The sequence below is a fragment of the Halostagnicola sp. A-GB9-2 genome, from assembly GCF_030068615.1.
GTDB lineage: Archaea > Halobacteriota > Halobacteria > Halobacteriales > Natrialbaceae > Halostagnicola.
In genome coordinates, this window is record NZ_JASJOC010000005.1 from 115,162 (window position 1) to 172,832 (window position 57,671).

Below are 57,671 nucleotides of genomic sequence, written 5' to 3' on the forward strand. Positions count from 1 at the left end.
GAGAGACTTTGGTTAGAAATAAACGGAAACGGATGTGCTGGGTCGAACGTGAGTGGAGTCAGTGTAGGAAGCACCGAACTCTCGAAATATTCGCGGAGTCGTCCGCATTCACGGTCGGTTAGATCGTCGTATTCGAGGAGCTGTATTCCTTCGTCCGAAAGCGCGGGGCGGATCTCCTCTCGGTAACAGCGACACTGTCGATCGAACAGCGATCCGATCGTTTCGAGAACTGCCTCCCACTGCTCTTGCGGTGTCCGACCGTCTGCGGTTTCGTCGGAGACGCCGGCTGCGATCTGCTGTTTCAGTCCGCCGACACGCTTGCGAAAGAATTCGTCCATATTCCTCGTGAAAATCGAGAGAAATTTCACTCGCTCCAGGAGCGGATTTCCGTCGTCGCACGCCTCGGCGAGTACCCGACGTTGAAAGCCGAGTTCGCTCAGTTCTCGATTAAGGTAGTACGTTGATCTCGAAAGGTCGATCTCTGAGTCACCGTTCGAGTCGCTCGAACGCGGTAGTCTCGTCTCCTTCCCGGCGGTGAGATTCCCGTCCAAAGCCTCCAGTGTCGATCGAAACTCGAGATCCGGGAAGTCGTCGATAACAGGCGTTTCGCCGGTCGATTCGTCGTCCTCCGTGTCTGCTGTTTTCTGGTTATCCATTGTGGTTCACTCCCAACCGATCGTCCGTAGCAACGATTTTGTCGTCGGATCGGTCGACATGGCCGTTCGAATCGACGCTCACGAACCGCTGACGACTGATATCGTAGGCTGTGAGAGTGCCACCGTAAACGCAACCGGTATCGAGACCCACCGCCCATTCGGACTCGAAGGGCCGATCGAGAACCGTGTGTCCAAAAAACACCCGCGGTGGGCCGTTGTAATCGCCGAACCAGAACGGCCCGTCGTACCCGTCCCCGTCGGGCGCCCGCATAGTCTGGACGTCTGCAACTGAATGTTCGGCTATTGTTCGGCCCGGGTCGAGGCCGCCGTGAACGACGAGACCGCCGTCCCAGCGTATCGCGACCGGGAACGATTCCATAATCTCGTACGCCGTCGATCCGAAACCCGGAAGGGATGCGTCTCCGTCGATAAGCTTCTGTTCGTTGTTTCCACGGACGGAGAGTAACTGTGGCGACTCGTGGATTCGGTCGACGACTGCTCTACTTTCCGGCCCCTTCCGAACCAAATCTCCAACGAAAAGCACAAGATCTTCGTTGGTGATCTCGAGGGTCGAAAGTAACGTCTCGAGCGCATCGAGACAGCCGTGGACATCGCCGACGACGTACACATCGTCGTGTTTTTCGATCACGATTTCACGGTGGTCGAACGGTATCGCGGTATCGAAGGACCCGTCAGTGCGTATCACGTATTGTTCGTCTGTTCGTTCGGTAAATCAATGATAAACAGTTTATATGTTCTCGACGTATCGCTATGTAGATCGCTATAGGTGCTTTTGATTGGAGCGTTCGGTTATCGATTCGACGCTGAGAATGTCCTGGATCTGATAGCTCTACGCACTTATTCGAGGCCGATGTCGTCGCGTACGTACCGGTATTGCCGGGACAGTCGGGAAATCCAACTGTTCGAACCTGACCGACGGAGCTATCGACGGAACGCTTATTTGAAAGAACGCACAAGTTTTCGTCCGTGTCAGAAACAGCCGATCGGCTTCGTCGCTATCTCGAGGACGAACTCGGCGAATGCCGAAACGAGGAACTGCAGGAACGGCTCGCGGAACTCGACGATCTCGAGGATATGGTCGATGCGGACGTCGTTTCGGAGGACGTTCGAACGCTGTCGGCGCTCGGAAACGAGACGAGGTATCGACTCGTTCGGTTGCTCGTCGAGGCAGACGACGAGTTGTGTGTCTGTGAGATTACCCCACTCGTCGACGTAAGCGACAGTGCCGTAAGCCACGCACTTTCAAACCTTGTGGCTGCCGACCTGGTGACGAAGCGAAAAGACGGACGGTGGCGAAAGTATCGAGCGACGAGCCGAGCGAACGCTCTTCTTACCGTCCTCGACGGTTCGCGGTAATTCTGGTTCGGCTCGCGATTTCGGCGTGTACCGGTTGCGATGCGGCTTCATCCAGTTGAGGGCTTTGGCCGCGCTCGTTCAGTATATCAACTCGTCGTCGTTTTCGACCATGTACAGCGTCCGTGCGGCGATATTCACGGCGTGATCACCTACCCGCTCGAGATCGCGAACGGTCAGTAACATTCGGGAAACGTCGTCGAGGTTCGCCTGGCTTCCCGCCTCCGTCTCGAGCAGATCCTGAACGACGACTTCGCTGGCACGTTCACAGAGCGCATCGATTTCGTCGTCTGCCCCGGCAATTTCTCCCGTCGCCGCGGCGTCGTCGGTCGCGTACGCCGCCATCGCCGCTTCGACCATCTCGACGGTTTCGCCGCCGATATACGCGATGTCGATATCCGGATACCGGTCTCGTTCGGCCCGTTTCGTATACTCGCCCAGATTGACGGCGAGGTCGCCGATCCGCTCGAGGTCCGTGATGATCTTGAACGACGCGGCGATGAACCGGAGATCTCCCGCCACCGGTTGCTGGAGCGCGAGCAGGTCGATGCAGTCTTGTTCGAGCTCGAGATACAGGTCGTTGATCTCGTGGTCGCTCGTGATTATCTCCTCGGCGAGTTGCTCGTCTTTGCGCTCGAGTGCCTCGAGTGCTCGTCGTAGCCGTTCGCAGACGATGTTGCTCATCTCGAGGACGTCTTCTCGGAGCTGCTCGAGTTGTCGCTGATAGTCGTTTCGTGACATGATTGTATCCGGTTACGATCAGCCGAACTTGCCGGTGATGTAATCCTCAACGCGGTCGTGCTCTGGATTCTCGAAAATCTTCGTCGTATCGTCGAACTCGACGAGGTTTCCCCCAGTCAGGAAGACGGCGGTCTTGTCCGAAATTCGCGCCGCCTGTTGCATGTTGTGGGTGACGATAACGACGGTGTACTCCTCGGCGAGGTCGGCAATGAGATCCTCGACTTTCGAGGTCGCAACTGGATCCAGCGCCGAGGCCGGTTCGTCCATCAAGAGGACTTCCGGGTCGGGTGCGATCGCTCGGGCGATACAGAGTCGTTGCTGTTGCCCGCCCGAGAGGTCGAGCCCACTCGAGTCGAGTTGATCCTTCACTTCGTCCCAGAGCGCTGCGCCGCGAAGTGCCCGTTCGACTTCTTCGTCAAGGTCGATTTCGTCGTCGATTCCCTGAACCCGAAGCCCGTAGGAGACGTTGTCGTAGATCGATTTTGGGAACGGGTTTGGCTTCTGGAACACCATTCCGATCTTCCGTCGCAATGCGACGGGATCGACATCCTCGTCGTAGACGTTCTTGCCGTGGAAAGACAGGTCGCCGTCGATGCGACAGGCGTCGATCTGATCGTTCATTCGGTTGATCGATCGCAAGAACGTCGACTTCCCGCAGCCTGACGGACCGATTATCGCCGTTACACGGTTTTCCGGAATCTCGATATCGATGTTGTCGAGCGCCTGTCCTCGCCGTAGTAGACATCGAGGTCATCTGCGGTTATGACGGGCTTCTCGAGACGTCTATCTCGGTCGGTCTCGGACGGCTGGATATCCGTCGTAATGAGCGTACTATCCTCCGACTCCGTTGACGCGTCTTGTTTCTGGTCTATGGACATGTTATACCTCCGTCTCGTATCTGTTCCGCACGTAGATCGCAATCCCGTTCATTACGAACATGAACGCGAGTAACACGACGATTCCGACGGCCGCGAGGTGGATGAAGTGCTGACTCGGTTCATTTGCCCAGTTGTAGATCTGCGTCGGCATCGCACTGAAGCGATCGAACGGGCCGAACGGGACTCGGTTGACGAAAATCGCTCCTACCATGATCAGCGGAGCCGTTTCGCCGATGGCGCGTGCGAGTGCCAGAATCGTCCCGGTCATGATACCGGGTATCGCGGCTGGAAGCACGACTCGGCGAATAGTCTGCCACTCCGTCGCCCCCGTCGCGTACGACCCGTTCCTGAGGCCGTCGGGAACTGCCCGCAGGGCTTCCTGTGTGGAGACGATGATGATCGGCATTACGAGCAACGCGAGCGCAATCGCACCAGCGACCAGGATCGGACCCATGCCGATTCCGTTGACGAACGCGGCCAACGCCAGTAGCCCGTAGACGATCGACGGGACGCCGGCGAGGTTCGCCAGATTGGCCTCGATCAGTCGCGTGGTGCGGTTATTCGGTGCGTACTCCTCGAGATAGATCGCCGATCCGACGCCGACGAAAAACGACAGTATCGCGGTCAGGACCATCAGGAAGATCGATGCAACAATAGCGCCTCTGAACCCGGAGAGTTCTTCGCGACGGGAGCCATCTCGCGTGAAAAACTCGCCGAGGCTAATATTGTACTCGGTTATCCCGACATAGAAGTCGGTAGCAACGTCGAGTAACAGTAGCGCCAACATGACGACGCCAAACATCGACGCTGCGAAGATGAGGCCGAGAAAGATTCGGTTCTTTCGATGTTCCCATCCCAGATCGATGTCGGTGAACAGGGCGTCGTCGGTCTCGGCGCTCATCGGTACTCCTCCTGGAATCTCCGTTTGAACCAATCGTTGAGCAAATTCATCGTGAGCGTCATAACGAACAACAGGACTCCAACGGCGAACAGGCTCTGGTACTCGACAGTTCCGACCGCCGAAGTGCCGCGGGCCATCTGAACCATGTATGCCGTCATCGTCATGATTTCGTCGAACGGGTTGGCGGTGATGTTCGCGGTGTAGCCCGCGGCAAGCGAGACCGCCATCGTCTCGCCGATCGCTCGCGAGACGGCGAGGATGTACGAGGCGAACACGCCCGAGATCGACGCCGGTAGCACGATCTTCGTCGATACATCGTACTTCGTCGCACCGAGTGCGTACGCGCCGTTTCGGAGGTCGTCCGGAACCGCCGACATGGCGTCTTCGCTGATCGAGGAGACCATCGGAATCGTCATGATGCCGACGACGAGCATCCCCGAAAGCAAACTGTATCGGCCGACGTTAATACCGAACAGTGCGTCCGCGATCGGCCCGATAATAACTGGGTTAACGAACGCGATCGCGAAGTAACCGTAGACGATCGTCGGAATTCCGGCCAAGATTTCTAGCGTCGGCTTGAGCTTCGCTCGGACACCGTCGGAGGCATACTCCGAGAGGTAAATCGCGGTCGCCGTCCCGATCGGGATCGAGACGAACGCTGCACCGACCGTGACTGCGACCGTCCCAAAAACGATCGGGGCCACGCCGTGAGCCGGCGTTGCGTGGTCGGGTGCCCACCGCGTCCCAGTGAAGAACTCGGTGAATGTCACCGCCTGCTCACCGGTTGCACCCATTAACATCTCCGTCAGTTTGGCACCGAAGAAGTAACTGGCGGCGTTATCGATCAACACGAAAAAAATCGCGAGTGTCGTGAGGACCGTGATGATGGTACACCCGAACAGGGCTCGTCGGACTCGCCGATTGGTCGTTTGATCGGCCTGTGCGCCGCCGCCGGTAATTCCCGGTCCGGAGTTGGTTTGAGTGCTCATCGTATGCTACCGCTATCAGTCACGCTGAACGGTCAAGTCGTCCGGAGATGCCCCAACCTGATCGAGCCAGTCGTCGATCTTGTCGTGGTTCTCCTCGGTGACTTCATCGGGGGCCGCATAGAAGTCCTCGTCGCGGGCGAACTCCTGTGCACCGTTGACGTAGAACCGGACAAAGGAACCGATAAGATCGGTCTTTTCCTCGAGCGTAGCGAGGTTCACGTACGCAAACAGCGGTCGTGCGAGTGGCGAGTAGAGCCCTTCCTCGATATTATCTTGGTCCGGCAAATAAAATTCCCCGTCCTCGTCGCTCTCTACGGGAACGGCCTCGATTGGCTGGTCGTCCTCGATGTCCCGAAGGTACCCCAGACCGCCCCAACCGAAGCCGTGGAGGTTGTCCGCGACGGCACCCATAATTTCGTTTGTCTGGCTGGTCGCGGAGTAGTCATCGCGGATGTCTCCCATTTCGCCGTTGATCGCCTCGGTGAAATAATCGAACGTTCCAGACGCGCTGTCGCGGGCGTGTAACTGCATCTCTTCGTCGGGCCACTCGTCCCGGACGTCACTCCACCGGGTGACTTCCTCGGTCGCTTCGAACTCCCAGATCAACTGGAGTTCCTCGAGTGTGATGTTGTCGACCCAGTCGTTTTCGGAATTTTTCACGACCGAAAGACCGTCGAGACCGACCTCGAGGAAGCCGTAATCGATGTTGTTCTCGCTACAGAGATCGACCTCGTCTCCCGTGATTTCTCGACTCGCGCTCTGGACTCCGGAATTGCCTCGACAGAACTCCTGGAAGCCGGCCCCGGTCCCTTCCGGCGCGACATCGACGAGGACATCGGGGTACTCGTTTTCGAAGTTCTCTCCGGCCCAGGAGGTAATCGGGGCGACGGTATTCGACCCGGAGGCGTCGATCGTTCCCGACGGACCGTCACCGCTTCCGCCACTAAGTACGTCACCACAACCAGCGACACTGACAGCTCCCGTTAGCGCACCGATCGTCAGGAAGTTTCGCCTCGATACCCCACTGAAACTGGATCGTCCGGACTTGTTGTCCGTCATCACCTAAGTGATTTTGTGGACTGTATATAGCTGGTTATAATAGCTATATATCCATTTCTGTACTTCAATAGTCGGCTATGTAGTCGACAATAGATAGCAGAATATCCGGCTCTGTTAAAAATCTTGAGGAGGTATATGTTTGGCCAGTAGTGTAACCGAATGCAAGCTCTCCCGAAGTTGCGATTGTTCCAATTCGTCGAGGAGGTATTTCAGTTAGCGCAACGTGCTGTGGGTAGTGGCAGATCCGTGTCGTTGATCAATCCTCTTCCAATTGATCGACAGCGAGGAGATCGTGGTTACAATGAATACCCTCGTCGATCGCATCTATCCCGAAAATCCCCTCCGAAGACCACTTGAACTCACGCTGATTCCCTTCTTATCGACGTACAACACAGCCATCTCCCGAAACTGGAGGAGGTAAATTTGATCGAGTACGACCCGCGTACGAAAACGATCCGGTATACCCCGAACGAGCGCGTCGAGAAGGTGCTCCAATTCGTCACCGAAGACCTGGAATAGGGAACTCGAAACGGCGGGGTTCTTTCTGTCCTCGGCAGGTCAATAGATACCATGGTGAGTTTCGAGGAGGAGCAGGCCGAAGTCGAGGCGCTGGACCGGTTGCAAGACCTTGGGCTGTCCCAGTACGAGGCTCAAACACTGATCAATCTCTTTCGGCTTGGGACGGGAACCGCACAGGACATTACGCAAATCGGCGGTGTCCCTCGGACTCGCGTGTACGAATCGGCGGAGCGACTCCACGAGTTGGGATTCATCGACATCCAGCACACGACGCCGCGAAAGTTCATCGTGATCTCCGAGGAGACGATCATCCGACTACTCAGCGTCAAACGCGAGAACACGATTACCGAACTTGCGGAGTGTCTGGGGGAAATCGGCCCCTCCCAGCCACAACGCGAACAGTTCGGCGTCTGGACGGTCACTGGACGGGAGGCAGTGTCATCCCGCATTGATGAGTTCATCGCCGACGCCGACGAACAGATCGTCTACATGACTATCGACAAATTGCTTACCAACGACCACATCGACAGGCTTCAGGCTGCCACAGAACGTGGTGTCGAGATCCACTTGGCGGGGATTTCCGACGAAGTTCAGGAACGTATTCAGGACGCGATACCGGAAGCTGAACTGTTCGAAACCCTCTGGGAGTGGGAGGAGACACCCGCTGGAAGCCTGCTGATCACGGACGAAGAGACGGCGCTCGTGAGCGCGCTCGTGGACGATTTCTCCACTACCGAAGAGATCGAGGAGACGGCGATCTGGGGTGCCGGCGAGCGAAACAGTCTCGTCGTCGTCCTGCGATCGATTTTCACTTGGCGACTCAACGGAAATCAGCCGTCGTAAGGCTATCCAATTGTTCACTCAGAAAATCACACTACACTCTTGATTCTCGATGCCGTGCGAAGAGTATGATCGAAGAACGAGAAGGTGCCGATCGATCTACCGATGCACACGAACCATTATTCCGCCGAACGTACGATTGGTCAGCTACAGTGGCAAGTATGGCCACACTCACCGCCCTCGGAACACTCGAAGAGGTCGATCCGGTGGAACTTTCAGATGTTCTCGGTACCACACTGTACGACCACGTCGATCCCGAAGCGCTAGACACGCTTGTTGTTGGCGAAGAACGCGTCAACCCGTCGTTCCTGATTGACGATTATCGGGTGCGGATCGACGGTGAGGAGTTGACAATTACTCGCCAGTGAGGTTGTTTACGATCTCCTCGCAATCAGTTCGCATGTGTACTGACCGATGTCCGATCGCATTTTGCAGATCATTTTGGAATGGTAATTACAGAGGAAGGTGTTACCGCTTGCACCCGCGAGCGAACGCAGTGAGCGAGCGGGCCGAGGAATCCCTCGAAGCCGCGCCAACGGCGCGGATGAGGGGGTGACGACGTGCTTTTCATCGAAGTTTTGCCGAGGGCCAGCAAAGCTGGCCCGCAGAGCAAAAGTTCGGTATGCACGTGTAGTGACCAGCAGTTCCAGCATAATAAGTGTCAAAAAAGATTATTTTAACAGAGCCGAAATCACACTATCGGATCATCGGACGGGAAGAACTCGATCTCGCTGTCTCCGTAGGGACGGACACTGTGACTTCCGCCTTCCGTTATCTCACGACTCGAACCTCTTGGCGAGCGCTTTCCCCTTCCTTGAGGTCTTGACGGCAACCCGATCAATTAGGCAGATATCCGTTCGAAAGGGACATCGCCGTCCAGTATCCGAACAACGCGGAGCAATCGCTGGATCCTCGTTCGAACGGGATCGTATCGCTTCGTCAGGATAACGGTCCCCGCGGCGTGTCTGCCGACCGCTTCGGAAACCGTCCCGACAAGCGCCCGCTGGATGAGTCCGCCCCTCGAGGCCCCGAGTACGGTGATATCGTGTTTTGTCGTGCTGTCGGTAATCGCCCCGGAAACGTCAGCGTTCTCGATGATTTTCGTATTCACGGACCGGCTGTTTCCCATCCAGTCCGCTGTTTCGGCGAGGAACACTTCGGCCTCCTCGACCGTTAGCTCGGGATCGTCCGGGTCGAGCACGTGCAACAGACTGATCGATGCGTCGTTTCGTCGGGCGATCGAGTCGGCAGTTTCCGCGGCTAGCTCGTCGTGTGGCCCGCCTGCAACCGGAACCAGAATCGAGTCAACCGTCGGCGGTGTCGGCGTTTTGATGCGCTTGACGAGAACGTCACATTCGGCGTTTTTCAGCACTTTGTCGAGGTGGTTACCCAGAACGATATTCTCCCGTGGTGGCCTCCCTCGCCAGCCGAGGAGGACTACGTCGACATCGTACGCTTCGGCGGCACCGACGATTCCGGTGGCGACCCCGCGGGCGATACGAATACGGTGGTCGACGGGAATCCCGTTCGACTCGACGCGTTTTGCCGCCGCTTCGAGCAGAGCTTCGTCTTCGTCCGCGAGCAGGTACCGACGCCCGTCCTCGAGCGATAGTTGCGAGGGAACGTCGAGAACGTAAACGAGGAGGACTCGATACGATCGATCGGCCGCGATATCGATCGCCGTGTCGAGTTGCCGATCGGCCGTTTCTCGGTTCGCTATCGGCACCAGTATCGTTCCGTCACCGTCTGAAGGGGTGTTGGACATGTGACACTCACTATTGACGTGCGCTACCGCTATTATTCCCCCCTCGAGAAGAGACGGAAACTATCGATTGAACTCTCCGTTGAATTCACTTGAGTGCGGGCAGCACGTTCTCTCCGAACGTTTCGAGGAACGCTTCCTGATTCGTGTTGATGTTGTGATTAAAAAAATTCTCCACGAAGAGATCGATATCGGCTTCGAGCCACTCTTGGTGATCATCGAGATCGCCGGAGACGCGAACGTTCGCATCGACCTGTTTTTCGCCGACAGTCTCGCTCAGTTCATCGAAATCCTGGGCCGTCCGAAGCTCTTGGGTGACCCTCCTGGGAACGTAATTGGTCCGCCACTGTTCGTAGGCTCCCTCGAGCGCCGCATCGTCGTCGGCGTCGTAGGAGTGCTGGGCCTTGTGGTACACCGGCTTGTCCGGAGCTTTTTCCAGGAAGGCGTCGACCGATTGGCGTCGTCCCCGTGGTCGGGCGTCGCGATCGTGATCATCCCGTCGGCTCACTCGCCGAGCCACGCCGCGGTCTCTTCGGAGAGCGCAGCGCCGATCAGGGGCGGCGTTTCGGGCTGGGAGTACAACGTCGCCTGTTCGACGTCGACGCGACCGTGGTGGGTGACCACCTCGCCGTCCCAGAGGCGGCACATGATTTCGGCGCACTCCTCGAGCCGAGCGTTTCGTTCGTCCTTGACGGGCCAAGTCAGTTCCCGTGATGCCCTCGTTGAGTAGCTGACCGCTGCCGACGGCGAGCCAGAACCGTTCCGGATACATCTCGCGCAGGGTGGCCGCTCCCTGTGCGACGATAGTCGGGCGATACCGATAGTCGGGCGTGTTGACGGTCTCGAAGGACATCGAGGTCGCTTCCATCGCCGATCCGAGCTAGGACCAGACGAACTCGGATTTCCCCTGTTGCTCGCTCCAGGGGTAAAAGTGATCCGACGCGAGCGGATGGTCGAAGTCCTGTGCTTTGGCAAGTTGGACGTACTCGAGGAGATTGCTCGGAGAGAACTGCTCGTGGGACGCGTGATAGCCAGTTCAGTCAGGACCGAACCACTGCCGACGCAGTTCGGGCGTTCGCTGGCACTATCGATTCCGTTTCGCCCCGACTCGGATACAAGTATTTGATGCGTCACTGAAAACAGTCGGTCGAGACGATAGCACGATCACACCCGCCGCGAAATCGCACATCAAATACTTGTATCCGAGTCGGGGTTAGTCCCACAGCGTGGGTGTGCATGACTGTGGGATTCGACTCGCTACTGTCGTCGTTCCTACCCGTCGGCCGTTTCTTCGCCACCGGTGGAATCTTCAGTTTCCTCGCTCTCTTCGTTGTCGCCGTCTTGCTCGTCGTCTGATTCCGGCTCCTCGTCATGACTGTGCGAGACGAACGTCTCCCCGATCCGAGCGAGCAACTCGTGCCATTCGAGTGACTCCGAAAGGTACGTCTCGACCAGTTCGGTTTCGATCGTGAACGAATCGAGTACCCTGTCCTCGGCGGGATCGTACGCAGCGGCCTCGAGGTGCGTCGGTAATACCCCCTGTTCGACGACGGTTGTGTAACCGTCCGTAATCAACTCGATTTCGGCGGCAACGTCGCTCTCCTCGGTTCCTGTCGCGTCGTAACTGAGACTAATCCGGTCGTCGGCGTGTTCGACGTCTACCCGCTCGAACCCTTGGTCCTCGAGGGTCGATTTGAACTGCTCGATGATCTCCTCGTCGGTCAGGTCGTCGTCTTCGGTCTCTTCGTCTTCGGTCTCTTCGTCTTCGGTCTCTTCGTCTTCGGTTTCGTTTCCGGCGTCCGATTCGTTCTCGGCAGCAGCTTCGGCTCCGCCGGTATCCTCGTCGGGGTTCGTGGTGGTACAGCCCGCGAGGACAATTCCACCGGCTACCAACAGTGTTCGGCGTTTCATAGCTTTTCACTGTACTGGAACCGTCGTTAACAGCGGATGAAAGACAGTCGCGAATGGGGGATTTTCGGGGAGTTACGGGGAGGAAGGCCACTGAACTCTGTCCGCGGACCGTCCGCGATAGTTTGTTCGGGTCACACTACCTGTCCGCTCGCTCGCTGTGGAATCACAGGAGTTCGCTGATTTAGTGAGGCTAAAAAAGATTGGTTGGTCAGCAGTCGCGTCGTTACCCGATGATAAGGGACACGAGGCTGTCGACTGCCGCGCCGACGTTCGAGGTCACGCTAGAGCGGCTGTCTGCGTCGTCGTCATCGTCCGCGTTGTCGTCTTCGTCGTCTGCATCGTCGCCGTGGCCGCAGTTAGAATCGTAGGATTCGTCGTAGCTACTCTCGTCGCTGTCGCTCTGAGAGCTCTCGATCTCGGAGTCAGCGTCGGAGTCGGTTCGGGAGCTGTCCCGAGTCTCGGTATCGCTCTCGCTGTCGGTCCGGTCGAGGTTGCTTTCGGACTCGTTGTCGTCGCTGCTCTCGCTACGATCGGTCTCGCTAACGTTGGACTCGCTGTCCTGATCGCTGCTCGATTCGTGTTCGACGTCGTTGTTTTTGATCGTGTCGACGCCAGTGTCGCTGTCGCTCTCGGTGTCGAGCGCGGAGTCAGTGCTTTCACTGCGATCGCTCTCGTTCATGTCGCTCTCGTCGGTGAGCGTACTTTGATCGTTCTCGCTGTACGTGCGGTCACTGGAGCTTTCGCTTTCGTCGAACTGGCTGTTCGTGCGTTCGTCGTCGGTATCCGAGGTTTCTAGGTCGCTTTCGTTCTGGTCACTCTCCGATTCGCTGCGGTCGCTTTCGTTCTGGTCACTCTCCGATTCGCTGTGAACTCGATCGCTGTCGGACGTACTCATCTTTCGGTCGCTCTCGTCGGCGGTCTTCTCGGAGCCGTGTCTGTCGGTCTCGCTCGCGTCGAGTTCGGCATCGTCGTTCTCGCTGTAGTCGCTCTCGTTGTCGGAGCTCGTGCGGTCGCTCTGGGTGAGTTCGCTCTGGCTCTCGTCGCGCTCCGATTCGTCGAAGGTGCTCTCGCTCACGCTTCGATCGCTTTCGCTCGTTTCGCGGTCGCTTTGTGCGCTCTCATCGGAGTCGCTGTCGCTGTCACTGTCGATTCGGTCGAAGGTGTCGCGGTCGTTCTGTCCGCGGTCGCTCGCGTCGCGTTCGTCGTGTTCGGATTCGCTCTCGCTCTCGGAGCTTTCGCTTTCGTTGGATTCGCTCTCGTCAAAGTCGCTTTCGTTTTCGTCGGTGTCGAAGTCGCTCACGTCGTGTGAGCTCTCGGAGCTTTCGCTCTCGTCGATGTCGCTCTCGTCCGAGTCACTCTGACTGTCGCTCTTGTCGAGGGTGCTCGCGGTGCGTTCGCTTACGTCGAAGTCGGAGTCGTCGTAATCGATGTCGCTCTCGGAACGGTCGCTTTCGCTCTCGTCCGACGCACTGTCGCTTTCGTCGGAGTCACTCTGACTGTCGCTCGAGCTCGAGTCGCTCGCGTCGGACGTGCTGTCACTCGCGCTCGAGTCGCTCTCGCTGTGGGTGCTGTCGGAGTTGGACTCGCTATCCTCGATGTCACTGACGTCGCGGTCGTTGTCGCTCTCGTCTTCGTTGATCTCGAGGTCGGAGTCGTCGATCTCGCTTTGACTTTCGGAGCGGTCGCTCTCGTCGATGTCGCTGACGCTATGTTCGCTGGTAGCGTCGTGGTGTTCATCGCGGTCGTTCACTTCAGAAGTGCTCTGATCCCGGTCGACGTCGCTGTCGCTCGAGCTGTCACGGTCGCTCTGGTCGAACGTGCGCTCGTCCATGTCGCTCGAGCTATCGCTCGAACTGTCGCTTTCGCTCAGATCGGAATCGCTCGAGTGCTCGCGGTCATCGCTCGACGTGCGATCCCGGTCGCTACTGCTTTCGTACTCCCGTTCGTCCTCGTCGGCTGACGACATCGTGCTGTCGTCAACGTGTTCTCCTTCGTCACACCGATCGTCCACTTGCATCGCGGCTTGGCCGGAACTTGCGCCAGCCGCCCCGCTCACGCCAACCACGCCGGCTAATACAAGGAGGCCAATCATTGTGATGACTGTTAGTTTCTGTCTCATCGTTACTCTCGAAACCTATGCCGTAGGTCACTGGAACCTCTGCTCGGGTATCTTAAAAACCGGAGACGAAGCCCCGGGGAGATACGGGATAGATAGGGTCTTCTGGGGGTGATCAGTCCCGAACGGCCCGCTATCGACTGTCGCTGGTTGGTTACGTCCTCTCATACTGTCGGCTGTAACTATGTGACGATTCTTGCATCTTCGGGGCGACGAGAATTGTGAACGACGTACAGCCAACAGTATCAAAAATGGCGTGGGTGACGGACACGCGCTTTCGGTGTCTTCTTACTCGAGTTTGCTCACGTCGACGTCGAAGGTGCCGTCGCTGTTTTCGGAGATAATCCCCTTGCGCTCGAGTTCCTCGATGCTGTCACCGGTGACGATCAACCGTTCGGAGATCGTCTCGCAATCGGAGTCGGTCGTCTGTTCACGCTCGGTCTCGTCGCGTTCGCTCTGGGAACGTTCGCTTTCGTTCTCGCTGTCGGAGTCGCTCCGATCGCTGTCGCGCGTCTCGAGGTCGCGATCGCTCTCGCTGAGGTCGCGTTGACTCTCGCGTTCGCTGTCGTCAGTGCGCTCGCTGCGGTCGCGGTCGCTTTCGTCGCGGCTGCTGTCACGGTCGCTACTGCGCTCGCGTTCGGTGTCTCGATCCTCGCGTTCGTCGGTCCCCGTGTCGCTCTCGCTTTCGGTATCGAGTTCGGAGTCCGTGCGCTCGCTGCGGTCGCGGTCGCTTTCGTCGCGCTCGTCGGAGTACGTACTGCCGTCGCGTTCGCTCGAGGTCCGATCGCTTTCGCTGCCGCGGTCGGCGTGCTCGCTCTCGGCACGCTCTTCGTCGCTGTCGGTGGAGTCGACGCGCTGATCGCGGTGCTCGCTCTCGGCGTCGCTGCTGTCGCTGGCGTGTTCGTCGCCGGCGGATTCGCTCTGAGAGCGCTCGCTTTCGTTGCTGCTCGCGTTGCGTTCTCCCTGCTCGACGCCGCTCTCGTCACCCCCTCGAGTGCTCTCGCTTTCCTCGAGTGACGACTCGAGGGCCTCGTCCAGGAACGATTCACCGGTGAAGTCGTTTCGGTCGCTTTCGCTCCGATCGGTCTCGCTGGAATCGGCTTCGCTCTCCGCACGGTCCGTTTCGCTCGTCTCGCTATCGCTTTCGCTTTCGTGTTGCTCGCTCGAGTCCGCCTCCTCGCTCTCACCGTCGCTCTCGCCCTCGTACTGCTCGGAGGCGTCGGTGTCGTCGCCGCGGTCGAACCGGTCTTCGTCGATCCGTTCCGATTCGCCGTCGCTCACGAACCGATCGCTTTCGTCGCTTGAACTGGCGTCACTCTCGCTCTCGCGCTCGTCGAGTTCGCCCTCGCTGACGTCGCGTTCGCTTTCTTCGACGGTGCTGTCGTCGATATTGTGTTCGTCAGAGCCGCGTTCGGTTTCGCTCGTTTCGACGTCGCGGCTCTCGTTCTCGCTCGAGTCGCGCTCCGCGTCGTCGTAGTTGCTATCGCTCTCGGAACGGTCGCGGTCGCTTTCGTCCGTTGCCTCCTCTCGCTCGTCGGTCTCGAAGTCGCTTTCGTTAGCTCCCCGTTCGCTATCCTCGGAGGCGCGTTCGCTGGCGCTCGAATCGTCCTCGCTGTGCGTGCTGTCGGAACTCGAGTCGGTCGCGTCGCTCTCGCTGACATCGTGTTCGCTCTCACGTTCGTCTTCGTCGATTTCGACGTCGGTATCGTCGATCTCGGTTTCGCTGACGGAGTGATCACGTTCGTCGATGTCGCTCGCGTCGCGCTCGCTACTGGCATCGCGCTGTTCGTTGCGGTCGTTCACTTCGGACTCGGTTCCGTCGCGGTCGTACTCGCTTTCGTGAGTGCTATCGCGTTCATTGACGTCGCGTTCGGTCTCATCGAGTTCGCTCGAACTGTCGCGTTCGCTGTCGCTTTCGCTTAGGTCTCGTTCGTGTTCGTTCTCTCTGTGATCGTTGTTCGACCGATCACGGTCGCTTTCACTTTGGCGCTCGCTCTCGGCGAGTTCACTGGTGATATCGACGTCTTCGTTCAGGTGTTCGCTCACGTCACATCGCTCGTCGTCGAGGGTGTAAACGACGGTCTCGTCGCTACCGGTCGGGACGGCTCCGCTAGCGGCGATAACGCCACCGACCACCAGAAGGGCGGCTAACGCGAGGACACCAAGTTGATCTAACATATTCCGGTTCTCCTATCTAGCCGACCCGTCGGTTTCGATCGGATAGGTCTCTAGACAACGGGCTATTCGCTTGACCTACCCAAAAGGAGACGACGAAGGGTGGGGAAGGATCGCGGGGAACGCCGCCGGTTGGGGGTGGACGCGCAGATCACTGGACGGTCGGTTCCGTGATTGGACTCCATTTCGGTGTCCGGACGATCGATCCGGTTCAATTCACCGATCAAATTTGAACTGCCGGTCTACTACGATTTATGTCCGCTCTTGACCGCGCTGTTCACCGCGTTCGAGGCGACAGTCACCGCAGTAATACCCGTGATACGAGCCGTTCCACTCGAAAGTCCCGCCACAGCCGATACACACCGGATCAAGTAGTTCGATCATTCTGTTCACCTTCGTCACGCCTCGCCAGCGCCGCGGCGTATACGCCCTCGAGAACGGGCGGGCTCGTATAGAGACGGTGAAAAAGCGCGCCGATTCGGGGGGCGGCGGTGGTCGTGGACGAGATTCCGTTCCGTATCGAACAGCGGATGTTCGGCTAAGCGGATGTTCGGATACAGTATTCTCGAGCCACACCAGTCGTTGGTTCCCTGAAGGAACTGGTCACGCACCCGATTCGACGACGATTTCGACGTTGTCACCACCCCCAGCGCTCGCATCCTCGACGGATTCGACGCCCTCGAGGACGTACGTCTGTGGATCGACCGCTTCGCCGTTGACGGCAACCACGACGCTATCCCCGTCGCCTTCGGTGAACGTCTCGCCGTCGACGACGAACTGATCCGTCGTCACGTCCATTTCGAGGGTTTCGAGCGCGTATTCGATCGTCACGTCCTCGCAGTGGGTGTGCCAGACTTCAGCGCCGTCGGAGTCGTGAAAGTGAAAGCAACCGTCGCGTTCGATGTACTGTGGATCGTCGAACGCGACGGCGTCGTCGTCGATCGAAATGGCAATCGTGCCGTGTTCGTGTATCTCGCTCGAGATGTCTGGTTGGTGGACGGCCGAACTCGCGGCCGATTCCGAACCTAGAAAGACCGTACTGTATCCGAGCACGAATAACACGAGGACGACGGCGACCCCCGTATAGAGCGCCACGTTTCGGCGGCGGATATTCCGCCGACTCGAGTTCTCGGACGAGACGTTCAGACGACGCTTATCGATGGTCGTTAGTTCGTCGGCGTGCTCGCGTCTAAGGTGGTCCTCGTACTCGTTGTCTGGGAGCGATTCGCCGCAGTAGGTGCAATGATCTGTCATCAGTGTCGATACGACGACCAGGCGGGGACGGGCTATGAAGGGCGGTCGAAGAAACGGGTCGATCCGTTCGTCGTTTGGATTTCGCCCCGTGTGGGATCTGATTTCACCGGGAGGATTTTGGCTCCGCATAATGAGTTTTGTCCCTGCTATCCTCGTTTCTTCCCGGTTCGGCGGTAGTTTTCACCCACCGTATTTGCCGGTCCGCAACCGGGTTCGCCCATGGACCGGATCGATCGTCGAACATATCTTTCTCTGGTCGTCGGTGGAACGCTCGTCCTCGCGGGCTGTGCCGGTGACGAGAACGATGGATCGGAGAGCGAACCGGCCACAGAGAACCCGTCTGTGGAGGAGGACGAACCCTCCGCTTCGACGAGTGAAACCGAACCGACGGACGAATCAGCCGATTCGGACGAACCGACAACGGTTGAAATCGGGGAACTCCTCGAGGCGGACGACCTCCGCTTGGTCGTCTACGCGCTCGATCGAGTGGACGACGTGGGTATGGGATCGAGCGGACCGTCGTCGGGACCGAACGCGGGGGTAGCGGGATCAAACGCGAGGGTAGCAAGATCGGAGAACGAACTGCTCGAGGCGAGCGATGGGACGACGTTTGCAGTCGTCGACCTCGCTCTGCAGTACGTCGGCGATGAGCCGGTCGCAACGGTCGACGATCGGCTAACAATCGAACTCGCCGACGAAACCGGGGAGCGCCACGAACACGTAAGGGTACCCGAACGAGAAGCGACAGGCACCGGCGAGGAACCGTCCGACGGCGGCGAAGGGACGGCATTTGTTGACGACCTCCGACTCGCACCCGGCGAGGTCGCTCGCGGGAACCTCCTCTACGAAGTCGATGAGGACGCCGAGGAACTGGTCCTCGACCTCGAGATAGGCGAGGAGACCGAGGAGTACGTCCTCGACCTCGAGTCGGAAGCCGACTCGCCCGAGACGATCGAACAGGACCTGACCGGGGACGTGCTCAGCTTTTCTCAGGGCGTCGAAACGGCCGACCTCGAGGTCGCGGTAACGGGCCTCGAGCACGGAAACAACCTCGGCGGATTCATGCAGTCCGACGAGGGGTACGAAATCGTCGCAGTCGGGGTCACGTTCGAGAACGAAAGCGGACGCGAGTACACCCTCTCGTCGGAGCAAGCCCAGCTCAAAGACGAGTCCGGCTACAGTTACGAGCAGGCGGCTGGTGTCGTGAGGGCGCTCGAGGGCTTCGACGATGACGTTCTGGAAGATGCTGAGGAGTCCGATCGGAAAGTCGCCTACCAGATCGAGGAGGGGATTTCCGAGCTGTACTGGGTGTTCGACTTTGGGGAGGGAGGAGCGGATCGACGAGCGTTCTGGAAGTTGCGGTGACTGTGTTTGGTAACTCATCGCAATTGTGGGTGGGAGGGTGAGTGAAATTGGTGTGGTAGCTCACCGCGAATGTGTTCGGTAACTTATATCAATCGGCGTCAGTGATTCGAAGTGAGCGGCGTCGGTATCGCTATTCCCATCGCCTCGAGCGCACGCAGTGGAGACATTCGCGGACTCCCTGCTGGTTGTCCCCCAGCACGCGAACGTACGTCCGAGAGAGCTCGGTCCCGCAGGTCTCACAGGAGTGCATTGTCGACCTGGAGCGCGTTGTTCTCCTCGGTTTCGTAGGCGGCCATGATGAGCCCGACAACTTCGGGATTCGATGGCTCGTAACCGAGTTGTTGTTCCATGCTTGTTTTGATCTCTTCGAACCGATCGCTTTTCGATCCGTATAGTTTGATGTGCGAGGTCATTGTTAGTGTGGTAATCGTGTCCGTTGCAATCGCATCGACCACGGGCGAACGGCATCCCGCCCGCCAGTGATCGGCCGGTATCGTCGCTCGAGGACTATCGTCGGTAGTCATTTGAGGACTATCGTCGGTCGGTGGCGTGTGCGGCGACGGAAGTTATGATCATCCGAGAGGTGAAGCCACGGAGTCGTCCATCACCGGTATAGTACCACTCGAGCGCCGTCCGCCCACTCGCGCGCAGAAGCGGATTTCGATGACGCTCATTGGGTACTATACCTTCACAATCGACACGCATTAGCGAGAGTTGTCTGCCTATGTAGTTGGATGCAGTGCGGCCTAGGTCCGTTGGTCGGGGTGTAGTCGGCATCAACGCTCTCCTGAACGAACGAATTCAGTACAGAGCGGTCGATACGCGGCTACCCGATAGATCGGGACCAGGCTCGCCTCTTTCCTCCGATATCACGATACGCCGATTCGTTTCATCTTCCAGGTCGAACGGGCCCATCCGCTATCGCTCGCCTGGCTCGTTCGTCTCGTCGGGAAATAACATCGCGTACAGCTTTCGCTGGGCAGCACGGAGGTGATGGTTGAACGTTGGTTGGCTAATACCGAGACTACCCGCGACCATTTCTCCGGTGGCGGTTCGAGGGATATCGAAATAACCGCTCGCGAACGCCGTTTCGAGGGCTTCGAACTGTTTCGCCGTTAACGCCGTCTCGAGTTCCGCGAGAAACCCGTAGCTCGTCTGATCGACGTACTCGCGATCCTGCCGACGGAGCAGCGTCGAATCCGCGTACATGCGGTCGAATACGTCCGCGAATTCGCGAACGTCGGCATACTCCGCAAGGACGACGACCAGACGGCCGACCCCATCGGTTGCGGTGATCACTTTCGGAACGACTCCGTATTCGAGCAGGCGAGCGACGACGCTCTCTTCCGTGAGTGTAGACTCGAACAGGCGTTTTTCACCCCGTTCCGTAACGAGATGCGTCGCTGTGACGGCCGGGGACCGACCCGCCAATTCGAGAATCGTTCCGACGGAGCTCCCATCGATGGTGAATACCTCGCGAATCGAGCCATCGGGCCGGGATGTAACCGACTCGAACTCGTAGGTACACTCCGTTTCTCGTGTCCACTCGAGGAACTCGATTTCGGGATCGCTGACCCGAAACTCGAGTTCGATGCCGCCTCGGTCAACGAGGGCGGCTCTGGTCGCTATCGCGTGGACGGCGTGACCGATCCACCGCCCGAGTTCCTCGAATAGCTCGCGTTCCGGCCCACCGAACGCGTCAGCGTTCTCGCTGTACACCGCCAGTGCGCCGTATCTTCGCTCTTTGAACACGAGTGGAACGGCGATGACGGACCGATACCCGTGTGCGATCGCGCTCTGACGCCACCGTTCGTCGGCCGCGTCCACTACGAGATGCTGAACGACCTGCGATTCGAGGGTGTGGATCGCACGGGCCGTCGGTTCGCGGTCGTCGAGGAGGGTGTTGCCATCGTGCTCTATGCTCTCGAGGTATCGCATTTCGGATCCAGCGGACGCCCGTTCGCGTAGTTTCTCACCTCCCCTCTGACGATCGGCGATTCGGGCGAACGAGTACCGGTCGTTCGCGATAGTTTCCTCGCAGATTCGTCGCTCGAGTTCGTCTCGCGTCCACGCGGTTCGAATTACTCGACCGACGTGTCGAACGAGTTCGTTCGTCTCGTCGAGTTGTTCGTTCGTTTCTATCGTCGCCTCGAGTTGCCGGTTGTACGCTTCCAACTGCCGTTGGCTGTCAAGACGATCTAACGCGTTCCCTCCGATGGCTCCGTAGAGGCGTATGAGCGCGTGATCGAACGACAACCGTCGATCGCCGTCGGTAGTGCCGACACAAAGAATTCCGTGTGTTCCGACCGGAACGACGATGCCACGGGCTCGTTCGGGATCGTATACGGGAGTCGCCGGTCTGGGCAGCAACTCGGCAACGAGAACCGGGTCGTGGTCGATGAACGCTGTCCATTCGGGTGTCGACGCGTCCTCGAGCGGGATGGTGGTGGCTCCGTTCTTCGAACGCGGACTCACGGCTCGACGACGGAGCGCATCTTCGGACTCGTCGTACAGGTAGATGCTGACGTACGCGGCGCCTCGAGTCTCTTTGATCGCCTCGACGACGGCCTCACAGATCTCTTTCGCCTGGACTGTTTCTCTCGTGACACTCGACCCGACGAGTGACTCGAGTCCGGCGAGGTATCGCGCTATCTCGTCGTCGGTTCCCTCGTTGCTATCGTCTCCGGTATCGAAACCCTCGGTGAGAGCCGTCGCGGTACACACGTAGTTGTTACCGTCAGTTCGACTGATCGACGTTCGAACCGGGAACCGCTGCCCGTCGGGACGGACGGCGATCGACTCGTCGATCGCTCCGCCGTACGATCGCACGCGCTTGACGAGACGTTCGTAGTGGCAGGATTCGTCGTTCGGAAACACCATCGACCACGATTTGCCGATCAACTCTTCGGGAGCGTATCCGTGTAATTCCGCGTAACTCTCACTGACGGCGTCGAATACCAGCGACTCGTCTAGTAAACTGCTTCCCTCGACGACATTTCTGGAACTGGTAGCACCTCGTGATACCGACCGGTCGCCCTCGCTCGCGCGGCGGCGAGCAACGACGGCCGCCACTCTCGACGCCAACCACCGAAATCCGAGATCGGTGGATCCCTTCCACAGATAATCCGTCGCTCCTTCCGAGAGGGCCTCGCTAACGAGGTCGTCAGCACGTGCTTCGGTGAAGATAATGTACGGGAGATCGGGAGCGGATTTGCGGACGGTTCGAAGGAGGTCCAGCCCGCTCGTCTCCTGCATGCGAACTTCGCTGACGACGCAGTCGGTCCACTCAAGCGAGCGACGGACCTCCGTTTCGCTAGAGGCGACGGTCACGCTGATATCGAACTCGTCTTCGAACACGGTCGTCGCGGCTTCGATCGACGCCTCGTTCGTATCGACGAAAAGGACCCGTATGGGCCCACCGGCAGGTCGGCCGTCATCAGTTGGTGTCGTACTGTTCATCGCGATTTAGGAACATGATCTTCTACTCTCAACTAGCGTCGGAACTTGTCGTCTCTATCTTAGCGGTGCGCCAGCGTTGAGCACACCGTCGGGGCGTCGAGAGCCGTTTATCCGGGTTTCTTCGGCAGGGTGCTCTTGAGGTTTGATCGGGTCGGTTGTACCTGTTTACCGGTCAGTCGCCAGAGCGGGGTGGTAGCTGGCCGGAAATGACGTACAACCGACCCTATGAGGTGGCGGGATATCGTGGGACTAGTTATCACTGTATTCAGTGGCGTTACGAACGGAGAAAGTCAGTGCCTATGCTGTCAGCGTACGCGAACCGATGTACATTGGGTGGATACCGTCTCCCGATTGTAGCCTACCGTCGCCGGCCGGGTTGGCCACTCGCCGGCTCTATTCTGCGCGTTCTCGTTTTTCTTATCGATGAACTCGAGTGGGTGAATAGAACCTCTTATATGAAACCTGCCACTATTCGAATCGGCTCGGCTGTCGACGGGGACTATTCACGTAGTGCGTCCGGTTAAGCCCGTGGCTGAACGAAGCCACGGTGAAGAACATGACCGAACGGGGAAGCATCCACTCGGACGGCGACGAATCTACCCGGACGAATCAACGCAATCGCGGGATGTTAGACTGGGTTCCACGTTGTGTCGATTCGATGAAACGGAGTCTCACGACCGCAGTCGTCCCCTTTCTCGTGTGTTTCGTGTCGATAGCCCATCGAGGGATCTCACGGCGAAACGCACTCGGGGTGCTCGGTACCGGTCTCGCGAGTGTCCTCGGAATCACTCCCGCAACTGGCGACGGGACAGCGGACGAAGCCGATACCGACCGGTACGTCGTCGGTCTCGAGGAGGGGACCTCGAGCGCCAGCGTCTCGCGGAAGGCAACACAAATACACCGGTCGCTCGATCTCTCTTCGAACGGGGGCGTCGTCGTCGCCAGCTTCGACGACAAGGCGCGCCAGGAGTTCGAGGCGCGATCGGACGTCAGATACGTCGAACGAGACCACATCCGTCGACCGCAGATTCACAGCACGGTCGAACCGGCCGACACCGTAGACCTCGGGACGGGGCAAAAGTCTCCCTGGGGCGTCGAACGGGTCGGGGCGACGGATTTTCACGACAGCACGGAGGGAAGTGACGGCGGATCCGTTGCCGTCCTCGATTCCGGCATCGACCCCGAACACGAAAGTCTCGAGGTGGCCGACGGTGAGGCGTTCACCGAGTGTAGCGGGTCCACCTGTGAAGCAGAGTGGGACGACGAAATCGGTCACGGAACCCACTGTGCCGGCACGATCGGTGCACTGGACAACGGAGCCGGTGTCGTCGGTGTTGCTCCCGGATGCGATATATACGCGCTCAAGGTCCTTGCGGGCGACGGCTCCGGATACGATTCCGACATCGCCGCCGCTATCGAATGGTGCGCTGACAACGATATCGATGTCATCAACCTGAGTCTCGGGGGAAGCGACGAGGCGCAGGTGCTCGAGGATGCCCTGCAATACGCCTACGAACGTGGATTGCTCGTCGTCGCCGCGGCCGGCAACGACGGCTCCGCGGCTGGAGTCGACTACCCGGCGGGCTACGACGAGTGTATCGCCGTCGGCGCGACGGACGACCGCGACGAGATTCCCGAGTGGTCGGCCCGCGGCGACACCGTAGAACTCGTCGCGCCGGGAGCCGACGTGCTGTCGACGCAACCCGGGGACGAGTACGTTTACCTGAGCGGGACATCCATGTCAACGCCACACATTTCCGGCATCGGTGCCCAACTGATGAGCCAGGGGCTTCCCCACGCCGAAGACACGACGGATTTCGACGATCCGGGCGGCGTTCGCGGGATCCTTCGTGAGACTGCAGAAGATCTCGACTTCGACGACGACGAGCAGGGATACGGTCTGCTGAACGCGTTCGACGCCCTCGACGAACTCGACCCCATCAGCACTGAAGACGTCACCGATATCCGGACGAACACCGCGACGTTCACAGGAATGATCATGTCACTCGAGGATACCGGTGCCGTCGACGGCTCCTTCCAGTGGCGCGAATCCGGCGGTTCCGAGTGGGACGAGACGGAGTCACAATCGCTTGAGGGCGGCGAGGAGTTTACCGCGGTGGTCGACGAGCTGAACCCCGATACCGAGTACGACGTCCGTGCAACCCTCGACGACGGCGACGAGACCACGGCCGCAAACGTCGTAACGTTCACGACTGGAATCGACGGTCTCGCCGTCGAAACCGGCGATATCGAAGTCGACGATCACAGAACGGTACAGGCAGTCGGGGAACTAACGGGGCTCGGAGACGACGAGACCGTCGAGGTGGCCTTTCAAACTCGGCGTGCAGGCGACGACGAGTGGGAGACAACCGACTCCAGCTCCCTCGAGGCGATTGGCATCTTCGAGGATGATATTTCGGGCCTCGAGCCCGAAACCGAATACGAGATCCAGGCGGTGGTCGAGAGTGATGGGGAGACCGCGACCGGCAATGTCGCGACGGTCGAAACCGATCCGGAACCGGGGCTGCCGACGATCGAGCGGTTTGAACTCACCGACGATAGTACGGATCAGTTCGTTCGGTGTAACGTCCACTGGGACGTTTCAGACCGGGACGACGCGCTCGAACTCGTCGCGACCGAACTTCAGTATGCGGACGACGAGGAGGTTATTCATCGGATCGGAGCCGAGGTCGAAGGGGGGACAGAGAGCGGTATCCACACGGTCAGAAACAGCGACCGATTCGAGGGGGCCGGCGAGGCCTACGACGTGACGCTCTCGGTTACCGATGCTGAGGGGAATGTTACCGAGGAGACGGAGCGTATCGAACTCGACGAACGATCCCCGGCACCTGCTATCGATCGATTCGAAATTACCGCCGACGATTTCCTCGGTTCACCCGAGGCCGTCGTCGAGTGGGAGGTCTCCGATGAGGGCGCGGAACTCGACGGCGTGGAACTCGAGATGCGGCTCGTCGGCGACTCCTCGGTCGTCGATTCCGCGAGTTCGATGGCGCGTGACGACGAAGCGGCTGGTACGGATTCGCTCACGGACCGGGACGGGAGCGAGGGCGAGACGGAGTATGACGTTACGATCCGAGTAATCGACTACTTCGAACAGACGACCGAAGAAACGACGCGAGTGATGTTGGGTGATTAACACCAGGATGGTAGTGTGGTTCGAACGACAGATAGGAACGCAGTCTCCGGCGTGTCCCGTCGAGCAAACGGTCTGTCTCCTCTCGACGCCGGGTTAGGGGTGAATTCCCTGCCCACGAGTCCATATCAGGGCCGGTATTTGCTAACCTCCGGGTCGTCCGAATCGAGTCCCGCCATCAGGAGTCCGAGCACTTCCGGATTGCTCAGTTCGTAACCCATTCGGTTGCTTAACTCGAGTTTGACCTCTTCGAATCGATCCGCCTTCGTTCCATGGAGTTTGATGTGTGTCGTCATACAGCTATATGTTCTGCAGGTGTTCTCGCGCGGCCGTCACAGCGGGGGACCACTATCGATGGGCGCTTTCTCGTCCGGCGTCGAACGCCGGTTTCCTATCCGCCCGAACGACGGTTCGATTCCGTTCAACCGGGTCCTTACGCAGGTCGGATCGATCCGGCCGTCACAGCCGGCTGGTGCTGGTCCATCTGAGAAGGCGAACAGCGGACTCGTAAACCCCAGTCGAAGCTGCGGTGCATCTCGGGGTGATTGGGAAACAGTTGGCTCCAACGGTACCGTGACCGTCTTTCCCGTCGTTTACTGCGTTAACACACTCGAGATCCTGAGCGACGACCGAACGGCCAGGAGTCTCCGATTCATGATGTGTTCTGGAGCGGAACCGCACACGTCGAACTGATCCAGGCCGTTCGATGCCGTTTGTCGTATATAATGACGCGTCCGTCCCTGGCGCTATAGGCGACGACGCTCGGTCGAACGTTCGATTGGTCGGCCTCGAAGTCGAAATGCGGGTCGTTGTAGCTGTCGTGTGATGGCATGATTCTGTGTTCGATACGCGCTGGTGATTCTCGAAAGGAGTCGGATCGTCCCCGCGTTGTAACCGTTTTTACGACATCTGTGACCAACCGTTTCACGCCGAACTACATCGATAGGGAAGACCGACATACGTTAGCAAGCCGTTCAATGGCCGGCGGTAAGAATCAAAGCCCCCGTGAAACTCGGTTTCGTTCCTCACTCGCGTCCTTCCTCGAGGTAAGCCGACAACAGGTTCCATAACCCTTTCCGCAAGTGCTGGTGAAGCGTCGACGAGGAAATCCCCATCGAGTCGGCGAGTTCTTCTGCAGTGATCGCTCGAGGCCAATCGTAGTATCCCGACGCGTACGCTGATTCGAGCGACGAGCGTTGTTTTTCGGTCAACGCTCCATCGAGCGCCTGTCGAAACTTATCCGCCGTTTCGATCGAGCGATCGTGTTCTCGCTTTGCCAGCAGATCCACACGATCGAAGGATTCCTCGATCAGTGAGACGATTTCGCGAACGTTTGCCGTCGTCGGGGCCTCGAGAACGACGTGTACCTCGCCGTCTGCAGCGCGGGCGGATCGCAAGGTCGCGCCGCTCTGGAGCGCGATGTGAGAGATCGACTCCGACGTGAGCGTCTGCAGCACGAAGCTCTCGTCGCTTTCCGAGAGTACTTGCACATCCTCGATCTGCTCGCAAGCGGCTGCGATTTCCAGAACCGGCTCGGGATCGGCCCCCGTTATCGTGTGGTAGTTGAGGATCTGTCGAGATTCGATCGGTACCGCTCGTTCGAACCGACATTCACAGTCCAGTTCCGCGGAGACTTCGAGAAAGAATAGCTGCGTGTCGGATACCACGAACTCGAGTTCGATCACCGAGTCCGACAGCAACAGCGTCCTGTTCCGGATCGCGTTGATCGAGAACCCGATTACCTTGCCGAGCGATTCGAATCCGTTTATCGCTTCCTCGCCGAAGACGTCCTCTCCCGTTCCGTTCACTACCAGCACTCCCAGGAGCCGATCACCGTACGTGAGGGGGATCGCACCCGTTGACAGAACTCCCTCGACGGGGTCGTCGGAATCGGTCTCCGAAGACTGTCCATCGAGCTGGTAGTGTCTGACGACTCCGACGGAGTCCGTCTCGATCATCTGTTCGACGGACCCGTTTCCGATACTCGAGATAGACATCTCGTTGATCGCCTCGAGATCCCTGTCGGTGATCCCCGATCCGATGCGAGTCGTGACGCGATCGGTAGTCGCTTCGATGTCGCCGATCCACGCGCTGTGATAGAGATCGGAGTTTACCAGGTGGTCACAGACAGTCCGCTCGAGTTCTTCGCGCGTCGTCGCTTCGATGAGCCGCCGTCCGATCTCCTGGACGAGCGTGTTGATACGGTAAAGCGTCTCGAGTTGGTCACGCTGTTGGCGTGCCTCGCGCTCGTGGGTTTCGAGTAACCGTGCCCGTTCAGCGCGAGCAATCGCCGTCCTGACGTTGACCGCTAGCATCTCTGACAGCCGAACATCGCGATCGCTGATCTCTTCGTCACGCTGTAAGATGACGCTGATCACGCCGTACTCCCCTAACGGGACGTGGAAACTCGAATAGCTGGTCGTCTGTTGATGTGAGAGACGGTCGGACGGCGGAGAATTGACGGTCATCTCCCCGCTTCGGAACGCGTGACCGGCGAGTGTCGCTTCGAGATCGTACGCCGTGTGAGTTTCAAGCAACGCCTGGGCTCCGTCCGTGGAGACGACGCATGTGAGACGATTTGAGTCGGTGTCGAACAGTCGGAGGCAGGCATTTTCAAAGCCCAGAACATCCTCGACTGCTTCGATACCGATCCGGTAAATTTCCTCGCTGTCGTCCGACTTGATCAGTTTCCGGGCGACGGCGTTGAGCGACTCGAGCTGGCGCTCCTGTGACTTCCGATCGGAGATGTCGCGAACGATGCACACGGTTCCGCCGTCATCGAGAGCGGAAAGGGTCATTTCGACGATCGTTTCACTGCCATCTGCACATTTGCCGGCCGCCTCCCCCCGCCACGAACCGTGTTCCCGTACGGCAGGAAGAACCGACGATTCGATTCGTGCGATTTCGGCTGCCCCGAAGAGACGTTTCCAGCTTCGCCCGATAAATACGTCAGCAGTCTCGTAGCCGAGCAGTTCCGCGTGGACGTCGTTCATGTACGTGAACACGCCGTCCTCGTCCGTGATCGCCATTCCGTCGATCGCCGCGTCGATAGCCCCGGACTGTTGGCGGATCAGTCGCTCGCTCTCGAGGCGATCGAACGCTACACGTGCGTTCTTCGCGAGAATATCGATGAGTTCCTGCAGAGGGACGTTCAGATCGTCGGCGTCAGTCGATCCAACGGTCAGCAACCCGTGTTTGCCGAGTGGGGCGACGAGTCGCGCCTCGAGTCCCAGTTCCGGATGTGCCGTGTTTTCCAGTGAGCCGTAGTTCGAGAGGACGGCCATTGTTTCGTCCTCGTAACTCGTCATCTCGGCCATCTCGGGCGTGATCGAATCGGGGGATTCCGCTCTGTCGGTATCGGAGTCTCCGGATGTTCCCTCACTCACGGCCACTGCACGAAGGTCACTACCGTCGTCTCCACCGAGCCACACCGCCGCGAGTGATCGCTCGAGGACCGTTTCGACCACATCGATAACCGTCCGAGCGATTTCCGTCGGCGTTTCAGCGGCGGCGAATCGGCGATTCGCCTCGTTGATCGCTGCGAGTCGTTCTTCGTATTCGGTTCGCTCGACGTGGACAGATCGTTCACGATAGTTAGCGATAAACAGCTCCTGACCGTCACTTTCCACCAGTGATATGGTAATACACACGGGAACTTCCAGTTCGTTTTCATGACGGAGCGAAAGTTCGCCGGTTGCTCTTTCTTTCTCTACTGCGACTTGATTGCGGAGTTGAGTGAACGTCAGTAACTGTTCGGCTGGAACTAACTCTTCGATAGACCGATCGAGCAGTTCTCCGGGAGCGGATCCGAGGGACTCTTCCGCCGCCCGATTGACAAAGACGATGGCACCACCCCGCTCGAAACTGATGACACATTCGGTGATCACTGCGGTTACCTCTTCGAAGAACGTGTCGTTGACTCGAGGTGAAGTAACGCCCATATAGGACTCTAGAGGTATCCCACGGGCATAAATATAACATACAACAAACAGGAATACTATCTTATTTTTGGAACGGAAACGGATAATTGCTTGGTGCGTAATTCGCTGTGGCAGGGATATCGTCTCGTTCACCGTTCAAGTAATCACCTCGGGGTCAAGTCGTTCGAGAATCTTTGATTTTCGTGACTGAGCGAATCAGAGCTAAGCGGGACCTTTGCTCCCGCGAGGTCAGCGAGACGTACGTCTCGCCAGAATCCGCGATGTCCGCGAAGCCTTCGGCTTCGCTTGATCACGGAAATCTCCGATTTCCGAACGACCCCGAGGTATTCTCCTGTTCTGCTGATAAAACGCTGGAAGAAACGCAAGTAGACTGATTCTGCCGTTCGGAACTCGATCGACGAACGGTATCGTCACGTCGCGAACTCACTCGTATTCGGCAGATTTTAACGATTCGACGTCCCGTATCAACCGCTCCGCGTTTCGAAGTCGCAATTCTCGAGCGCGTTCGAGTGGAACCTGCCCCTTCGTCTCGAAATCCGCTGTGAGCGGATCGTACTCCTCGACACGGAACCCCATTCGTTCGAGGTACCGAGAGACTTCGGTCGATTCGAGTCCGTCGACCATGGCCGCTTTCGCGTACTCGTCGAGTCGCTCGAATTCGGGGAGGACGATTTCCTCGGCCGTCCACTCGCCGGTTCCCTCCCCGATGCGGACGTTGGTATGGTGAATCTCCTCCATGATGGTGTTCATCTCGCCGACGAGTCGAAGCAACTGACTCGGCAGCGTCGCGTCGGGTGACCGCCACTCGACCGTCGGCATCTCCTCGCGCAGTCTGACGGGCGTCCAGACGGCGTCGTCGGTCGAGAAGTGAGCGTCGACTTTCGCTTCGGAAATCCCCCTCTCTTTCGCGCTCTCTTTGAACTCCTCGAGTGAGGTCTCGAGTCGTCGGTTCCACTCCGCGACGGTATCGACGTACTGCCAGAGTTGCCCGTGTTTCGGGAACTGCTGGTAACAGCCTTTTCGATAGAGATAGGCTCGGGCGCTGCTGGCGATTTGATCGCCCTGATAGTACGGCGAGGAGTTACAGAGTGCAAGCGCGGGATCGAGGGCGATGAGCGCGTTGAGTTGGTCGGTGACGTTTCGCTGTTCGAAGTGAACGTGCGTCCCGGCGCAGTACTTTGCGAACTTAAAATCCGATCCGACGACTCGTTTTTGTATCCGCCCTCGTTCGTCGGTCTTCATATCCATCGATTCGCAGTTGATCGGCGTTCCCAGCGGGACGAGTCGTTTGTCGAGTTCCGCCGCTCGCTCGAGGACTGCGTCTAACTGTTCGATTACCGTCGATCGTAGTTCATCGATTGACTCGCACGGAGGCGTTTTCAATTCGAATAGACAATCGACGAACTCCGCTTCGGTGTACGCTGAAACGTCTGTGAGTTCGCCGGGTCGCGTGAGGACCCCATCGCGATCGGTTACCCAGTACTCGACCTCTATGCTTTTTTGCATTGGATTCAGTTACTACCGTCGGTTATTCCGATGCAGGCGATATTCGGCCGACCGAAGACTGCACCCACATCGCACGAGATCCCATTCTGTTGGAACGAAGACGAGTGATAGTTAGGATGGGGGTTTAGAAACGTCACTGCTTGAATGTGCCAACTGTGAATTCATTTCTGTCCCTGATGAACCCTGAAAACGGTCAGTAGGCTCTGAAACTCTTGAAATTCATCCCTTACAAATGAAATCCACCAACAGACTTTTTACTCAAACCCGAGTAATATATTATACGATGATGTGGCAAGATATAATATTCATGATTGGAAGTGGACTCTCGGTACTGTTTCTCGCCCCGACAATCCGCGACGTAAGTGCGCGCATTCCGCTCGGGACGAGTATCCCGAGCATGACCGTTGGTGGCGTTTACGCGTTCACCTTCGGCACGATGGGCATGACGCTTTCCGCGGTCGGAGCGCTGGCGACCGCAATAATGTGGACCGTGATCGCGACGCTCCGTTCGCCGAGGGGAGATTCACCGATACAGACACGGCGCGACGAGATCGTGCTGTTTTCGGACGATACCAGACGGTTCGTGGAGCGAACCATCGGCGGGCACGATCACGGAACGCAGTACCTGTCTCGAACGAATACAGATCGCTAATTCCATCTGTCATCCTGATAAAATCGGAGCCGTCTTCGGATCGGTACGGAGCCGAGACTCGTCAGAAGGTATGAACTGGAGATGACTGTCCGCATTTGCCGTCCAAACGCCGACTCGAGGGTGGCAACTAGTTCTCTCTTCTCATCACTTCTCTTCGGGTTCCCTCTCGCCCGCCTCCTCGCCGGCGTCGAGCGTTGATTCGACGATGTCGTCTCCCGCCTCGCCCATCCAGTGGAACGTTCGTTGGGCCTGGAACCCGATATCTTCGAACGTCGATTTGGCCGCCTCGCGTTCGTCCTCGGACAGTTTGACCAGATGAAAGAGCGGCCGACCGGGAAGGGCTCGAGGATTCGCAAGAATACCGATCAACAGACCGGTGTACGGTGCTTCGACGACGCGTTTCTCCCGCGTAAAGTGATCCGAGATGACACAGACCGTCTCTCCGCCGTCGACGATGGGATGTGGGCCCCACTTCATCTCTACCAGTCCGCCGGTATCAGCGCGAAGCCACTGCTTTTCGCCGCCGTCCTCGAGGACCTTTAGGAACCCCGATGACTCCGGTTCCGTCTCCGGTAACATATCGTGAGCCGCCATGACGTTCTCGACGCCGCCCACCGCCCGTTCGATGAGGACCGGCTGAAAACGGTCCTCCTCGCCCATCTCGATCGTGGCCGTCGGAACGTCGTCTTTAGTTGCTTCCCGCCGCAACGATCCTTCGGACCCGCCCCCGGACAGAACCAGTTCGGACCCGAACGCGTCGACGAGTCGAGAGACGCCATCGTCGTCCATATCCGCCCGCGCGTGCATCAACGCGAGTTTGTTCCGCGTCGAGGAGTGAAAGTCCAGACCGAAGTCACACGGACCGATGAACTGATCATAAATCGCCTTCGCCATGCGGGACGCCTCCGAACCGCTGGATAGTCCCGGAAACGAGCGGTTCAGGTCGCGGTCATATATTGGAAGGTATCGCTCCTCGGCTTCGTAGCCCGGCACGTTGGCCACGTGAATGCAGACGAGTACTCCGTGAATTTCGTTCGGCTCGTACCGATCAGCCACCCGCTGGAGGACTCTTACACCGTTTATTTCGTTCCCGTGGACGGCGGCGGACAAAAAGAGCCGCGGTCCAGGCTGGTCGCCGTTGATAACCGTCACCGGCATTTTGACGGACTGACTCAAGTAATTCTCTCCGATCTCGTGCTCGAGGTGTCGCTTTTCCCCGGGGTTCACCGTCCTGGATTTGTCAGGAGAGTCGATCGAAACTGTCTCCGAAGGGGTAGCGTTTTTTGCCATGGTCTTGCGTTCTACCGATTTGGAGCGTTCCAAAAGAGGTTCGGCCTGCGGGTACAAGACCCCGATTGCTGGTCGTATACGGTTGCCCTCGTCGCTTTTCTCGAGGACCCAGTGGCCGACCGCTGTTCGTGACCAGCAAATAACAACGACCTCTTAGATGAATTCGGATAGTAGAACGTAACTACTGTCGGCTTCAATACGGCTATCGTTGCAAATTGAGTTGCGAGAAGACCGTGATGACGTTTCGGTATGGTAATCTCTCGAGAGATCGGCCATAAGTCCGGACCTCCTTCGGCGTCCTCGATGTCCACCGCGGACGTACTGAACGTCTCGGCCCCACTGTCGAAACCGGGGCACCGTCGAAATCGAGTTGAATTGGAGGAGTCAGATCGCGAGATAGACCCCGACGAGTATCAACACGCCACCGAGAACCGTTTTGAGTCGCTCGGGATCGGTCCGATGAGCGATTCGCCACCCCACGACGACGCCGATGAGTTGGGGTACCCCGACGAGGATGACGAACGGCAGTGAGACGGCACCGTAGGAGAGGTATCCCGACGTTGCGAACACCGCGATGAAGATCGACTGGACCTGTGCGACGCCGACGGCCAGCAACATCGGAACCCCGATCACGACGAGTGCCGGAACGGCCAGTACGGGGCCGCCGACGCCGATGAGCCCGCTCGAGACGCCCAGTCCGACGCCGAGAGCGCCCAACTCGAGTCGGCCGACCGATGGGGAACCGTCGATACCGACGGAGCGGTCGAGCGAGTTTTGCTGGCGATAGAGTAGAACCGCACCGACGAGCGCGGCAAAGCCGCCGAGCAGAAGGCCGAAGAGTTCTCGAGAGACGTACGCGTTCAGGTAGGCCCCGGCGAGTGCGCCGACGATGCTCGTCGCGCTCAGGACCACGGCCATCTGGCGACCGTCGTCTCCGCCGAGTTCCCCGGAACGAATGTAGGCGAGTGTTCCGACGATTCCCGTCGCGATGAACGTCGCGTGGGCGGTGCCGGCGACCGTGGCCGACGGGAGCGGCGTGAGCGAGTACAGCGCGATGGTAACGAAGATTCCGCCCGGGCCGATCGTCGTGATTCCGATACCGGCGAACAGAGCGATGATCGCGAGTGCGACCAGTACCGTAATCGACATCGTTGTGAATACCATGAGTGAGGAGTCAGATCACACCGGACGCGGTTGGTTTGCCGAGTGAGGCGAACTGACGAGGGTTCCGTTCAGGGACTTGTCAGGCACGGTGATAATTGATGCGGAAGGGAGCACAGTCAGAATCCACCCGTCGTGATAAGTTCGACGAAATCCTGGACCGCGAAGACGGCCAGGACGATCGCCAAGATAACCAACAGGGCATTGATCGTGTTCAGTCGGCGCGTATTGCGGTGTTCACCCATCGTGTCTCGGTCGTTTACAGCCCAAAACAGAAGCACCGTCGCCAGAGGGAGCGCGAATATCCCGTTGTACGTCGGGAAGAGGATGACCATATCGACGACCGACAGATCGAGCAGCGAACTGATCAACGGGGAGAAGATTCCGATCCCGGTTAGGACGATGAAGATCGATTGAAACGATCTATCATCCTTCGTGACATCGTACCCCATCGCCTGGGGGATGAGATAGGCCGGCGTCCACATGATCGGGACGATGCTGTTGAACGCGGCGGCCGTTACGCCGCCGACGAATAGCACCATCGCCCAGGTCCCCATCACTTCAACGAGGGCTTCGCCGGGAGTGATGAACGACTCGAGTTCTGTAAATCCCATTGGACGCAACACCGCGGCGGCCACGATCAGGATCGCGATCGTCGTCAGTCCGCCGACCGCGTACCCCATCACGAGGTCTCGCCGAGCATCTTCGACATCGCTCTGGTCGCTCCATCCCTTCTGTCGAACCAGGATCGATTCGAGAAAGAAATTCGGCCAGAGTGCGGTCGTCCCGAGTACCCCTGCTGCGACGACGAGTGCATCGACGGATGTCGCCGTCGGAACGAATCCGAGCGCGACAGCACCCGGATCTGCACCGCTCGGGAGTGCGACGGCAACGTAAACTACCAGTAACGAGAGCATCATCGCGATCATGAGGTTCTCAACGATGTCGTAATCGAGGAGGCCAACAACGATCACGCACACCGTCGCGACGACCGCGATCGGTTGCCAGCCGACGACGCCGCCCGTCAGAAACGAAACCCCCGCTCCGACGGCGGCAACCAGACCGACCGTCCAGGCGAGACACCCGATCGAAAGAAAAATTGCGATAGCAGTCGCTGCCGATCTTCCGAGTTTTTGTCTGACGAAAATCATCAACGGTTTCCCGTGAATACCGAGGCGTGCGCTCATGTCCTGTGCCACAAACCCCAGAAGGGCGGCTCCGACGACAGCCCACAACAACGTGTATCCGTGTATCACTCCAGCCTGGCTGGCGATGAACACCGACCCCGATCCGAAGTAACTCGCGACCATCACGAACGCGAGTCCGTATTTACGTGCAAACTCCGTCAGGGTTCGACCGTAGATTTCCTGGATTGTACTCATAGTGATACCTGCGACTACCAGCTTCTCGAGTGAGAATTCGATATAGTTCGATCACCCGATCGAAAGACGGGTGATCGGAACGATATGATCGTTTGATTCGCAGGCGAATGGGTCTTTGGCGTTCACAGGCAAGCCGACATCCAGCAACAATTTAATCGTTCCTCGCTCAGCTGAAGGGGGTGTTTGGATGACTAGTCTTCGTCTTCGGACACCAACTCATCGGCAGTAAGTCGATCCATGTCTTCGCTCGCCAGTTCACGGACATCGTCAGTGTCGAACCGTTCGCCGTCGTAAAAGACGCTCACGAGCCAGAGGGTCAGGAGCGCTGCTACCGTCGCAGGGACGGCGGGTTCGACCTGCCCCTCCCCGAATAGCTCGGGAGAGCCAAGATAGAACTCCCAGATCGCGAACACGACTCCACCGACGATAAAGGCCGGGAGCCCGGCCTCACGGACGGTACCGCTCCAGAGCAACATCACCAGTCCGGCGAACAACACGGACATGATACCCATGCCGAGCGTGTTGATTACGATGATTTCGATGCCGCTCAGAGCGATCAGCGCGGCTCCGACGCCGAACACGATGATAGTTAATCGCATGACGAGGACGAGATGGTCGTCGGAGAGACCCGTACGGCCGCCACGAGCCGGGATGTAGAGATCGTTGATGAAACTCGTCGCGCCGGCTAACAGGAACGAGTCTGCACCGGTGATAACCGAGGAGACGGCGGCCGCGAGCAGGAGGCCGGCGAACACGTCCGGAAGGGTGTTCGTGATGGTCCAGGCGAATGCCATTTCGGATTCGATCTGTGCGCCCTGCGAGTTGGCGATCATTCCCGCCGCCGCGGTGAGGATGCCGTATCCCGTGATTACGGTTCCGGCGAGGAACGTGCCCATCATCGCGATCTTGCGACTCCCCGCCGACCAGGTTCGCTGGAGCATCTGTTGCTGTGCGCCGGCGACGGTGAGGTACATCAGGTACCACGTGCCGATCTGGACGAGACCGACGCCGAACCAGTTCAGATGCCCCTCCGGCACGTCAGCCGCGATAGCGTCGACGCCGCCGACGTTCGACACGGCAATCGGGATCGCGATGATCGTGCCGAGGATGATGACGACGCCGTGAAGCGTATCCGTGTACGCGACCGTGCTCATCCCGCCGTAGGCCGTGAGGCCGATGAAGACGGCTACGCTGATCCAGAAGGCGACGGACAGGTCGACGCCGGTGACGACCGCCAGCACCGACCCCATCCCGATCGCCTGCCCGGCAGTCAGCGCGATCTGACCCATGATGGTAAACGCCGCCGCGAAGTATTTCGTGTAGTCGCCGTAGACCCGTCCCAATAACTCGGGGACACTCACGACTTCGAACGTGTAGATGTAGCCGATGAAGACGGTCATCGTCATCCAGGCGAGTCCCTGGGTCATCGCGTACCACTGGGCGCTGATCCCCTGGAGGAACGCATCCTGGGCGACCCCCATCGTCAGCCCGCTACCGGCAAACGTCGCGAAGTACGTCATCATGTAGACCGGCAGGCTCAGGTTTCTTCCGGCCAGGGTAAATTGCACGTACCCTTCGCTTGCTCCTCGACCGAACCAGATCCCGACGATTAGCGTCAGCAGGAAGTACCCGACCATCGTCAACAGGACTGGATTCAAGAGGTCAACCATCGGAGACTACTATCGCCCAACCCGCGGTTGCTTTCGGACTCTCGTTTCCAGCGTTCCAATAGTGCGGTCGAATCATCATTGGAGCCGTGATACGCATCCACCACGGACCCGGAAATAAAGTGCAGTTGAATACTCAGTGAATGTGTATAAATAAACACTCCAATTATTTCCTTACTGATATTTAATAATGCAACGGGCACTCTGTAGGAATATTCACTCCGAGATCGGAAAGATATTGCCTGCATCAAGGTTTTACCCGGAGCTGTTGAGTCTGATAATATGCCCGTCCGCCCACCGACGAAAGACGACCTCAGAGAACTCGGATCGGATCTTTTTCTCGACCTGACGGCCGAGGAACTCGAGGCCCTGCAGGAACTGATCGTCGACAAACTCGATTCCTACGAGTCGATCCGATCGTCCCGACCCAAATCGAGTTTTGGCGGAACCGAACCGCGACTTCGTAGTTCGGGGGTTAGAGCGACCGACAACCCCCACCACGCCTGGGTCACCCGTTGCATCGTCGAGGGCGACGAAGACGGTGATCTCGAGGGGTGGGACATCGGCATCAAGGACAACATCTGCGTTGCCGGCGTCGAGATGACCTGCGGATCGAACGTCGTCGAGGGCTACGTTCCCAACGTAGACGCGACCGTCGTCACCCGCTTGCTCGAGGCCGGCGCTGACGTGGTCGGTAAGACCAACATGGACGACATGGCGATAACGCGAACCGGGCACAGCGCATTCGGGACCATCACCAACCCTCGCGACGACGACTATCTGGCCGGCGGCTCGAGCGGGGGAAGCGCGGTCGCAGTCGTCGAGGACGAGGTCGACGTGGCTATCGGATCCGACCAGGGCGGCAGCGTTCGCATCCCGGCCGCCCTCTGTGGAATCGTCGGGCACAAACCCACCTACGGGCTTGTGCCGTACACGGGCTGTGTCGGGTTGGAGCACACGATCGATCATCCGGGGCCGATGGCCAGCGATGTCGAAACGGCCGCACGAACCCTTTCAGCGATCGCCGGAAGCAACGAGCGCCACCTCCGACGACCGAGCACGGTCCCCGTCGAAGAGTACGAGGAGGCCCTCGACGGTGACGTATCGCAACTGTCTATCGGCGTGCTCGAGGAAGGGTTCGGGAAATCTGACGGTGATCCGGCGGTCGACGAACAGGTGCTCGAGGCCATCGACCGTCTGGAGGACGAGGTTGCGTCCGTCGAGGAGGTGTCGGTTCCGCTGCATCTAGAAGGGACAGACATCCACTCGGTCTGTACGAACGAGGGGTTGGTCGGTGCGCTGAGCGGTCAGGGGGTTGGTCACGGGTGGAAAGCGTGGTACAATACGCCGTGGGTCGAATCATTCGGGAAGTTCCGACGAGCCCAGAGCGACGACTTCTCGGCGATGTTCAAACTGTCGTTGCTCATAGGTGCGTATACGGGCCGGCGGTATCACTCACGGTTCTATGCGGCCGGGATGAACTTGCTCGTCGAACTGGCCCAACGATACGACGAAGCACTCGAGACGTACGACGTTCTCGTCATGCCCACGACGAGCGTCACCGCTCCCGAACACGACCCCGACATGGACGATTTCGACCGATTACGGGAGGTATCGGTCCCTTCGAACACGGCCCCGTTTAACAGAACCGGCCATCCAGCGCTGTCCGTTCCGGCGGGAACGGTCGACGGCCTTCCCGTCGGCCTCATGATCGTCGGCTCTCGGTTCGACGACGCAACGGTCCTCAACGCGGGATATGCGCTTGAGCAGGTGCGATTAGATGGCGGGTAGTGATAGCGGGCAGAACGGATGATACGGAGCGTTTCGATCAGTACGTCCTCTCGCAAACACGTCCCAGCCGTCAGTGAGAAACACGTTGGCGGAGCGAACCGGTCGCCCGACTCAATTTCAGTGGCCGGTCACGTAACGCCCCACGGGTCGTCCTGACGCGTTTTTCACCGATTCCCTCGATGCAGGCGTACATTCGCTTGGCCGTCGGCTCGTGGCGACCCGGTACCGAACCGACGGGAAGGAGTCGTGTTGGGGGCTCTTCTACGTGTTTCCAACCGAGCCGCACCGCGAAGTCGACCAGCCGCCGCCGATCGGAACGGGGAATCGCGGGCGTCGACCGTGACGGAAACGCGGGTTGCCATCGGCGGCGAATAGGTTCCCGTCCGGAGTAGGCGTATCGGTCATTGGGTCGCGGTAGTGGGGAATTCGTATCCGGCTTCGCTCACAACCCATACCGAGCAAGCTTAACGACTTTTGCCGGCGCGCCCGTACTCCGAGATCCAATGCTCGTCCTCGGCGATGCTCACGCTTCCACAACGAACCGCCGTGAGGAACTGTTGGCTCCGTATCGGATCGAAGACCCAGACGCAGCACTTCACGTCGGCGATCTGGAGCACTGCGACCTCCCCGCGGCGACCTGGTTCGTCGCCGGCAACAACGAGGACCTCGACGTGATCGACGCTCTGCGGACGGGCGAGCGATCCAATGGCGTTCAAAGCGCACACGTCGAATCCGTCCGAAACGCGAACTTGCTCGCGAGCACAATCACAGAACTCGACGGTCGGCGGATCGGCGGCCTCTCCGGAAACTACGCATCGACGCAGTACGAGAACCCCTGAAGCGATCTCGAGGGTGATCGGCGGCGACACTTCACGAGCGAGGATGTCGAACGCGCCACGAGCCGCGAGGACGTCGAAATCTTCCTGACTCACGAGGCCCCGACGGGGCGTTCTGGTACGGGTACGATCCCGGTTGCGAGCACGTGACCGATCTCCTGGAACGTCTCGAACCGGACCTCTGTCTCGTCGGACACCACCACCGCCACCGCGAGGCCGAAATCGCGGGCGTACAAACCGTGAGCCTCGCACCCGTTTGGGAGCGGTACTACACGCTGGACCCCGACGAGTTGACGCTTGCGGATCACGAAACGCCCGCGGAGGCGGAACCACCGCCGTGATTTCTGAATAGCCGGAGCCAAAGCGGAAGACATCCGTATCCTCGATCATCGATCGGACACTCGCAGGGAGATCAACAGGAATTTTCGCCGAAACGTCTCTGCATAGTTTCGTCGATGCGTGTCACCGGTTCCTGTTCGGACCTCCCTTAAAAAGGCCTATAGGTATCCCTTGGAATACTCGCCGTTATTAGCCGACACACAGGTCGCATCTGGACTGCCGTTCGATCGCAGCGTTCGCTTCTCGTCGTGATAACGGCCACCCTCGCAGGTGTGGCGTACCCTGGGTTCGCAACCCCGATTCAACCAGTGATCCCAATTCTCGTCACGGGGTTGGTCTTCACGGCGTTTTATGGGTTCAACCTCGAGGAAATCACCACGCAGAAAATCTCTACACCGGTACTCGTCTCCCTCGTCTGCCTCTATCTGGTCGTACCGGTCGCGCTGTATCCCGTCGCCGCCGCCGTTCTCTCTGGGGAGATTTTACTCGGCGTCCTGATCGTCCTCTCCGCACCGCTGGCCGCCGGGAGTTCGATCATCTGGACGCGTCTGAGCGGCGGGAACACGGTACTGGCGACGGTCATCGTCCTCGTATCGATGCTCCTTTCGCCTCTCGTGACTCCGTCTATTATCTCATTCTTTGCCGATCCGGCGGTTACTATCTCCGTATCCGAGATGGTCGTCGAACTCACCGGTATTATTTTGGGTGCGGGGGTCCTCGCGTATCTCGTCCCAGCGGGGGCTGTGTCCGACGATCAGTTGGATAGCTTCTCCGTCACGACGATCGGTGTTCTGATTTACGCCGGAGTCGGCGGTTCGGCCCTCGCTTTCGGTGTCTCTCAACTCCTGTTCGTCGGCGGTATTGCGGTCGCGGCGCTCTGTCTCAGCGCGGGGGCCGCGTATGGATTGTACGTGCGCGGAATGCGAAGCGCCGATTGCCTCTCCGTTTTCTTCGCGAGTTCGATGAAAAACCTGAGCGTGTCAGTGATGGTCGGCGCAATGTTTGGAGGGGGAGCGATTATCGCCAGCATAACCGCGTTTCACGTCGCACAGCAGGTTGTCTGTAGTTCCCTCGTTCAGCGCCTCAACGCGCCCACCCGTTCGAAGTTGTCTGAGACCGTCACAGCTTGACGACTCGGTGACTAACTGGATTGTCGGGTTTTCACAGATCGTGATTTCCCCTCATAGAATCGGTTGTACCTGTGTACCGGTTTGTCGCCAGAGCGGGGTGGCGAACGGCCGGAAATGACTGACAACCGACCCTATCAGACAACGAATGTCACTGCAGCTGAATCAAGATATTTGTCGGGACGTAATGAGATGGGCACTATGCCGATCCATCCACCAACCGAAAAAGACCTTCGAAAACTGGGCGAATCGATGTTTCTCGACCTCCGACCCGAGGAGCTCAAGGCCTTCCGGGAACTGATCGTCGACCGGCTAGATTCCTACGAGACGATACAGTCGTACGATCCCGAACCGCGACCCAGGGGAACGGAGCCTCGTCTCCGGAATTCGGGCACCAGAGCGACCGACGACCCCCACCACGCCTGGGTCTCTCGCTGTTTCGTCGAGGGGGACGAGGACGGCGACCTCGAGGGCTGGGACGTCGGCATCAAGGACAACATCTGCGTCGCGGGCGTCGAGATGACCTGCGGATCGAACGTCGTCGAGGGCTACGTTCCCAACGTCGACGCCACGGTCGTCACCCGCTTGCTCGAGGCCGGCGCGGACGTGGTCGGTAAGACTAACATGGACGACATGGCGATCACCGAAACGGGCCACAGCGCCTTCGGAACGATCACGAACCCGCACGACGACGACTACCTGGCCGGCGGCTCGAGCGGGGGAAGTGCGGTCGCAGTCGTCGAAGGCGAGGTCGACGCCGCGATCGGCACTGATCAGGGCGGGAGCATTCGGTTACCGGCCGCTTTTTGTGGAATCGTCGGACACAAACCCACCTACGGGCTCGTCCCGTACACGGGCTGTGTCGGGTTGGAACATACCATCGATTACCCGGGGCCGATGGCCGCCGATGTCGAAACGACCGCGCGGATGCTTTCCGCGATCGCCGGCAGTAACGATGCGCACCTCCGGCGGCCGAGTACGGTTCCCGTCGAAGAGTACGAGGAGGCCCTCGAGGGCGACGCGTCTGCGTTGTCCATCGGCGTGCTCGAGGAGGGGTTCGGGAGATCGGGCGGTGACCCGGCAGTCGACGAGCAGGTACGCGATTCTCTGGCATCCCTCGAGGACGAGGGTGCGACCGTCGAAGACGTTTCAGTACCGTTGCATCGAGAGGCCCCGAAGGTCCACGCTGTCTGTATGAACGAAGGGCTCGTCGCCGCGATGAGCGGTCAGGGGGTGGGCCACGGCTGGAAAGCGTGGTACAACACGTCCTGGGTCGAATCGTTCGGCAAGTTCCGACAGGCCCAGAGCGACGATTTTCCGGCAATGTTCAAGTTATCGCTACTCATGGGCGCGTACACGGCCGAACGATATCACTCCCGGTTCTACGCGGCCGGGATGAACCTCATGGTGGACCTGGCCGAGCGCTACGACGAGGCACTCGAGGAGTACGACGTCCTCGCCATGCCGACGGTGAACGTAACCGCACCCGAGTGCGACCCGGATATGGACGAGTTCGAACGTATTCGAGAACTCGAGATTCCCGGGAACAACTCGCCGTTCAATCGGACCGGACATCCGGCTGTGAGCGTTCCCGCGGGGCAGGTCGACGGGCTTCCCGTCGGACTTATGCTGGTCGGCTCGCGGTTCGACGACTCGACCGCCCTCGACGCTGCATACGCGCTCGAAACGGTGCGATAACTGGCGACGAATATCGACCGAGATGGCCGGAACCCGTCTCCTTGCCGTTGCGGTTTCCGGGATCAGTCATATCTCAGTCCGTTGGACTGTCACAGGACTGTCCGATGGTCGCTGTACAACTTTCAGTACTGTCATGTGTTGATTATCCAGACTCGCGAAGTAAGACCACGAACAAAGGCGATACTATTGGATATCGACCGATCAGCGAATATCGTATTATCGAAAACGACGATCGATACGTGCTCGTCGATCAGGACGGACCGATCCGAAACCGGGCGAACTGCTCGGAAACTTCCCGCAGATGTTCAGTCACATCGGCTTGCTCAATAGCGCGATTTACCTCGCGAGTGCGCGTGAAGACGCGGGACCGGTGAAGTACCACGGGTCCGGTGACCCGTGGAACTCTCGTTGCTTTTTCTTTAGAACACGACCCGCAGGAACGGAAAACTGACTTGCAACCGTTGTTCAGAAAATAATCGGGGGACGACGGTCCAGGGTTGTCCAGCGGGAATCCACCTTCATTGAATCGGCCGTGAATCACCGAACGAGACGGGTAACTGTCTTTTTCACTGAACCGCCCACGAGCCCTCTGTTACTAAATGACATATCCAACTGCAATTCGCCGCTAGTATGGGAAAACAGTTCTAATTTGCTCGAAGCTCTCTCCGATCGGTTGAAAATGGAACGCGAGTTTATCATGATTGTAGAAACATAATTACGTTCTGGGATCTCGGGGCTAATTACGAATGCATGATCCCGAAACCGTCTGGGACTTCGCGACTGCAGACCGGATCAAATTCGGCACCGGCGCAAGCGAGGAGCTCGGAGATGAACTCGCCGACCGCGACATCGAGAGTATTCTCGTCGTAACCGACGACCAACTGCGGGAAACGGGAACCGTCGAGACGGCCCTCGAGTCCGTCCCCGAACGGATCGACGTCTCGATCTTCGACGGTGTTGAGCCCGATCCCGGCATCGCCGTCTACGAATCCGCGATCGCGACCGCTGGTGAGCACGCCCCGGACGCGGTCGTCGGAATCGGGGGCGGAAGCTCCCTCGACGTCGCGAAAGTTACCGGTGCCCTCGCCGACTCGGATCGGGAGGTCCTCGAGTACGTCGCGCCGCCAGTCGGCGACGGCGAAGCCGTTCCGGACTCCGACGTGCGGGTCGTCGGAATTCCGACTACCGCCGGAACAGGTTCCGAGAGTTCCCCTGCCGCAGTCGTCTCGCTACCCGACAGGGAGCTCAAAGTCGGGATCTCGAGTCGGCACCTGTTTCCCGACCTCGCGATCGTCGACCCGTTGCTCACGGTGACGCTTCCCCCCGCGATCACGGCGTCGTCGGGAATGGACGCGCTCACGCACGCTATCGAAGCCTATACGACCCGACGCTTCGACACGAAACCGGCTCCCGACCGGGCTGGTGACCGGCCCGATTACGGCGGTCGAACGGAGTTGACCGACATGTACGCAGAGCGCGCGATCGAACTCATCGCCGGTAGCTTACAGCGGGCGGTCAACAACGGCTCCGACGTGGAGGCAAGGCGTGATATGTCGCTCGGAACCCTCCTCGCCGGAATCGCGTTTACCAACGCCGGACTGGGAGCGACCCATGCGATGGCGTACCCCGTCGCCGGCGAGAATCACACGCCACACGGCGTCACCGTCGCGGTTCTGTTGCCCGAAGTGATTCGATACAACTCGTCGACAGCAGTCGATCGCTATGCCCGCATTGGCGAACTTCTCGGTGAGGATCTCACGGGGGTCGACGATCGGTACGTCGGCGAACGAGCGGCGATCGCCGTCGAGTCGCTTGCCACCGATATCGGCATTCCGTCCGGTCTCTCCGAGCTCGGCGTCGACAGCGAGGACGTTCCTCGGTTGGCCGAAAAAACCGAAGAGATCCAGCGCCTGCTCGTCGGAAATCCACGACGGTTCGAGCGGGAGGATCTCGAGGACGTTCTCGAGGCGGCCCGGTGACCCGGTTTGATCTCGAGCACGCGAAACCGAACGAACGAGTGTGAGCACACGGGTGGCGGACGCGACGAAGATTAGGTGGAGCGATCGCACAAAAACGAGGCTAGTCGAAAATACCCGATAACGAGATCGATAAATAGCGGCCAGTATTGTATAGCTTAACCAATTCCATATATGTGTAACGTTACTCCTCGAAAGTGTCTGGAAGTATTGTAATTAGCTTAGCCCCCAAATATACTATGATTCGAGAATTGAAAGAAAATTTTTTGATTATATTGTCTTTTTATCCAAATACCACATTATTCAGTATCCATCCTGCACTCTCAGGATTCGAAGAGAGTCATGTATCGAGACAAAGAGCCACATAGTATTGTTAGTGAAGAAAAATACAGGTGGCGCATTTACTACGCTTTTGCAACCGGCTATTGGTCACCACCGGTGCGATGAAACACCCCTCGAGCAAGCGTTCCGGCTCGATTCGATATCTGATTACACGCATACACATGTAAACAATTGCCGGAATCGTAGAGCATCCCTGGCGTCCCTCGAGGGAGTCCGCGAACCGTTGGCGAGCGCTCGACGAATCGTCGCTAGCGTTTGAAGGTCACGAACGACGAGGTAAATCTGATTCGGTTCGGACCCACCCAGATCACGGCGACAGGTGAAATTGAACGACGTGTCTTGGCGCATTCGACGGGTTTGAGAAGGAACAAAGCCGTTTTATCACTTCACTCGAGTTCGCCGAACGATTCGATGATCGGGTCTCGTTCGCACATCCCAAATCGTCGTATTGGCCGGCCTGAACGTCGCGAGCTCAATACTGCGGTATTCATTCGGAGAAACCGGACATCGCGAGGATTGTTCAGGAAACGTGTATACTAAGCAGGACATATCTGTTTGCGATTTACGAACGCGATGCAGTGGCTTCGTTCCGACGCCGCCGACAGTGCGGTCGGTTCGGTGTGGAGGTATCGTTAGTTCGACATGGCCCTCAACCCGAAAAAGACAGTTGCGATAAGAAGCTATAAGATTCTTCCGCGAATTGGAACGCTTGTGCTTGATCGAGAATCTTACAGCCTCGGATTCGGAACGTACAGTCTCACAGACGAAGACGGAACCGACTCACTCGTCACTGCGATCGAAGCGGGGTACCGTCACCTCGACACCGCTCGATTGTACGGGAACGAACAAGAAGTAGGGGACGCCATCGACCGCGCGAACGTCGACAGAGAGGAGTTGTTCGTTGCGACGAAAATCGCCCACTTCGAAGAGCCGGATCCGGATCCCGAATACGTCCGGTCCGGAGTTGCGGATAGCCTCTCACGACTCGGCATCGAGACGATCGATCTGCTCTATCATCACTGGCCACAACAGCAAGCCGATATCGAAACGGTACTTCCGGTCTTCAACGACCTCGTCGAAGCGGGGGTCGTCGATCGAGTCGGCGTCAGCAACTACACACCATCCGACCTCGAGAAAGCCGACGACCTCCTCGAGGTTCCACTGTACGCACTGCAGGCCGAAATGCATCCGTTGTTGCCACAGGAGACGCTTCGAGACGCCGTCTCTGAACGAGACGCATATTTCGTGGCCTACTCGCCGATCGCACAGGGAGAAGTCTTCGATATCCCCGAGATTTCGGAGATCGCAGACAAACACGAGACCGACGAGGCAGCGGTCACGTTAGCATGGTTGCTCTCCAAAGAGGGAGTTGTCCCGATCCCACGGTCGCAGACGCCGGCACACATTCGGGCCAACAGAGTCGCACTCGAGCTCGATCTAGACGACGAAGATCTCACACAGATCGACGCGCTCGAACGTCGAAAGCGGTGTGAAGATCCGGAATGGATGGAATGGGAATAACGACTACGCGGGAACTGACGGTTCCTTCGACGTCGTCGGTCTTGACCTGCTAACCGGATAAACCACCACGAGAATAGGGAACAACCCCAATCTATTTGTAACACACTCCCAATCCGGACATATGGGAATCGGATACACGACCATACTGTACGATCAGGAAACAGTACGGACCGGGCTCAGCGATATCAGCGCCTGTCAGTACGACGGCGTCGAGATCGGGCTCGAAAAAGTTCGACACGCGGGAGCCACTGTCCTCGAAGAATGGCTCGAGGAATACGAACTCGAACTCTACTGTGTGATGGCAGAATGGCCGGTCGATGAGGCGGCTGTCGAACGCATCTGTGACGGTGCCCAGCTCGTGAGCGATCTCGACGTCCCGTTCTATGGATTTCTCCCGCCCGAGCGACATCGCGAAGACCAGGAAACGCTTTCGAACTGGTTAGACAGGATCGGAAGGGCCGCAGCGGATGCTGGTGTCAGACCACTCATCCACCATCACGGGGCGACCGCAATTGAACAACCCGACGAAATCGAATTCTGGTTGGAGACCAGCCCCGACAATTTCAAACTCTTATTCGATACAGCCCATTACTATCCGTACGCCAGCGTGACGGACGGAATCGAGCGTTTTGCAGACGACATCGAGTACGTCCATTTCAAGGATGTCGATCCGCCAGCAAACTTCGACAACCACGTCGCCGCGCTCTCTTCGGAGTCCCACCATCTCGATAACACGATAAATTACTTCCGCTCGTTTACAGACCTCGGTCGAGGTGTTCTGGACTTCGAGACCATATGCCGAGAATTAGAACAGATCGGCTACGATGATCATATCACGGTCGAAATCGAAAATCAAAGTGAATCACCGCTTATCCACGCGAAAGAAAACTACGACTTCATGGAAGCGCTCACTAACCGGTACTAAAGTTCGCCCGGTGGCCGACACGATTCCCTCGGCTACTACCCAGCAAAGAGACGCAGTTACGAAAGAGCAACAGCGATCGGCCCGCCAGTCCGTGCCGATTCGGACGCCGTCTCCGTACCTGTCGTCGTTCGAAGGGATCGGTGGGACGTACGTCGACTCGAGAGAAACCCCACTGAGTGAGTTTGTTGCCCAACACGAACCAACGGATTTCATCTTCGAAGCGACGGGGTACCCAAAGCACTCGACCGATGCTGTAAAAGCCCTCGGCCCGAACGGTGACGCAGCGCTACAAGGAATCCCCAGCTCGTTGGAGGGAGAAATCGACGGTGGCGAGTTCCACTCGGAGCTCGTAGTCAGCAACAAGACACTCCTCGGTATCGTTAACGCCCGGAAACGCCACTTTCAAAACGCAGTTGAGTGGCTCACTGAAACATCCGAAGATGTGTTTGACAAACTCGTTACGGGCATCTACGAACCCCAAGAGATCGATCAGGCGATCGAAAACGATGCGGCGGCCATCAAGACCGTCGTCTCATTTAATCAATAAAAACACAGTGTCGTTCTCGAAAAGCACACTAAAATAGCGAGCGTCAGTTACGAGTCAGGGACATTCGGTTTCGACTGAACAATCTCCTCAGTTGCGATTCGTTCGCCGGAGCTCTGTTCAAACGCATGCAAGTGCTCTTGTTCAAACTCGAGCCACACGGTATCTCCACGTTCGACCGAGAGCGAGCCGGACGCAGTAACGGTAAACTGCAGGTCTTCGGAACTCAGATCACCGAAGGTGATGTCGATGTGTTGTTCGTTGCCGAGTGGTTCCGTGACTTCGACCGTCCCTGGAATGCAACGTGGGTTTTCCGTCGTACGGACCGCTACGTGTTCGGGACGAATACCGAGTGTGAACGTCCCGTCCGTTCCGTAAGCCGATGCGATGTCGTCGTCGAGTTCGAACTCGAACTCAGCGCCGTCTATCGACGGACGAACAACGGCACCATCTTTCTCGACCTCGAGGAAGTTCATCGCAGGACTTCCAATGAAGCCGGCGACGAATCGGTTCACCGGCTGGTGGTAAATTTCGTCGCCAGTTCCGACCTGCTGGACGTTCCCTTTGTCCATCACGATCAGTTTGTCACCAAGCGACATCGCTTCTTCCTGATCGTGTGTGACATAAAGCGTTGTCACGTCGAGTTCCCGCTGGAGCCGTTTAATTCGCGTTCGCATGCCCATCTTCAGCTTGGCATCGAGGTTTGCGAGTGGCTCATCCATCAGGAAAACCGCCGGTTCACGGACGATCGCTCGTCCGAGGGCAACGCGTTGTCGCTGTCCGCCGCTAAGTTCGCCGACGCTTCTGTCGATGAGTTCCGAGATTTGCAGGATATCGGCAGTCTCCTCAACCCGTCGATCTCGTTCCTCTTTCGAAACGCCGGCGATTTTTAATGGATAGCCAATATTTTCGCCGACCGTCATGTGTGGATACAGTGCGAAATTTTGGAACACCATCGCGATATTCCTGTTTTTCGGATGGACATCGGTGATATCCGTTCCGTCGACGAATATATTTCCATCGGTCGGTTTCGTTAGCCCAGCCAGACACCGCAACGTTGTCGTTTTTCCGCATCCAGAGGGGCCAAGCAAAACCGCAAACTCACCGTCTTCAACCGTTACCTCTGCGTCTTCGACTGCTATTGTATCTCCGTATCGCTTTTCGACCGAGTCGTATTTTACTTTGACCATGCGTATTCACCTGTGTTAGTCGCGTAATCGTAACTCATACTTGTAATGCTGTCGTCTACAAAGCGCCACGAGTTCGCTCTCATCCGTCAACACCCATACTGAATCCTCGAACCAGTTCGTCTCGAACGATGAACGCGAAGATCAACACCGGAATCATCGCGATCGTCCCAGCGACGCTGATCAGTTCCCACTGGATCGTATACTGAGTGATCAGCGAGGATAGGCCGACCGGGAGAGTTGCCGCATCTGCACTGTGCGTGATGATCAGCGCGAACAGGAGCTCGTTCCAGGTAATAATCATCGCGAAGATGCCCGAAGCAAACAGACCTGGCTTCGCTAACGGAAGGACGATCTTAAAGAAGGCCCCGAGATGTGTGTGGCCATCGATCATCGCCGATTCGACGAGACTATCGGGTATTTCATCGAAGAACCCTTTCATCATCCAGACGACGAACGGGACGTTGAACATGACGTACAACAAGATCAGTCCCGGTAGCGTATTCACGAGAGCGATATCTCGGAAGATGACGTAGATCGGAATCGCAACGACGATCGGCGGCATGAACCGTGTCGAGAGAATATAGAAGGGTAAGTGAAAGTCAAGGTCGTACGGCCAATCGAACGCCACGAATCCGTACGCAGCACATGCTCCAAGGAAGGTTGCAATGATCGTCGTCGCAATCGTTACGATCATACTGTTGAGGATGAACCGCCAGAACTCCGGTCGCTGGGTGAACAAAACCACATAGTTGGAGATTTCCATCTGCAGTGGAATCCACTGCGGCGGGAAGGTCAATAGCCCTTCACGGGTCTTCAGCGATCCAGTGACCATCCAGTAGACCGGAAACAGCGTCCAGAGCAAATACATGGACAGTCCGCCGTATATCGCTACTCTGGACCACTTCGTTCCCTCGTATTCGTTGTACAACTTTTCGAATCGACCTGGCGTTTCAAACACAGGCGTATCGGTTTCTGGTTTTGTTGCCATTGTTAGAACTTCACCTCCGCGATCTTCACGAAGGTAATCGCGATCAAGAGCACGATGAGCAGCAAGCTTATCGCCATCGAGGCAGCGGCGCCCCAGTTAGTAAACTCGAAAGCCGCTCGATACATCTCCATACTCACGACGTTCGTCGATTCGCCAGGTCCTCCTCGAGTGAGTATGTAGACTTTATCGAAGACGCGGATCGAGTCGATCACTCGGATAATGAGGATCAACACGATCAACGACTTCATGTGGGGCAGCGTGATGTCCCAGAAAATGCGCAACCGGGAGGCACCATCCATCACCGCGGCTTCTTTGAGGTGGTCCGGAACTGACTGAAGTCCCGCAAGCATCACCAACACGACCAAGGGCGTCCACTGCCACACCTCGGTGAGGATAAGCGAGTACAGTGCGATGCTGGAATCGCTAATCCAGCCCACATTTCCACCGACAATGGGATAGAAGATGAAATCAAGCAATCCTCCGGGCGCATAAAGCAACCGCCAAACGAGTGCGATGACCGTCGGTGCCAAGATCATCGGAATGAGGATTAGCGTCTGAATTAGTCCTCTAAATTTCAGTTTTCGGTTCAACAGAACTGCAATCACAAATCCGACGACAAACTGTACCGTCACCGAGAGAAAGACGTACCAAGCCGTAACCATCAGCGAGTTACGCCAGGTGCTATCATAGAAGAGGTTAACGTAGTTATCCAACCCGACAAACCCAATACGCTGTCCCGCGGTATACTGGTACATTGACATCTCTATCGCCCGTATCATCGGATAGAACGTCATCGAAAACAGAAGCACCAGTGTGGGGATAACCAGTAGCTTTGCAAGATGCTCGTCGGCCCAGAGGGCAAGGCGTTCTTTGCGGGACCCCTCAGATGCGCTGGCGTGGATTGGGTTTTCAGAAACCGTATTCGTCCCTTCGCTCATCGGTGCCAGACACCTCTGAGTGGAAGGAGAGAACGGGTGCGATCGAGCGGTATTGTATCAGGATCCATGTGTGCTATTTATGCATAGTATCCGGCGCGGTCTAGAATGTCTTCTAGATCTTCTTCGGCCTGTTCGACCGCTTCATCAACCGTCATGTCGTCGGTAAGGACGTTATTCAGTATGATTCCGTGATCTTCTTCGATCTCGTTCCACTCCGTCGTCCGCGGTCGCGGTAGTGCTTCTGGCAAGCTGTTATAAAGTGCTTCCATCCAGGGCTCGTGATCGATGTATTCCTCGAAGATGTCGTGACGGAACGGGACACCGCCGTCTTCGACGTAGAGCTCCTGAGCCTCGCGTGATATGAATTCCTGAAGGACTTCGCCCGCAGCCCGCTTTTGTGGATCGCCAGTGTAGGTGTTAATACTCGCGATCCAGTTACCCTGCGTCGGTGCGTACTGTGTCCCTTCGGGAATTACTGTGAACTCGATGTTGTCTCCCTCCGAAGTTCCGTCCAACATGTCAGAAGCTGCGCCAGGCCAGACAAGTCCCTGTGCGGCTTCACCGGAACCGATCGCCGTAATTACTTCGTCACTGTCGTAGGCAGTCACGCCCTCGGGACTGATATCGGCGAGTTCGTTCGCGAAGAGATCAATTGCGTCTCTGCCTTCCGTGCTGCTCCAATTGTAGCTCCAGTCGTCGTCGAACATCCGTCCAGCCATCGATCCGCCGACCGCGTAGAAACTCGCGTTGATCGGATTTCCTCTCTCCCCACGTAACACAAACCCTGCTGTATCGTCAAGTTCGCTGTCGATCGCTTGACCTGCCTCGAGCACATCGTCCCACGTTTCTGGTGGATCTTCACCGACTTCATCAAAGTGATCCGTATTGTATGCGAACAACTGTGCGTTACCGACCGCGACGGTTCCTCGTACTTCTTGCTCTAATTCATCAGCACCTGGAGGGACAGCCTCGTTCGGCGTCGGCCAGGTAGCGATGTCGACGGTCGATTGGATGAGTTCATCAGGAAGTCCGTCAGGAAGCCATTGCTCGAGAGGTTCGAGATGGTTCGCCATTCGTGGGAACCACGGATCGTCCATGAATACGACATCGAACTCGTCTCCTCGATTATCGAGAACGCTAACGAGCTGTTCGAAGAGACCATCGAAGGGGAGCAACTCCACATTGATCTCGATACCCGTTTCGTCCTCGAGGTATTCGTCGGCAAGGGTATCAAACCAACTCCCCTCACCTTCGACCGCCGCGACGCTGATACTTTCTGCAGTTCCTTCCTCTGATTCGTCCCCCAAACACCCAGCGAGCGAAAGGGCCGTAATCGTTGCGCCACTCGACGCGAGGACTGATCGACGATCGACGAGGTCCCCACTATTATCCCGTACAGGTGTGTCTCGTGTCATACATTGGCACAATAGTAAGCTTAGTGTATAAAATTATCGGTATATACAGTTCCAGACTTATCAGATATTTTGCTACTAAAAGCCTGTAGCCAAAGTCAGTCGACGATGTGGGCAAGACAGTGAACAGTTGCGATCGAGTTCGACTAGGTGAGTGGATAGCAACAACTCTCGGAACGAGCAAACCGATACGAAAGGTTGCCAGCCCGTCGATACTGATCCAGCCAATGAGCCTCATGGGAAGGTTCTCGAGCAGACGGACACGGCGTCCAAGTTCGATCGAACGTACTGCCTCAGTCGGCGGGATCCACCGAATCCAACCAACGACAGGAAGCGGACGTTGTCGAGACCGACATCGACCCGAGAAAAAACGGCGCTCAAGTCACTCGTGACCGGCACGTCCGGTCTGGACGAGATCGAAAAGGTGTTCGCCGACGACGTCGAGGCGGTAGAAACCGTCGTGTCTTTTGACCGACAACCCTAAGCCACTGCTCGTTTCGAAACACTATCCAAGTTGCATGACCGTCGCGCCGGCGATAATGATCGTGATGATCGCCGCTGCGAGCATCGGAGATGTTTCGTCAGTTTCGGGGCCGTTTTTCAAGCCGTACTCGACCGATACGGCCTGCAGGCCGGAAAACACCGATGCGAGCAAGGCAAGTGTGGCACTGAGTTCCAGAAGTGTCAGTGGATCTGCGACCGATCAAGCCGACCGTCGGCGAGATCGAGTGACAGTTGGTCGGTTACCCGAACAACGACGCGATCAGTTCGACGTCGTCGCGCGCTTGGGCAAAGGACGTGCGGACCGCTTGTTCGTCGCGAGCACACGCCATGAACGCCTCGAGTTCACGTTTGAAGCTCTCTTCGCGAGTCGGGCTGTACTGGCACTCGACCGTCTCGTCGGTACCCTTGCGAACGGAGAGCGTCGCCGAGTTGTACTTGACGAACGGGTGATCGAACTCGAGACGAAGCGTCCGGTCGGGCGCGTCGACGCGCAGGAACTGCTCGTGCCAGTGGCGCTCGGAATCGCCCGTCTGTAGGATACACCGTTCGCCACCCTCGAACACAAGGTGAGCGGTGCCGTAGTAGCCGTCGCGGACGAAATCGACGTGATCGATCGACTCGACATCGCCGAACAGGCCGCAAAGTGCGTTTACGTCGTGGCAGACGTGCTCGAGCTGGAAGTCGTACGCGGCTGCGAGGTCCTCGTCATCGGTTCCGATCGCCTGTTTGCACTGCTCTATCCGTCGATCGGTGCTTCGTTCGATAAACTCATCGTCGAGTTCGGGCGCGATTGTATCGTATATGTCCGGCAGTGACTTCGAGAAGTCCGCGTCCACGGCATAGGCCGTGATGCTATCGATCTGTTCGACGTCCTCGAGTTCGTCCGCTAACCGCTCGTACCCCAGCTCGAACCGGCGGTTGTACGCGACCATTGCCGTTGCGTCACTTTGCTCGGCGGCTTCGACCAGTCGATCGGCGTCCGACGGCGTGACCGCCAGTGGCTTCTCGACCAGCGTGTCCAATCCGGCGGCGAGCGAGCGCTCGACCACGTCGGCGTGGGTCTGCATCGGCGTGGTGACAACGACCGCATCGAGTTCGGACTCGAGATCAGCGATCATGGTCTCGGGATCAGAATAGCGGTGTTCGGACCCGACGTTATACCGTTCTCCGAGTTCCTCGGTGACGTTCTCGGCAGGATCACACATCGCCGTAAGTTCCGCGTCCGGCACCTCGAGGAGATTCGGGATGTGCATGATCTGCGCGATCGTTCCGCATCCGATAATTCCAACCTTCATGAAATCGATAGGGTGGGTTAGCGACTAAAAAGTTTCTACTAGATAGCCACCACGACGAACAGTCAGGCGTCGCGGCGGAACGATCGACATTGAACCGTTCGTAACCGATCGTATTTCGCTCGAAAATCTTATCGAGGATCGAACCGGTGCTCGATCCTGAGACCGAACACGTCAAGGTCCTCGTCGAGCCGTAAAACGAGACACCGTTTTTGCAGTGTAGATAGATAGACACAGCCGCCGACCCCACGCTGGTTAGACTTCGATAAGGACCTTTCCGTCGACACGCTCTGCCGCCCGATGGATCGCCTCGTCGGCGTTTGGGAGGTCGAACGTCGAGGTAACAATCGGAAGGTTGTCGAGTCTTCCGGCTGCCATGAGCCGAATTACTCGCGGGAAGACCTGCTGGCCGGTGTGGCCCTCCGACCCGTATACTTGCGCGCTGTTGCCCTGCAGTTCGCGAAGCGCCACCTCCGGATCCGAGCCAGCGTTACTAATGTGGACGACGTTCGCACGCTCTGCGAGCGTTTCCTGAATCACCGGGTACGTCTGTAAAACGGCACCCGAGGTTTCGACGTGCACGTCGGCACCCTCACCGTCGGTCACCGCCTCGACCACCTCAATTGGATCTCGAGCGATCGGGTTATAGACGTGTTCGAACCCGAGTCCGCGAGCGATTTCCCGACGTTCGTCCGACGGTTCGAACGCGATAACTTTCCCCGCACCCGCGGCCCTCGAGACGTTCATCCCGGTGAGGCCGATGGGGCCGACACCGTGGTAGACGTGGTAATCCCCGGGAATAATGCCGTCGGCGCGCCCGAAAAGTCCGTAGTAGCCGATCGTCGAGGGTTCGATAGTCGTGGCGGCCTTGAGCACCTCGTCGTCGTCGCCGTAGGCTTCTCGGAGCGACGAGACATCCCAGAGGATCTTTTCGGGGACGGCGACGTACTCCGAGAACGCCCCCGGAATCGTAAAGCCGAGTTGTTCGAAGTGCTCGCAGTGGCCGTGAAACCCCTGTCGACACATGTGACAGCGGCCGCAGTAATCCGTTACCTCCGCCGTAACGAGGTCGCCTTCCTCGAACAGCCGGGTGTCGGAACCGGTCTCGACGACTTCCCCGGAAAACTCGTGGCCGACGACGTTCGGCAGACGAAGGTAAGCAGAGTAGTGGACGTACCCGTCGTCGTCCGTCCCGATCATCGACGTATCGCTGCCACAAATTCCGGCGTATCGGACGCGGACGAGCACCTCGTCGGCTTCCGGGACGGGTCGTTCCCGTTCGGTCACACGCAGTTCGGGATCGCGCCACACCTGCGAGGCGTTCATCGCTTTCCTCGATTCTCGCTCGGTCTCGGTAACATCGTAGTCGGGTCGCGGATCCCAGTCGGCATCCACTACAAGTGATTTCATGACACGATCTTTACGCGCGTGGAGCATAACAATACCGGAACGGCAGAACGAACTCGGAGCGGAAAACGCCATCAGAAAGCGAGAATCGTTACGGAAACGGTATCGCGAACGAATCGGGCCGGATGTCGAGACGGATCGATCGTAGGGGGCGTTATTGCTCTTTCTCGAGATCCGCCAGATCCCACTTCCCGGTCACGATCGCACCGGAATCTTCGTTATCCGGCTCGACGACGGCTTCGACGAGCGCGGGGCCGTCGTGGGCGAGTGCATCCTCGAGCGTTTCGGTGAGTTTTTCCGGTTTGACGACGCGTTCGGCGAACTCGACGCCGAACGATTCGGCCATCTTCACGAAGTCGGTTCCCTCCTCGAACGGCGTGTTCAGGACGCGGTCCCAACCGTACTTGTCCACCTGCAGATTGCGAATCGATTTCCAGCCATTGTTGTTCACGACGAGCCAGGTGACGTCGACGTCGTGTTCGACCGCACAATCGACCTCCTGGTTACACATCAGGAAACTCCCGTCGCCTTCCACGTCGACCACCTGTCTGTCCGGGCGTGCAAGCTTCGCGCCGATAGCGGCCGAGACACCAAAGCCCATCGTGGAGAACCCGCCACAGGAGATGTTCGTTCGCGGTTCGTAGACCGGGAACTGTGGGTTCGTTACCTCCTGAGGTTGGCCAGCGCTCGAGACAACGATGCCGTCTCGCTCGAGCGCCTCGCGAAGGCTGACGAGCGCCCGCGAGATGCTCATCGGGACCTCGTCGGTTTGTTGGTCCTCGACGATGTCCTGCCATTCGGCCCACAGTTCCTGAATCTCGTCGTAATATTCGTTGTCTTCCGTGCCGACGGGGTCGACGCGGTCGGTGACCGCCTCGTGGAGCTGTCGGGTGACGACCTTCGAATCGCCGAGGATGCCGACTTCGACTGGGTAGTTTTTTCCGATCTCCTCGTTGTCGATGTCGACGTGGATGAGCTTGCTTGGCGGGATGTCGAAGCTCACGCCGTCCTCGAACGAGGAGGTGTGCATGTCGGTAAACCGACAGCCGATCGCGAGCACCACGTCAGCGGTGCTCGCGAGTTCGTTGCCCGCCGTCGATCCGATCCAGCCCGCGTAGCCGACGAACAGGTCGTGATCTTCGGGGATGATCCCCTTAGCCTGAAACGTCGGAATAACGGGCGCTTGAAGGTGCTCTGCGAGGTCCTGTATCTCGTCCCAGGCCTCGCCAAGCATACAGCCGCCGCCGGGGACGATGACTGGCCGGTCGGCCTCTGCCAGCAGGTCGGCGGCTTCGTCGACGGACTCGGGATCGCCGCCGGGCCGGCTGTGGGTCCGCGTCTCCGCCGGCTCCGGGATCTCGACGTCAGCGGCCCCGCCCTGAACGTCCATCGGCACGTCGACGTGGACCGGGCCAGGCCGGCCCGTCGTCGCGATCTGGAACGCGCGTCGAAGCACTCGAGGCAGATGCTCGACGTCGTCGACGACGAAGCTCCGTTTGGTCACCGGCTCCATCACGCTCGGGAAGTCGCCGGGTTTCTGGCGCTCGATCTCCTGGAGAATTCCCTGTCCGTACTCGTGGGTCTGGGGCGCGCCTGTAAAGACCACCATCGGAATCGAGTCGACGTAGGCCGTCGCGACACCGGTCACCGTATTCGTCGCCCCGGGCCCGATCGAGGTGAACACAGCGAGTGGGTCACCACTCGCTCGCGCGTAACCGTCCGCGAGGTGCGTCGCACCCTCTTCGTGTCGCGGTTGAATAACGTCGACGGCAGAATCGTTAAACGCGTCGAGGAGGTTCGTGCTTCCGTGGCCGGGGATGCCGACCAGATACTCTACACCCTCTTTCTCGAGGTACTCGGCGATAATCTCGCCACCAGTAAGTCTAGGCATCGTCTCTATCGAGCAATTATCACGGTGAATCATAAATATTCGCCCTCGGCGTTCCGAGTGAGAGGTGACACCAGCAACGAGTTGCCAGATCCGCTACCGACCGACGAAGGCGTTCACATCGTTTGAGGCGGTATGTCACTGACGGACGAACGTAACGGGACACGTCGCGTTCAACAACACCGACTGTGCCGTATCGCC

At 58.2% G+C, this 57,671-nt stretch carries 44 protein-coding genes and 4 pseudogenes (2 of these 48 only partly in view); 15 read left to right on the forward strand and 33 right to left on the reverse strand.

What is annotated here, in order from left to right:
* Window positions 1–656, reverse strand: partial view of a polyphosphate kinase 1 gene (gene ppk1, locus QNM96_RS13985; protein ID WP_283837089.1) — the 5' end (the start) only. The gene continues 1,591 nt to the left of window position 1, outside the view; only the first 656 of its 2,247 coding nucleotides appear in the window; its start codon is at window positions 654–656; its stop codon lies beyond the left edge, outside the window.
* The gene (locus QNM96_RS13990) at window positions 649–1,362 is read right to left on the reverse strand and encodes a metallophosphoesterase family protein (protein ID WP_283837090.1); all 714 of its coding nucleotides are present in this window, start codon (window positions 1,360–1,362) and stop codon (window positions 649–651) included. The genes ppk1 and QNM96_RS13990 overlap by 8 nt, the downstream gene beginning before the upstream one ends.
* Before the next feature lie 281 nt (window positions 1,363–1,643).
* Between QNM96_RS13990 and QNM96_RS13995 the strand changes: the two genes are divergently transcribed.
* Window positions 1,644–2,033: a metalloregulator ArsR/SmtB family transcription factor gene (locus QNM96_RS13995; RefSeq protein WP_283837091.1), complete on the forward strand. Its 390-nt coding sequence runs from the start codon at window positions 1,644–1,646 to the stop codon at window positions 2,031–2,033.
* Window positions 2,034–2,111: 78 nt separating this feature from the next.
* Here the strand turns inward: QNM96_RS13995 and phoU are convergent, their stop codons facing one another.
* From phoU to QNM96_RS14020, 5 genes and pseudogenes are all read right to left on the reverse strand, one after another.
* The gene (gene phoU / locus QNM96_RS14000) at window positions 2,112–2,771 is read right to left on the reverse strand and encodes a phosphate signaling complex protein PhoU (RefSeq protein WP_283837092.1); all 660 of its coding nucleotides are present in this window, start codon (window positions 2,769–2,771) and stop codon (window positions 2,112–2,114) included.
* Window positions 2,772–2,789: 18 nt separating this feature from the next.
* Window positions 2,790–3,649: pseudogene (pstB, locus tag QNM96_RS14005) on the reverse strand (phosphate ABC transporter ATP-binding protein PstB).
* A gap of 1 nt (window position 3,650) precedes the next feature.
* A complete protein-coding gene (pstA, locus tag QNM96_RS14010) occupies window positions 3,651–4,550 on the reverse strand; it encodes a phosphate ABC transporter permease PstA (RefSeq protein WP_283837093.1) in 900 nt (299 codons plus the stop codon).
* The gene (gene pstC / locus QNM96_RS14015; RefSeq protein ID WP_283837094.1) at window positions 4,547–5,539 is read right to left on the reverse strand and encodes a phosphate ABC transporter permease subunit PstC; all 993 of its coding nucleotides are present in this window, start codon (window positions 5,537–5,539) and stop codon (window positions 4,547–4,549) included. The genes pstA and pstC overlap by 4 nt, the downstream gene beginning before the upstream one ends.
* A gap of 15 nt (window positions 5,540–5,554) precedes the next feature.
* On the reverse strand, window positions 5,555–6,598 hold the full coding sequence (locus tag QNM96_RS14020) for a PstS family phosphate ABC transporter substrate-binding protein (protein WP_283837095.1): 1,044 nt from the start codon (window positions 6,596–6,598) through the stop codon (window positions 5,555–5,557).
* Window positions 6,599–7,168: 570 nt separating this feature from the next.
* Here QNM96_RS14020 and QNM96_RS14025 point away from each other — a divergent pair.
* Both QNM96_RS14025 and QNM96_RS14030 read left to right on the forward strand, forming a co-directional pair.
* Window positions 7,169–7,960, forward strand: a complete 792-nt coding sequence (locus QNM96_RS14025) for a helix-turn-helix domain-containing protein (RefSeq protein WP_283837097.1) — start codon at window positions 7,169–7,171, stop codon at window positions 7,958–7,960.
* Window positions 7,961–8,118: 158 nt separating this feature from the next.
* Window positions 8,119–8,325, forward strand: a complete 207-nt coding sequence (locus QNM96_RS14030) for a HalOD1 output domain-containing protein (RefSeq protein ID WP_283837100.1) — start codon at window positions 8,119–8,121, stop codon at window positions 8,323–8,325.
* 473 nt (window positions 8,326–8,798) lie between these two features.
* Here QNM96_RS14030 and QNM96_RS14035 read toward each other — a convergent pair whose 3' ends face one another.
* The 7 genes and pseudogenes from QNM96_RS14035 to QNM96_RS14065 form a co-directional block, all read right to left on the reverse strand.
* Window positions 8,799–9,722: a universal stress protein gene (locus QNM96_RS14035; RefSeq protein ID WP_283837102.1), complete on the reverse strand. Its 924-nt coding sequence runs from the start codon at window positions 9,720–9,722 to the stop codon at window positions 8,799–8,801.
* 85 nt (window positions 9,723–9,807) lie between these two features.
* Window positions 9,808–10,752: pseudogene (locus QNM96_RS14040) on the reverse strand (TIGR03557 family F420-dependent LLM class oxidoreductase); the annotation flags it as partial.
* 239 nt (window positions 10,753–10,991) lie between these two features.
* The gene (locus QNM96_RS14045; protein ID WP_283837103.1) at window positions 10,992–11,630 is read right to left on the reverse strand and encodes a hypothetical protein; all 639 of its coding nucleotides are present in this window, start codon (window positions 11,628–11,630) and stop codon (window positions 10,992–10,994) included.
* A 223-nt stretch (window positions 11,631–11,853) separates the two neighbouring features.
* Window positions 11,854–13,722 carry a hypothetical protein gene (locus QNM96_RS14050; protein ID WP_283837105.1) on the reverse strand — a complete coding sequence of 623 codons (1,869 nt, stop codon included), beginning with the start codon at window positions 13,720–13,722 and terminating at the stop codon, window positions 11,854–11,856.
* A gap of 312 nt (window positions 13,723–14,034) precedes the next feature.
* The gene (locus QNM96_RS14055; RefSeq protein ID WP_283837107.1) at window positions 14,035–15,924 is read right to left on the reverse strand and encodes a hypothetical protein; all 1,890 of its coding nucleotides are present in this window, start codon (window positions 15,922–15,924) and stop codon (window positions 14,035–14,037) included.
* Between the two features lie 249 nt (window positions 15,925–16,173).
* On the reverse strand, window positions 16,174–16,305 hold the full coding sequence (locus tag QNM96_RS14060) for a hypothetical protein (RefSeq protein WP_283837108.1): 132 nt from the start codon (window positions 16,303–16,305) through the stop codon (window positions 16,174–16,176).
* Window positions 16,306–16,524: 219 nt separating this feature from the next.
* Window positions 16,525–17,175: a hypothetical protein gene (locus tag QNM96_RS14065; RefSeq protein ID WP_283837109.1), complete on the reverse strand. Its 651-nt coding sequence runs from the start codon at window positions 17,173–17,175 to the stop codon at window positions 16,525–16,527.
* Between the two features lie 219 nt (window positions 17,176–17,394).
* On the opposite strand from QNM96_RS14065, the gene QNM96_RS14070 reads away from it, so the two are divergent.
* On the forward strand, window positions 17,395–18,540 hold the full coding sequence (locus tag QNM96_RS14070) for a DUF4352 domain-containing protein (RefSeq protein ID WP_283837111.1): 1,146 nt from the start codon (window positions 17,395–17,397) through the stop codon (window positions 18,538–18,540).
* 236 nt (window positions 18,541–18,776) lie between these two features.
* Here QNM96_RS14070 and QNM96_RS14075 read toward each other — a convergent pair whose 3' ends face one another.
* Together QNM96_RS14075 and QNM96_RS14080 are read right to left on the reverse strand one after the other, a co-directional pair.
* Window positions 18,777–19,064: a hypothetical protein gene (locus QNM96_RS14075; RefSeq protein ID WP_283837112.1), complete on the reverse strand. Its 288-nt coding sequence runs from the start codon at window positions 19,062–19,064 to the stop codon at window positions 18,777–18,779.
* 394 nt (window positions 19,065–19,458) lie between these two features.
* On the reverse strand, window positions 19,459–21,999 hold the full coding sequence (locus tag QNM96_RS14080) for a bacterio-opsin activator domain-containing protein (protein ID WP_283837113.1): 2,541 nt from the start codon (window positions 21,997–21,999) through the stop codon (window positions 19,459–19,461).
* Between the two features lie 556 nt (window positions 22,000–22,555).
* Between QNM96_RS14080 and QNM96_RS14085 the strand changes: the two genes are divergently transcribed.
* Window positions 22,556–25,156 (forward strand): S8 family peptidase, encoded by a 2,601-nt coding sequence (locus QNM96_RS14085; protein WP_283837114.1) that lies wholly within the window; start codon window positions 22,556–22,558, stop codon window positions 25,154–25,156.
* Window positions 25,157–25,281: 125 nt separating this feature from the next.
* Here QNM96_RS14085 and QNM96_RS14090 read toward each other — a convergent pair whose 3' ends face one another.
* From QNM96_RS14090 to QNM96_RS14105, 4 genes are all read right to left on the reverse strand, one after another.
* Window positions 25,282–25,449, reverse strand: a complete 168-nt coding sequence (locus QNM96_RS14090; RefSeq protein WP_283837115.1) for a hypothetical protein — start codon at window positions 25,447–25,449, stop codon at window positions 25,282–25,284.
* Window positions 25,450–25,805: 356 nt separating this feature from the next.
* Window positions 25,806–25,985, reverse strand: coding sequence for a hypothetical protein (locus tag QNM96_RS14095; RefSeq protein WP_283837118.1), 180 nt, complete (start codon window positions 25,983–25,985; stop codon window positions 25,806–25,808).
* Window positions 25,986–26,178: 193 nt separating this feature from the next.
* Window positions 26,179–29,094: a bacterio-opsin activator domain-containing protein gene (locus QNM96_RS14100; RefSeq protein ID WP_283837120.1), complete on the reverse strand. Its 2,916-nt coding sequence runs from the start codon at window positions 29,092–29,094 to the stop codon at window positions 26,179–26,181.
* Between the two features lie 423 nt (window positions 29,095–29,517).
* A complete protein-coding gene (locus tag QNM96_RS14105; RefSeq protein ID WP_283837121.1) occupies window positions 29,518–30,600 on the reverse strand; it encodes a glutamate-cysteine ligase family protein in 1,083 nt (360 codons plus the stop codon).
* 307 nt (window positions 30,601–30,907) lie between these two features.
* On the opposite strand from QNM96_RS14105, the gene QNM96_RS14110 reads away from it, so the two are divergent.
* Entirely contained in the window at window positions 30,908–31,252 is a 345-nt protein-coding gene (locus QNM96_RS14110) for a hypothetical protein (protein ID WP_283837122.1), read from the forward strand.
* 144 nt (window positions 31,253–31,396) lie between these two features.
* On the opposite strand, the gene QNM96_RS14115 is transcribed toward QNM96_RS14110, so the two are convergent.
* From QNM96_RS14115 to QNM96_RS14130, 4 genes are all read right to left on the reverse strand, one after another.
* Window positions 31,397–32,542 (reverse strand): succinylglutamate desuccinylase/aspartoacylase family protein, encoded by a 1,146-nt coding sequence (locus QNM96_RS14115; protein WP_283837123.1) that lies wholly within the window; start codon window positions 32,540–32,542, stop codon window positions 31,397–31,399.
* A 384-nt stretch (window positions 32,543–32,926) separates the two neighbouring features.
* Complete coding sequence (locus tag QNM96_RS14120; RefSeq protein WP_283837124.1) at window positions 32,927–33,706, reverse strand: sulfite exporter TauE/SafE family protein; 780 nt, start codon at window positions 33,704–33,706, stop codon at window positions 32,927–32,929.
* 116 nt (window positions 33,707–33,822) lie between these two features.
* Entirely contained in the window at window positions 33,823–35,085 is a 1,263-nt protein-coding gene (locus tag QNM96_RS14125; RefSeq protein WP_283837125.1) for a divalent metal cation transporter, read from the reverse strand.
* Window positions 35,086–35,276: 191 nt separating this feature from the next.
* Window positions 35,277–36,755 (reverse strand): sodium:solute symporter family protein, encoded by a 1,479-nt coding sequence (locus QNM96_RS14130; protein ID WP_283837126.1) that lies wholly within the window; start codon window positions 36,753–36,755, stop codon window positions 35,277–35,279.
* A 279-nt stretch (window positions 36,756–37,034) separates the two neighbouring features.
* Between QNM96_RS14130 and QNM96_RS14135 the strand changes: the two genes are divergently transcribed.
* The 9 genes and pseudogenes from QNM96_RS14135 (at window position 37,035) to QNM96_RS14175 (ending at window position 47,854) form a co-directional block, all read left to right on the forward strand.
* A complete protein-coding gene (locus QNM96_RS14135; RefSeq protein ID WP_283837127.1) occupies window positions 37,035–38,543 on the forward strand; it encodes an amidase in 1,509 nt (502 codons plus the stop codon).
* Between the two features lie 503 nt (window positions 38,544–39,046).
* A pseudogene (locus tag QNM96_RS14140) lies at window positions 39,047–39,720 on the forward strand (metallophosphoesterase).
* Between the two features lie 246 nt (window positions 39,721–39,966).
* Window positions 39,967–40,848, forward strand: coding sequence for a bile acid:sodium symporter (locus QNM96_RS14145; RefSeq protein WP_283837128.1), 882 nt, complete (start codon window positions 39,967–39,969; stop codon window positions 40,846–40,848).
* Window positions 40,849–41,046: 198 nt separating this feature from the next.
* Entirely contained in the window at window positions 41,047–42,543 is a 1,497-nt protein-coding gene (locus QNM96_RS14150; protein WP_283837129.1) for an amidase, read from the forward strand.
* A gap of 250 nt (window positions 42,544–42,793) precedes the next feature.
* A pseudogene (locus QNM96_RS14155) lies at window positions 42,794–42,994 on the forward strand (hypothetical protein); the annotation flags it as partial.
* A gap of 295 nt (window positions 42,995–43,289) precedes the next feature.
* Window positions 43,290–44,522: a hydroxyacid-oxoacid transhydrogenase gene (locus QNM96_RS14160; RefSeq protein WP_283837131.1), complete on the forward strand. Its 1,233-nt coding sequence runs from the start codon at window positions 43,290–43,292 to the stop codon at window positions 44,520–44,522.
* A gap of 1,050 nt (window positions 44,523–45,572) precedes the next feature.
* Window positions 45,573–46,382, forward strand: coding sequence for an aldo/keto reductase (locus QNM96_RS14165; RefSeq protein ID WP_283837132.1), 810 nt, complete (start codon window positions 45,573–45,575; stop codon window positions 46,380–46,382).
* Window positions 46,383–46,503: 121 nt separating this feature from the next.
* The gene (locus tag QNM96_RS14170; RefSeq protein WP_283837134.1) at window positions 46,504–47,307 is read left to right on the forward strand and encodes a TIM barrel protein; all 804 of its coding nucleotides are present in this window, start codon (window positions 46,504–46,506) and stop codon (window positions 47,305–47,307) included.
* A 91-nt stretch (window positions 47,308–47,398) separates the two neighbouring features.
* Window positions 47,399–47,854, forward strand: coding sequence for a hypothetical protein (locus tag QNM96_RS14175; protein ID WP_283837135.1), 456 nt, complete (start codon window positions 47,399–47,401; stop codon window positions 47,852–47,854).
* 47 nt (window positions 47,855–47,901) lie between these two features.
* Here QNM96_RS14175 and QNM96_RS14180 read toward each other — a convergent pair whose 3' ends face one another.
* The 9 genes from QNM96_RS14180 to QNM96_RS14220 all read right to left on the reverse strand — a co-directional run.
* The gene (locus tag QNM96_RS14180) at window positions 47,902–49,041 is read right to left on the reverse strand and encodes an ABC transporter ATP-binding protein (RefSeq protein WP_283837136.1); all 1,140 of its coding nucleotides are present in this window, start codon (window positions 49,039–49,041) and stop codon (window positions 47,902–47,904) included.
* Between the two features lie 79 nt (window positions 49,042–49,120).
* On the reverse strand, window positions 49,121–50,029 hold the full coding sequence (locus QNM96_RS14185; protein ID WP_283837137.1) for a carbohydrate ABC transporter permease: 909 nt from the start codon (window positions 50,027–50,029) through the stop codon (window positions 49,121–49,123).
* Between the two features lie 2 nt (window positions 50,030–50,031).
* On the reverse strand, window positions 50,032–50,967 hold the full coding sequence (locus tag QNM96_RS14190) for a sugar ABC transporter permease (protein WP_283837139.1): 936 nt from the start codon (window positions 50,965–50,967) through the stop codon (window positions 50,032–50,034).
* Window positions 50,968–51,044: 77 nt separating this feature from the next.
* A complete protein-coding gene (locus QNM96_RS14195) occupies window positions 51,045–52,382 on the reverse strand; it encodes an extracellular solute-binding protein (protein ID WP_283837141.1) in 1,338 nt (445 codons plus the stop codon).
* A gap of 502 nt (window positions 52,383–52,884) precedes the next feature.
* A complete protein-coding gene (locus QNM96_RS14200; RefSeq protein WP_283837143.1) occupies window positions 52,885–53,034 on the reverse strand; it encodes a hypothetical protein in 150 nt (49 codons plus the stop codon).
* An 88-nt stretch (window positions 53,035–53,122) separates the two neighbouring features.
* Entirely contained in the window at window positions 53,123–54,178 is a 1,056-nt protein-coding gene (locus tag QNM96_RS14205; protein ID WP_283837145.1) for a Gfo/Idh/MocA family oxidoreductase, read from the reverse strand.
* Between the two features lie 252 nt (window positions 54,179–54,430).
* Complete coding sequence (gene iolM / locus QNM96_RS14210) at window positions 54,431–55,585, reverse strand: scyllo-inosose 3-dehydrogenase (protein ID WP_283837146.1); 1,155 nt, start codon at window positions 55,583–55,585, stop codon at window positions 54,431–54,433.
* 151 nt (window positions 55,586–55,736) lie between these two features.
* On the reverse strand, window positions 55,737–57,473 hold the full coding sequence (locus QNM96_RS14215; RefSeq protein ID WP_283837148.1) for a thiamine pyrophosphate-binding protein: 1,737 nt from the start codon (window positions 57,471–57,473) through the stop codon (window positions 55,737–55,739).
* 135 nt (window positions 57,474–57,608) lie between these two features.
* Window positions 57,609–57,671, reverse strand: partial view of a universal stress protein gene (locus tag QNM96_RS14220; RefSeq protein WP_283837149.1) — the final stretch only. 366 nt of this gene lie beyond the right edge of the window; only the last 63 of its 429 coding nucleotides appear in the window; its start codon lies off the right edge, out of view; it ends in the stop codon at window positions 57,609–57,611.

Bases quoted from the DNA above. Each gene is read 5' to 3' on its own strand.
- QNM96_RS14020 (WP_283837095.1), bottom strand. From the start codon at position 6,598: ATGACGGACAACAAGTCCGGACGATCCAGTTTCAGTGGGGTATCGAGG.
- phoU (WP_283837092.1), bottom strand. From the start codon at position 2,771: ATGTCACGAAACGACTATCAGCGACAACTCGAGCAGCTCCGAGAAGAC.
- QNM96_RS14115 (WP_283837123.1), bottom strand. From the start codon at position 32,542: ATGGCAAAAAACGCTACCCCTTCGGAGACAGTTTCGATCGACTCTCCT.
- QNM96_RS14205 (WP_283837145.1), bottom strand. From the start codon at position 54,178: ATGAAGGTTGGAATTATCGGATGCGGAACGATCGCGCAGATCATGCAC.
- QNM96_RS14060 (WP_283837108.1), bottom strand. From the start codon at position 16,305: ATGATCGAACTACTTGATCCGGTGTGTATCGGCTGTGGCGGGACTTTC.
- QNM96_RS14135 (WP_283837127.1), top strand. From the start codon at position 37,035: ATGCCCGTCCGCCCACCGACGAAAGACGACCTCAGAGAACTCGGATCG.
- iolM (WP_283837146.1), bottom strand. From the start codon at position 55,585: ATGAAATCACTTGTAGTGGATGCCGACTGGGATCCGCGACCCGACTAC.
- QNM96_RS14055 (WP_283837107.1), bottom strand. From the start codon at position 15,924: ATGTTAGATCAACTTGGTGTCCTCGCGTTAGCCGCCCTTCTGGTGGTC.
- QNM96_RS14045 (WP_283837103.1), bottom strand. From the start codon at position 11,630: ATGAAACGCCGAACACTGTTGGTAGCCGGTGGAATTGTCCTCGCGGGC.
- QNM96_RS14085 (WP_283837114.1), top strand. From the start codon at position 22,556: ATGACCGAACGGGGAAGCATCCACTCGGACGGCGACGAATCTACCCGG.
- QNM96_RS14050 (WP_283837105.1), bottom strand. From the start codon at position 13,722: ATGATTGGCCTCCTTGTATTAGCCGGCGTGGTTGGCGTGAGCGGGGCG.
- pstA (WP_283837093.1), bottom strand. From the start codon at position 4,550: ATGAGCGCCGAGACCGACGACGCCCTGTTCACCGACATCGATCTGGGA.
- QNM96_RS14065 (WP_283837109.1), bottom strand. From the start codon at position 17,175: ATGACAGATCATTGCACCTACTGCGGCGAATCGCTCCCAGACAACGAG.
- QNM96_RS14125 (WP_283837125.1), bottom strand. From the start codon at position 35,085: ATGAGTACAATCCAGGAAATCTACGGTCGAACCCTGACGGAGTTTGCA.
- pstC (WP_283837094.1), bottom strand. From the start codon at position 5,539: ATGAGCACTCAAACCAACTCCGGACCGGGAATTACCGGCGGCGGCGCA.
- QNM96_RS14110 (WP_283837122.1), top strand. From the start codon at position 30,908: ATGATTGGAAGTGGACTCTCGGTACTGTTTCTCGCCCCGACAATCCGC.
- QNM96_RS14160 (WP_283837131.1), top strand. From the start codon at position 43,290: ATGCATGATCCCGAAACCGTCTGGGACTTCGCGACTGCAGACCGGATC.
- QNM96_RS14195 (WP_283837141.1), bottom strand. From the start codon at position 52,382: ATGACACGAGACACACCTGTACGGGATAATAGTGGGGACCTCGTCGAT.
- QNM96_RS14190 (WP_283837139.1), bottom strand. From the start codon at position 50,967: ATGAGCGAAGGGACGAATACGGTTTCTGAAAACCCAATCCACGCCAGC.
- QNM96_RS14130 (WP_283837126.1), bottom strand. From the start codon at position 36,755: ATGGTTGACCTCTTGAATCCAGTCCTGTTGACGATGGTCGGGTACTTC.
- QNM96_RS14090 (WP_283837115.1), bottom strand. From the start codon at position 25,449: ATGACGACACACATCAAACTCCATGGAACGAAGGCGGATCGATTCGAA.
- QNM96_RS14095 (WP_283837118.1), bottom strand. From the start codon at position 25,985: ATGCCATCACACGACAGCTACAACGACCCGCATTTCGACTTCGAGGCC.
- QNM96_RS14120 (WP_283837124.1), bottom strand. From the start codon at position 33,706: ATGGTATTCACAACGATGTCGATTACGGTACTGGTCGCACTCGCGATC.
- QNM96_RS14030 (WP_283837100.1), top strand. From the start codon at position 8,119: ATGGCCACACTCACCGCCCTCGGAACACTCGAAGAGGTCGATCCGGTG.
- QNM96_RS14025 (WP_283837097.1), top strand. From the start codon at position 7,169: ATGGTGAGTTTCGAGGAGGAGCAGGCCGAAGTCGAGGCGCTGGACCGG.
- QNM96_RS14100 (WP_283837120.1), bottom strand. From the start codon at position 29,094: ATGGGCGTTACTTCACCTCGAGTCAACGACACGTTCTTCGAAGAGGTA.
- QNM96_RS14215 (WP_283837148.1), bottom strand. From the start codon at position 57,473: ATGCCTAGACTTACTGGTGGCGAGATTATCGCCGAGTACCTCGAGAAA.
- QNM96_RS14075 (WP_283837112.1), bottom strand. From the start codon at position 19,064: ATGACTACCGACGATAGTCCTCGAGCGACGATACCGGCCGATCACTGG.
- QNM96_RS14070 (WP_283837111.1), top strand. From the start codon at position 17,395: ATGGACCGGATCGATCGTCGAACATATCTTTCTCTGGTCGTCGGTGGA.
- QNM96_RS14185 (WP_283837137.1), bottom strand. From the start codon at position 50,029: ATGGCAACAAAACCAGAAACCGATACGCCTGTGTTTGAAACGCCAGGT.
- QNM96_RS14105 (WP_283837121.1), bottom strand. From the start codon at position 30,600: ATGCAAAAAAGCATAGAGGTCGAGTACTGGGTAACCGATCGCGATGGG.
- QNM96_RS14170 (WP_283837134.1), top strand. From the start codon at position 46,504: ATGGGAATCGGATACACGACCATACTGTACGATCAGGAAACAGTACGG.
- QNM96_RS14035 (WP_283837102.1), bottom strand. From the start codon at position 9,722: ATGTCCAACACCCCTTCAGACGGTGACGGAACGATACTGGTGCCGATA.
- QNM96_RS14180 (WP_283837136.1), bottom strand. From the start codon at position 49,041: ATGGTCAAAGTAAAATACGACTCGGTCGAAAAGCGATACGGAGATACA.
- QNM96_RS14080 (WP_283837113.1), bottom strand. From the start codon at position 21,999: ATGAACAGTACGACACCAACTGATGACGGCCGACCTGCCGGTGGGCCC.
- QNM96_RS14150 (WP_283837129.1), top strand. From the start codon at position 41,047: ATGCCGATCCATCCACCAACCGAAAAAGACCTTCGAAAACTGGGCGAA.